Source organism: Maribacter algae (assembly GCF_047345745.1).
Lineage (GTDB): Bacteria > Bacteroidota > Bacteroidia > Flavobacteriales > Flavobacteriaceae > Maribacter.
Genome location: NZ_JBLFES010000004.1, coordinates 346,029 through 403,699 on the forward strand (window position 1 = coordinate 346,029; position 57,671 = coordinate 403,699).

The window sequence follows — 57,671 nt, forward strand, 5'->3', positions numbered from 1 at the left end:
CAAAGTATTGCTAACTGGCGACCTAGGTGGAACCGTATTTTTACCACGGTCAACGGAGATGGGGAACCAACATCCTATTTTAAATATTTTCTTATTTTATTAGGAGCCTATTTTGTAGGGAACTGGTTTTGGAAACGAAGAAAGAATAAAAGTTAATCATCTGTTCTTTGTGATTGATTCAAAAGAATGAGAGAACCTGTCATTTCGAGCGTAGTCGAGAAATCTAAACATGTGATCAATAGTGTAGTTTGATCGTATTTGGCGTTTCAGTAGAAGTTAGTAAACAAGTAATCCTTTCTAAAAAATTACGATTAATCACAAAATCGGATTATGTAATCGATAAAAAAAGAAAGAATTGTAAAATAGCTGAACGTACTCAGTAGTAAACAAATAATCGTATTTTATTTCCGTGAAAGCACTGTTGCATCCCACATATTTCCCGACCATTCATAGTTTTTCCATACAATTGAACCATGATGTCATATGGGAGATATACGATAATTACCAAAAACAGACCTATAGAAATAGAACTTACATTTGTACAGATAGGGGCAAACATATGCTCAGCATACCCATTGTGCATGTAGGCAATGCAACGGGCAGGCAAGTATATAGAAATATAAAATTGGACAACTCCTATAAATGGCAACGGCAACATTGGCGCACATTGGAAACGGCTTATAGAACTTCTCCTTTTTTTGAGTTCTATGAAGATGACATAAAACCGTTGTTCGAAGTCAGTTTTGACACTCTAATGAATTTTAACTTTGAAACAATAAAGACCATCTGCGATTGTTTACAAGTGCCCATATCCAATAGACAAACCGAATATTTTGAAACAACTCCAAAAAATGTTCGAGATCTTAGGTTTTTAGCAAATGCCAAAAGGCAACACTTTTCTCCAAATCCTGAATACATGCAGGTTTTTAATAGCAAACATGGTTTTGTCCCAAATTTGAGTATTCTGGATTTACTTTTTAATCTAGGACCTAATACGAGTTCTTATTTAAAAGCATTGGATATGACATCAGAAAATGCTTAGGTTCGTTCTTCATTACGGTATTCATTTTGTAGTTCCGTTTATCATCGCCTTTGCCTTTACTATTTTCAAAAAAAATAGTATGCGTGTATTGCTCATATTACTTGCTGGAATAATTTTGGATATTGACCATCTTTTGGCAACTCCTATTTTTGCTCCTGATAGGTGTAGCATCGGTTTTCATCCATTACACAGTTATTGGGCCATAGGTTTTTATTTTGTCTTGCTTTTTTCCAAAAAAACTAGAATTTGGGGATTCGCTTTTCTCCTACATATGATTGCAGATTTTGTAGATTGTCTATTTATCGGAACCAAGTTTTATTGATGCAATAATCGGTTTATGATCCGATAAACTCACATCGAAATTTTGATGTGTGAGTACTTCAAAACTTGGGTCGGTCAAAATAAAATCTATCCGCAAAGGAAACCTCCAGAAATAAATCGTTTTTCCGTAACCGCTTCCTTTTTCCTCAAAAGTATCTTTCATATCACCTCTAATGGTAAGATAAGGGTTGGAAAATTGGGTGTTGTTGAAGTCGCCGCAGACAATATATTTATAAGGTGAAGTAGCTGCGTGCTTTTTAAAAATTTCAGCCTGTTGTTGTTGCTTTGAAAAAGAACTGTTAAGCCGTTTAAAAAGTTTATCCGATTCCTCATGCGCTATACTTAAGGGTCTTACCCGTAAAGATTCCAAATGTAAATTATAGATGCGTAGGGTATCCTTTTCTATAATAACATCAGCATATATACCTTGATTAAAACTTTTTGGGAAATCTAAAACACCTGTATCAATTATAGGATATTTAGAAAAAATTGCCTGTCTAACTTTGGAAACATTGTTATTAGTACCCCCGTTAAAATACTCATGGGGATATATATCAAAATCCGATGAATTCCTTCTTCTCCCATCAAACTCCTGAATGCATACTATATCTTGATTTTGTTCAATAATAAAATCGATAATATGTTTTCCATCTTTATATTGCTTCCCATATTTTGACTTGCCAAAACCAGCGGTATTAAAACTCATAATACCAATTCCGTTTTCCTTTGAAACTACTATTTTATTGGATAAACGATAAAAACTTCCCAAACTGAAATATCCCACGATAAGCGCAAAAAGAGAAAAGCGTATCATTTTGAACTTTACAAAACACCAATAGGCAACAAATAGAATATTTAGAATGACAAGTAACGGAACACAAAGACTCAAAAAAGAAAAACTTGCTATAGAAGCATAGGGTACAATACATGCCAAAAGCAGTAATATCACCAGAATAAAATTGACTGTTAGCAACAGTTTGTTAAATAGCGAAAACTTTTTCATAGCTATTTTTCTTTTCCCGCCTGAAAAAGAAAATCTTTTTCCGCTTTTGATAAGCTTTCATAGCCCGATTTACTGATTTTATCGAGAATGGCATCTATCTTTTTTTGTTGGCTCTGTTTGTCATAATTTACTGTGGTCTTCGAAGCGGTCGATTTTTGTTTTCGATAAACGGTCTTTAACGGTGCTTTCTTTTCGGACTTTTTAAAAAGATTTGCAATACCATCCAAAAATCTTGAAAAACCAGCTCCGATATCCATACCGTTTAAAAGTTGTCTTGCGTACCAATATCCCAGTAAAGCGCCACCCAAATGCGCCAAATGACCACCTGCGTTACCGCTGTATGGCAACCGAATCAAATCCATCAACACCATAAAAGCACCAATATACCATAGTTTTACATTGAAAAATATGAGACGTACCTCTTGATTGGGCATATAGGTACAGATAAATATCAAAATGGCACTTGCACCAGCAGAAGCCCCTATTAAATAGGCATTGACACCAAAAAATGCGGGGAAAATATTATATCCTACAAGAAAGAAAAAACCTCCTAATATGACTCCCAATAAATAAACATTTAGAAAGCGTTTGGCATCAAAAAGGTTTAAGAAAATCCTGCCCACAAAATAAATGAGCAACATGTTCCAAAAAAGATGACCAAATCCTCCATGAAAAAAGGAGTATGTTATAATGGACCATGGCTGCATTAAAAAATCAAAAAAATCTTTTGGCAACTCAAACCATTGAACAATACTATTCTTTGAAAGATTCAGTAAAAAAGGAAAAAGTGCATTGACGATGAAGACCAATACATTTGCCGCAATTAACTTCTCTGCGATGTTTAACCTACTGAACTGGTATTTAAGATTTCCCTGCGCCATATTAGTTCCATCTATTTTTATTAAACTGGTTCTTTTTCCAGTACCACATCATCAGAAAACCAAACAATGCCCCACCAACGTGCGCAAAATGGGCAATACCCTGCCCGAAAAGACTATACCCCGTAACTCCGGAAAACAAATCCAATCCAATTAAAACGGGAATAAAATACTTCGCTTTTATCGGTACGGGTAAAAATATGAGGAACAGCTCACTATTTGGGTAAGACATGCCAAAAGCGACCAAAACCCCATAAATAGCTCCGGATGCTCCAACAGCCGGTGTACTATAGGCACTTAAAAAATTATCTATTGTAGATTTTCCGGCAATCTCATACCAGCTCGTATTATATTGCCCATTCGAAACTACTTCTAGAATACTTGACTCGGAAATGCCTGAATTCACCAAAGCACTTAAACCTTCATTGAAATAATAGTAGTTCACTCCTGTGTGAATCAATGCGGCTCCCAAACCAGCCGAAAAGTAAAAAAATAGAAATTTATTTTTGCCCCACATACGTTCTAGAGGTGTTCCAAAAGCATAAAGTGCATACATATTGAAAGCAATATGCATAAAACCGCCGTGCATAAACATGTGCGATACGATCTGCCACAATCCAAAATTTTCATTTTTTGGGAACCAAAGTGAAAACCATTGGTACATCTGTTCCCCATAAAGTTGAGTTGCAACAAAGAATAAAATATTGATAATAAGCAGGTGCTTGATTGCTTCAGTCAGTCTCGCCATTTAAATAAATTTTCTTTCAATATCGTTTTCGGTAATGGTGATATAGGTCGGTTTGTTAAACGGACTCAAGGTGGTCTCCTTGCAAGCGAATAAATCGTTGACCAAATTCATACGGGATTGTTCGTCCAAGACTTCACCTGTTTTTACGGATAGAGTTTTGGACAGTGTTTTTGCCAATATATCACTTTGCGAAAAACTATCACCGGGAATTTCCATCTGAAAGTCAGAAATGAGTTGCTCCATCACCATTTGTACTTCACTTTCCGAGACCATTACCGGAACCCCTTTTATCTCTACCCCATCTTCACCTATTCGTTCAAAAACAAAACCAACAGCACTTAGATTCTCTTTTATTTCTTTTAAAATCTTTATATCCCCAGTAGAAAAATTTAAGGATAAGGGAAAAAGCAGTTGTTGGCTTATCGCCTCTTTTATTGTTATGTTCTTTAAAAAGTTTTCGTACAGCACTCGCTCGTGCGCCCTACTTTGGTTGATTACGACCATTCCCGATTTAATGGTGGTCACAATGAATTTTTTTCGAAGTTGAAATGTGGTACTTGGAGTATCTTTAACATCAGCATCATTCTCAAAAATAGTGCTGTTGGCCATTTCCGATTCAAACTGAAAATTTGGATTTCCATGAATGGGATTCGCTTCTAACCCTTCGTATAAACGTTCCCAACCCTTAGCACTGGTTTTTGTGTAATTTGAAGGGGATGAATGTGTTTTAGGTTTCACGTCGACAAAAGGATTGAAGGATGCATCTACGGAAACCTCCGGTACCTTCACCGGTTTATTCTTGTAATTATAGGGTGTGTCCAAATTCTGGTCCTTTTCAAAGTCCAACACGGGAACTACGTTAAATTGACCTAAACTATGTTTTACGGTGGATTTCAAAATGGCATATAAGGTATGCTCATCATCAAATTTAACTTCTGTTTTGGTAGGATGTATATTGATGTCTATGGCAGCAGGATTCACTTCTAATCTCAAAAAGTATCCGGGATGTGTTCCTTGCTTTGTCAATCCTTCAAAAGCACCTAAAACGGAATGATGCAAATACGGACTCTTTATAAACCGGTTATTGGCAAAAAAAAACTGCTCTCCCCTGCTCCTTTTGGCAAACTCCGGTTTTAGAATGAAACCTGTAACTTTTACGACTTGTGTCTCTTCTTCAACGGGAACCAATTTCTCATCGGTCTTTCTTCCAAAAACATGTACAATACGCTTTCTAAAAGAATCGGAAGGTAGGTTAAAAACTTCTCCGCCATTATTATAAAAACTAAAAGCGATATTGGGATGTGCCAGTGCCACTCGATGAAATTCATCCGTAATATGTCTCAATTCTACTTGATCCGATTTTAGAAAATTACGCCTTGCAGGGATATTAAAAAAGAGATTTTTCACCAGCATGGATGTTCCCTTTGGAACAACGGCAACTTCTTGACTTGTGACGGTACTTCCCTCAATTTTAATATGTGTCCCGATTTCCTCGTCCTCCGTGCGGGTCATCATTTCCACGTGGGCAATAGCGGCAATAGAGGCCAAGGCTTCCCCCCTAAAACCCTTGGTGTTTAGGTTAAAAAGGTCTTCTGCCTTCTGAATTTTGGAAGTGGCATGGCGCTCAAAACTCAATCTGGCATCGGTTTCCGTCATTCCAACACCGTTGTCCACTACCTGAACAAGTGTTTTCCCCCCGTCCTTAATAATGAGTTTTATTTCAGTGGCGGAGGCATCTATAGCATTTTCCAAGAGCTCTTTTACTACCGAAGCCGGGCGTTGTACTACTTCTCCCGCAGCTATCTGGTTGGCCACGTGGTCTGGCAAAAGTCTTATAATATCCGCCATTAGTTACCAAAGAAAATTGAAAGGTCGAAATCCAATATGTAAAGCACTATGAAAAGTAATACCGCAATAATTATGACCATCCGCATTTTGAGATTACGGTCACCCTCTCGTTTAGCGTCTTCAAAGGCGTTGTTGAATTTGTTCTTTAAACCCCTTTGGTTGGTCAACGTACTCCTAAACTTATCCAATTTAGGTTCCATTTTATAGGGATTTCCCTTTCCTTTATCATCGTAGTATCTGGGGCTATATTCATATTGCCTGTTCTTTCGTAAACGCGTTATTTTACTCAACATCCCCATGGTTTCAAAGTTACTTAAAATCAAAAAAAGGAAATCAAAAGGAATGCCAAAATTTGTTAACAGTCCATACCAAATTATAATGCGACTGTCAAATCGAAGATTAAACGTAAAATAAGCCGGGATTAACTATTTGCTATTACGGCCATTTTAATGGCCGCTATTGCGGCTTCAATACCTTTATTGCCGTGCTTGCCACCACTTCGGTCAATAGCCTGCTGCATGGTATTGTCCGTAAGCACACAGAAAATAACGGGAACTTCAGTCAGAACGTTCAAGTCTTTAATGCCTTGGGCAGTGGCATCACAGACAAAATCAAAATGTTTTGTTTCCCCTTGAATGACACTTCCAATGGCGATTACTGCATCAACCTCACCAATTTCGATTAGTTTTTTGCACCCAAAGGTCAGTTCAAAACTACCTGGAACATTGAGCCTGTTTATGTTTGAGGCAAGTGCTCCGCAATCCAATAAAGCGGCTTCAGCACCTTTGTAAAGGCCTTCCGTTATTTTAGGGTTCCATTCAGAAACAACGATCCCAAACCGAAATTCCTTCGCGTTTGGGATCGTTGCTTTATCATAAACGGATAAATTTTTGGTTGACGTTGCCATTATGCACCACTTTTTGCCATACCTATAAAAGCATCTACGTTACGGCCTTCATCGGAGTCTGAAAACTCGTCCTTGATTCGTTGAAAATAGGAAAGTGCTTTGCTTTTATCGCCCATCTCCATAGCCGTGATACCCGCTTTTTGTAAAAATTTTGGAGTTGTGTAGTCGTTGCTACTGTGCGCAATCGCGGCATCATAGTATCCCAATGCATCGGAAGGCTGTCCCAATTGCATAAAAGCGTCGCCTATACCGCCTTTGGCCAAAGCACCCAACACATCGTCATCGGATGAAAAATCTTCTAAATAATCAATAGCCTCCTGATATTTGTTCATGTTCAAGTAAGCCATCCCAGCAGAATAATTGGCCATATTAGCCGCTTTGGTTCCATTGTATTCTTCGATAATATCCAAAAAACCATACTTCCCTTCTGCCCCTTCCAAAGCCAACATAAACAAAGAATCTTTTTGTGTAGCACTGTTCAGTGCTTGGTCAAAATACTGTTGCGGATAGTACAGTTCATTGGCCGCATTTGATTCGGTAGGTTTTTGAACGAATTGATTATAGGCCAAATATCCCAATACCCCAATGGCAATAACACCAATAATCCCTAAAATATAATTTTGGTTCTGGGAAACCCATGCCTCAGTTTTGGACGCACCTTCATCCAAGGAACTAAATACCTCTGCCGTTGTGCTTTCCTGCTCATCAAACTCTTGGATTTCCTCCTTTGTTTTGGGCTTAAATCCTCTTTTCTTATATGTAGCCATTACTTATTTAATTGGTCGCGCAAAAATAAAGTTTTTATTGAAATCCAATAGCCTATTTATTCGTTATTTTTGGATATTTTAAGCCATAACCAACGCTTTTCGACTAAATAATTCGGCGTTTTTCATGATTCTAGAGCAATTGTCCCTTATTAATTATAAAAATTTTGAATCGACGGATTTAACCTTCGATGCTAAAATAAATTGCTTTGTCGGTGCCAATGGCGTAGGAAAAACGAATATACTGGATGCCATCTACCACCTTTCCTTTGGCAAAAGCTACTTTAATCCGGTATCCTCACAAAATATAAAACACGATACCGATTTTTTTGTCATCGATGGAACGTTTCAAAAAGAGGGCCGTACCGAAAAAATAGTCTGTAGCCTTAAACGAAACACCAAAAAAATAATCAAAAGAAACGGAAAACCCTATGAACGCTTTGCGGAACACATAGGGCTGCTCCCATTGGTCATCATTTCCCCTGCGGATAGGGATCTCATCATGGAAGGTAGCGATATGCGCAGAAAATTTATGGACGGCGTTATTTCACAGTCGGATAAGAGTTACTTAAATGCTTTGATGAACTATGGTAAAGTGCTTTCGCAGCGCAATGCCCTTTTAAAATATTTTGCGGTCAACCATACTTTTGAAAAAGCCGCGTTAGAGGTATATAACGAGCAATTACAAACGTTTGGGAACGAAATATTTGAGAAAAGACAGCAATTCATCAAAGCCTTCATTCCCATATTTCAAGAACAATATAAAGCTATTACCGGGAATACGGAACACGTAGACCTCATCTATGACAGTAAGCTTTTGCATGAGGATTTCCATACCTTGTTGGAAAAAAGTATTGAAAAGGACAGAGCGGTCCAATATACTAGTGTGGGAATACATAAAGATGACCTTAGTTTTAAAATAAGTGAGTATCCCATTAAAAAATTTGGTAGTCAAGGACAGCAGAAATCGTTTTTGATCGCTTTAAAATTTGCGCAATTTCATTTTATGAAAGAACAGTCCAAAACCACTCCCATCTTAATTTTGGATGATATCTTTGATAAATTGGACGAGAACAGGGTAGCACATATCATTGCCTTGGTAGACAATGAAAATTTTGGACAAATATTCATTAGCGATACCCATGCGGAACGCACGGAGAATGTGGTCAAAAAAATACATCAGACCTATAAGATATTCAAACTATAGTATGAGATTCAATGGCTTTTTTTTAGTTATATTGATGATGTCTTGTTCCAGTGACGTTTCAAAAGAAGACCTTTCCTTATTGAACGGCTATTGGGAAATAGAAAGGGTTACATTCCCGGACGGGAACGAAAAAGAATATAAGGCGAATTTGAATATCGATTTTATAAAAATAGATTCGCTCACAGGATATCGAAAAAAAGTGAACCCAAAGTTCAACGGTAGTTTTGAAACTTCGGACGATGCAGAATTGTTCAATATCATCCAAGAGGAAGACATTTTTTTCATTCATTATAAAAATAATCTGAGCGAATGGAAAGAAGAGCTTTTAACATTATCCCAAAGGGAATTTTCAATCAAGAACGAAGCGAACGTGATTTATCATTACAAGCGATACGAACCCATTAATCTAAATCCCTGATGGCCAAGAGAGAGAATGAGAACCGTTCCATGAAAGAAGCCTTGTCCGCTTTTATCCAAGAAAACAAACTGGAAAAAGGGATGAATAAAATCGATGTTCAGGAAGCGTGGTCAAATCTTATGGGCAATGGCGTTGACAATTACACCACTGCGGTAGATTTAAAAGGTGATACATTGTTTGTTTCGCTTTCTTCTTCCGTGCTTAGAGAAGAACTGAGCTTGGGCAAATCCAAGATAGTAAGGATGCTGAACGAGGAACTGGGTAAGGAACTCGTCAAAAAAATAGTACTGCGATAAAAAGTGCATTAGATGAATAAGCTATTTCAAACGAAAAAACCGACCCTTGGGCCGGTTTTTAAATTAAAATTATAAGTTGTTCCCTTAATATATTTCCCTACCCGAAAAGTGAAAAGAACCTTCAATAGCGGCGTTTTCATCACTATCGGAACCGTGAACAGCGTTTTCGCCTATATCTTTTGCAAATAATTTACGGATTGTTCCTTCTGCAGCTTCGGCAGGGTTCGTGGCCCCAATCAATGCCCGAAAATCTTCTACTGCATTGTCCTTCTCCAAAATAGCGGAAACAATTGGCCCTCTGGTCATGAATTGTACCAGCTCCCCAAAAAAGGGTCGCTCTTTGTGAATCGCATAAAATTCCTCGGCATCCCTTCTGCTCAACTGTGTATATTTCATAGCTACGATTTTAAACCCTGAAGCCGTAATTTTTTCCAATATAGCTCCAATATGTCCGTTCTCAACGGCATCTGGCTTGATCATCGTAAAAGTTCTATTTGTAATCATATCTCAAAATTTTGCGCAAAAATACGTTTTTCCCTACAACAAACAACTATTCGTAGCTTTGTTGCAGTTCACCAAAGAGTTCCCCGTTATCGCCCATCATTTTCATATGGGCCATTTTCGATTTAAGATTCAACTTTAGAATGCCATAGCTTTCCGTAGCAACAACATCCCCTACTCTATACGGATTCTCTTCACCGGTAAAATTTCTGTACGCGTGGGTTAGGCCGCTACTGGTAAAATCTACTAATGGATACTCCATACCGGTAACATCAGTTCTGGAAAATTCGGAGATATGACGGTCTCCTGATAAAATCAATACGCCTTTTGCATTAGTATTGGAGATCAAGCCTTTCAAACGGTCTACCTCGTGCGGAAAATTGCCCCAACACTCAAATCCATGTTTATTGGACAAGAATTGTATGCTACTAATGAGAATATTAAAATCGGCCTTGGAATTTTGCAGTTCATTTTCCAACCACTGCCATTGTTTTTGGCCAAGAATAGTCCCTTCTCCATAGGCATTGGGCTTATTTCTCTTTTTTGTTCCAGTATCCGATGTCAGTGCCGTTCTAAAATACCGGGTGTCCAAAATTATGATTTTCACTTTACCATCAGGTAGTTCAAAATCATGCGCGGCATATACTCCTTCTTGCTCTCTACGTGGGCTCTCCTTGGGAACGTCCATAAAATCCAAAAATTCTTGCTGACTTTCTTTTTTTGCCTTAAACTCGACACCGCCATCATTTATGCCATAATCATGGTCGTCCCAAGTACCGATTACCGGAACCTTATTTTTTAAACGCCGATAACCTAAAATTTTATCTTGGTTCGCATATTTGGCCCTCAAGGTATCCATATTGTCCGTATCCGCATACACGATATCTCCGCCCCAAACCCAAATATTCGGGTTTTCATTGAGAATATCGTCCCATAAAAAATTATCCAAAGTAGCTTTATTACAGGAACCAAAAGCAATGACAAATTCATTGGTTTGTCCAACGCCGGGCAGTTCTTTTTTGGATGCACACCCTATCAAAACAACTAGACCCAAACACAGTAAAATTCTTTTCATATTCATTTTGTGAAAGGCAAAATTAGGTATTTACAATTTACCCCTATGTTATTAAATTGTATCTTTGCCGCCATGAATTTAGAGCATATCAATGCGCTTAAAGCGCTACTTTCCACTTCCAAGAAAATAGCCATTGTTCCACATAAAAACCCAGATGGTGATGCCATTGGCTCCACTTTAGCGCTTTGCCATTACCTGAATTCAAAAAATCATAAAGCGGTAATCGTTTCTCCAAACGATTTTCCGAAATTCCTAAAATGGATGCCAGGCAACGAGGCCATTCTAAATTTTGAAAAGGAAAATTCGCAATCAAAAAAGGCCTTGGAAGAAGCTGATATCGTTTTTACCTTGGACTTTAACCACTTGGGAAGGGTTGGGCAAATGACAAAAACACTCGAAGGCCTTGATACCACTTTCGTGATGGTAGACCATCACCAACAACCATCGGACTATGCAGAAATCATGTATTCGGATGTGAACATGAGTTCCACTTGTGAAATGGTTTACAATCTCATTTCCTATTTGGGCGATTTGGACAGTATCAATAAAGATATGGCCAACTGCATTTATACGGGCATCATGACGGACACAGGTTCCTTTAAATTTAAAGCAACCACTAGTAATACGCACAGGGTAATAGCAGATTTAATGGACCGTGGCGCGGAAGGCACCGAAATTCATCATAGGATTTATGATACCAATTCTCCCAGCCGACTACATTTGTTAGGGTGCGCGTTAAAGAATATGGTTATCCTAGAGGAATTCAATACGGCATATATTACGTTGAGCCAAGCAGAACTGGACAAGTATAATTATGAAAAAGGGGACACCGAAGGTTTTGTAAACTATGGCCTAACATTAGAAGGCATACGCTTTGCGGTAATATTCATTGAGAACAAGGAAGAAGGAATTCTGAAAATATCCTTCCGTTCCGTAGGGGATTTTTCGGTAAATGAATTTGCCAGAAATCATTTTGATGGTGGAGGACATACGAACGCCGCAGGGGGTAGAAGCGAAAAATCCATTTCGGAGACTACAACGTATTTTAAATCGTTATTACCAAAGTATAAAGAATCATTGACCGCATGAGAAACAGTTTGATCATTCTTTTGTTTTTGGGAATCTGGAGCTGTAAGGGCCCGGAACCAAGAAGACCCGTTCAAACAAAAAGTGGAAGTTTTTTCAAGGAATCTATAGAAAGAAGTAAAAAATTATTGGCCGTCGAAGAAAAAAGGATTCAGGAAATCATTAAAAACGATTCCCTAAGGCATTATACCCATAGTGCAAATGGTTCTTGGTACCATTATCATATCACAAATGATGTGGATACCTATGTACCCAAAGAAAATGATTTGGTAGTGATGAACTATGACCTCAGAACATTGGACAACGACACTATTTATTCGCTGAACGAAATAGGGACCAGAAGTTATAAGGTGGATAAGGAAAAACTCTTCCCAGGTTTGAGGGAAGCGGTCAAAATATTAAAGGAAGGAGAAAAAGCTACTTTTTTATTCCCTTCTTCCATTGGTTTTGGATATCACGGCGACGACAACAAAATTGGTAGCAATGTGCCGTTGAAATCGACCATTTCCATTTTAAAAATTGAAAAACAAGAAGAAAACGTAGAAAATTAAATTTTAAAATATCATGATCAACAAATTATCTGTTTTAGTATTAACAGTCTTACTATTTGCAAATTGTAAAACAAGTCAGCGAGCGGATTTAGGAGATGGAATTTTCGCGGACATCAAAACGAACAAAGGCGATATCATCGTAAAACTAACCCCTGGAAAAACACCGGTTACCGTGGCCAATTTTATTTCTTTGGCAGAAGGGGAAAATCCTTTTGTGAGCGAAAAACATAAAGGAAAAAAATATTATGACGGTCTAATATTCCATAGGGTTATGAAAGATTTTATGATTCAGGGAGGGTGTCCTTTAGGTACAGGAACGGGAAATCCCGGTTATAAGTTTATGGATGAGTTCAACGATTCCCTGGTCCATGACAAAAAGGGAATTCTTTCTATGGCCAATAGCGGTCCGGATACCAATGGTAGTCAGTTTTTCATTACCCACAAAGCAACTCCTTGGCTCAATAACAAACATTCTGTCTTTGGAGAAGTAGTAGAAGGTATTGCCGTAGTAGACTCTATTGCCAATATAAAAGTTGCCGCGGGCAATAGACCCGTTGATTCGGTAAGCATGAAAACCGTTGAAATTATAAGAAATGGGAAAGAAGCCAAAAAGTTTGATGCCGTAAAAATCATGACCGAATATTTTGATGGGGAAGAGGAACGTCTTGCCGCCATTGAAAAAGAAAAACAAGAAAAGTTGGCTGCGCTAAACAAGATAAAAAGCGATTTTGCCGCAACAATAGCAAAACAAAAAGAGACGGCCAAGACCACACCTTCCGGGCTTAAAATGACCCTGTTAAATAAAGGAAGTGAAGAGAAACCTAAGGTTGGACAAATAATAAATGTCGATTACGCTGGTTATTTGGAAGATGGTACAATGTTCGATACCAGTTATAGCGAAGTAGCTGAAAATTATGGAAGATTGGAAGAAATCACAAGAATGCATCGAGGGAGTCTAGTACCCTTAAATCTCACTTACAGTCCTGATATGCCAATGATTCCAGGTTTCAAAGAAGCAGTCCTTAGCCTAAACATAGGAGATAAGGCTAGGTTTTTTATTCCATCACACTTAGGTTATGGAGAGCAAGGTAGCGGACCTATTCCTCCAAACGCAAACTTGGTTTTTGATATAGAGATTACGGGAGTGGCAGAATAGCAAAATACGATAATGGCTTAAAATACGTTCTTAAATTTAAACCCTAAATCTGTAACACAATGAGAACTGCTATTTTTCAATTTTTGATTGTTTTATCTTGTTCCATTTCCATTTCTTGCCAATCTTCCGCAGCTGAAGAGATGGATAATGAAGATACCGTAACCAACGAAAAAGACAATCCTACTACAGATGATGAAAACGAGGAAGAGACCACTAGCGGGACAGTAGTATCCCTACACGGTCAATTGCATGTTGATGGAAATAGAATTTTGGATAAAAATGACGAGGAAGTCCAACTAAGGGGAATGTCCTTTTTCTGGAGCCAATGGATCGAAGGGAGTAAATATTACACTCCCGAAACGGTAGCTTGGCTTAAAAAAGATTGGCAATGTACCGTGGTGAGAGCTGCCATGGGCATAGAAGATGATGGTGGTTACATCACCGACCCAGAAGTGAACAAGCAAAGAGTTTTCACCGTAATCGATGCCGCTATAGAACAGGGTATTTATGTAATTGTAGACTGGCATAGCCATCATGCGGAAGATTATTTGGAGCAATCCAAGGCATTTTTTGCGGAAGTGGCCCAAAAATATGGGAATACCCCCAATATCATTTACGAAATCTATAATGAACCTTTAGATACTCCAGCGTGGAATACCGTGCTAAAACCTTATCATGAAGCCGTTATCAAAGAAATAAGAAAGTTTGATGCGGACAACATCATCATCTGCGGTACAAGAACATGGTCACAACGTGTAGATGAAGTTATCGGTAATGAAATAAACGATGAAAACGTAGCATATACATTACACTACTACGCTTCTTCCCATAAACAGGAATTGCGCAACATTGCCAAACAAGCTTTGGATAATGACATCGCTCTTTTTGTGACCGAATATGGAACTACTGAGTTTACCGGAAACGGGACTATTGATATCGCCGAGACCAATACTTGGTGGGATTTTCTGGACGAAAATAAAATTTCATGGTGCAATTGGTCCGTAGCGGACAAAGTAGAAAGTGCTTCTGCCCTAAAACCAAATTCGAGCACCACTGGAGATTGGACCATGGAAGACCTTACCCAAAGCGGTGCAATGGTTCGTGATGAAATCAAGGCACAAAATCAAAAGTTTGAGTAGCCTCTACTAAGGTGTTTCCTTAAGGATTCTAATTAAAAAATCCCAAAATTTTTGAACGGATGAAATACTGACACGTTCATCCGGCGAATGTGCGCCCCGTATGGTAGGGCCAAAACTTACCATATCCATATCCGGATAATTTTGTCCTAGAATTCCGCACTCCAAGCCGGCATGACAGGCAGCTACTATCGGTTCTTGCTTAAATAATTTTGTATAACAGTTTTTGGTTATGCTTACTATTTCGGAATTTGGATTGGGGTTCCATCCCGGATAGGCTCCATCAAAAGAAACCTGATAATTCGCTAGTTCAAAAACAGCTTTCAAAGCAAAGGCTAAATCCATCTTGGCTGTTTCCACTGAAGATCGGGTCAAACAACCTATTGCTATGGTTCCGTTATCGACCTTTACCCGAGCAATATTATTTGAGGTTTCCACCAAATTAGGTATTGAGGCACTCATTGCATAAACCCCGTTATGCGCACCATAAAGACTTCGTATTAAATTGTGACTCTCCTTTTCACCTATAACAAATCCGGGAGTTTCTGTACGTGCCATTGTAATTTCCAAAGTAGGTTCCGTAAGGGATAGTTCTGCTTTAATAATTTTCGCAATCTTTTGAAAATTTTCAGTCACCGTTCTATCATTACCTTTATCCACCACAACAACTGCAGTGCTTTCACGAGGTATTGCATTTCTAAGGCTCCCTCCGTCAATCATTGCGATCAAAGCTCCATTATCAATATTAAGCTGATGTATAACCCGGTTCATGATTTTGTTGGCATTCCCGAGACCTTTATGAATATCCATGCCACTATGCCCACCTTTTAGGCCTTTCACCTCAATTTTATACGCAATAGAATCGATAGGGCAAGGTTCTTTTTGATACCTACCCAATACATTTACATCAATTCCTCCCGCACAGCCTATGCCTATCTCATCATCTTCTTCGGTATCCAAGTTCAACAGGATATTCCCCTGCAAAATACCTCCTTTTAATCCGAACGCACCGGTCATCCCAGTTTCCTCATCAATCGTGAACAAAGCTTCCAAAGGAGGATGTACAATATCTTTACTTTCCAAAAGTGCCATAATTGCCGCAACGCCCATCCCATTATCGGCACCCAGCGTAGTTCCTTTGGCTTTGACCCAATCCCCATCAACATACATTTGTATGCCCTGGGTCTCAAAATCGAATGCGGTATCGTTATTTTTTTGGTGCACCATATCCAAGTGCGATTGTAAGGTTACCATTTTCTTCGCTTCCATGCCCACGCTTGCAGGTTTCCGAATAACAACGTTACCAATATCATCCGTAAAGGTTTCCAAACCAAGGGAATTCCCAAATTCCACCATAAAGGCAATCACCCTTTCTTCCTTTTTAGAAGGTCTGGGAACAGCGTTCAAATTGGCAAAATTTTTCCAAACCGGTTTTGGGTCAAGATCTTTTATAGCTTCGTTCATTCGTATCCAATTAAGTATTTCAAAAATACAGATAGAAAAAGGATTTCGCTATTTTTGAACCGATGAAGATTTCCCTTAAAACCGGTATAGCACTATCCCTCGTTCCACAAATAGTATTGGTCAAATTAATAGGTAATCAAACACAGTTCATAGAGCACTACTATAGTAATGGTCTTTACCCTTTTGTCTCAAAATTGTTCCGGACACTTTTTGGGTGGATACCTTTCTCTTTAGGCGATATTCTTTATTTCCTATTGATTCTTCTTGCTTTAGGCTACGTTTGTAAAAACCGGAGACCCATCTGGAAAAATAAGCTCAAATTTTGTCGGAATATATTGATGGTGTTATCCATTGCCTACTTTACATTTCATGTCATGTGGGGGTTTAATTATTACCGGGAACCCGTAGCGCAAAAATTAGGTCTAAAGGAAACGAACGATTATCAGGAACTGATAGATTTCACTAAACTACTCATTGCCAAAACCAATAGACTTCAGCTAGAAATTACTAAGGATTCCACTCAAAAGGTCATCATCCCCTACTCCCAAAATGAAATCTTTGAAAAAAGCCTTGAAGGGTATTATAAGATTTCAAGAAAACATGGTTTTCCGCAATACGAAAAGCCTAGTACCAAAACTTCTCTGTTCAGTACCGGACTGAGCTACATGGGCTATGCCGGCTATCTGAACCCATTTACGAACGAGGCGCAAGTAAATGGCCGATTGCCCAATTTTAGGTTTCCTGTTGTTGCGGCCCATGAGATGGGCCATCAATTAGGGTATTCCGCAGAAAACGAAACTAACTTTATAGGATATTTAGTGACTGCTGAAAATGAAGATCTTTATTTTCAATATGCAGCTTCGGCCTATGCCCTTGGTTATTGTTTAAGCGATATTAGAAGAGGCGACCAAGAAATTTTTGATACCCTTTTTGGGGAGTTGAACCAAGGCGTGCTATTGAACTTTCAAGAGATGCGAGATTTTTGGACTTCTTTTGAAAATCCCTTGGAGCCAGTTTTCAAAGCTATTTTCAGTTCATTCTTAAAAGCCAACAATCAGTCTAAGGGAATCCAAAGTTACAATGCAGTGGTCTCGTTGTTAGTTGCGTATCATAAGCAATATCCATTATAACCCTAAGAGTGTTGGAATTAAGGATGTATTTATATAGCACCCATTTGAACAACATTGTTAACAAGTGTTAAATAAATGAAAAACACCCCGTATTCCTTCTTACAAACCTTACTTTTAAAAGGACTAAATCAAACTGGAACAATATGAAAAAAAGTATTTTCGCTTGTTGTCTATTTTGGTGTTGTGCAACACTATTTGGACAAGATTATTTCCCGGAAAATGACGGGGTAAAATCTAAAAACAACAATTATACGGCATTTACAAACGCAAAAATCTATGTAACCCCTACACAAATTATAGAAAAAGGCACCTTACTCATTCAAAATGGAAAAGTTGTCTCTAGCGGAAGTACTATTAGCCTTCCCAAGAACACCATTATTGTTGATGTAGCGGGAAAAAGTATCTATCCTTCGTTTATTGACGCTTACTCAAAATTTGGTGTGGAACAACCCGAAAGAAAACCGGGCGGTGGGCGTTCCCCACAGTACGAACCGGAACGTGAGGGCTTTTACTGGAACGATCATATTATGCCCGAGAATTCGGCAATAGCTCATTTTAAATACGATGACAAATCCGCAAAAGAATTACGAAAAGCAGGATTTGGTGTAGTCAATTCCCATATTCACGATGGTATTGCACGTGGCACAGGAGTTTTAATCGCCCTTAATGCAGAAGGTACGGATGCCAATCGCATTTTGGAGGATAAATCGGGACAGTACTTCTCTTTGACCAAAAGTGTAACGAAAAAGCAATCCTACCCTACTTCCCTCATGGGGGCCTTGGCATTATTGCGACAAATGTATAGCGATGCAGAATGGTATGCAAAAGGCAATTCGGACACGAAAGACCGTTCTTTGGAAGCGCTGAACGAAAATAAAGGATTGGTACAGTTCTTTGAGGCAAAGGACAAAGGCCATGTGTTGAGGGCGGATAAAATTGGGGATGCCAATGGCATACAATATGTAATTCTGGGCGGAGGAAATGAATATGAACGTATCGCCGAAATCAAGTCCACCAACGCCAAAATGATTATTCCGATCAATTTTCCAAAAGCGTATGATGTCTCAGATCCCTATCAGGCGGGATATGTTTCCTTGGCCGATATGCGAAAATGGAATCAAGCACCCACTAATCCAAAAGTTCTGGCGGAAAATGGAGTTATGTTTTCCTTGACCCCATACAGTCTTAAATCGCCATCCAACTTTAAGGAGATGTTGATGAAAGCGATACAATACGGTTTATCCAAAACCAAAGCCTTGGAAGCCCTAACTACCGTTCCAGCACAAATTCTAGGAAAGGGAAACAGTCTAGGAAGTTTAAAACCTGGAGCCTACGCTAATTTTTTGATCACTTCCGGTGACATCTTTGATACATCAACGACCCTTTATGAAAACTGGGTGCAGGGCACAAAAAATATCATCAATAACAAGGATATAAAAGATATCCGTGGGGAATATAAACTTACCGTACAAGGAAAAACCTATGCTATTGCCATAAGTGGTGAGGCCTCAAAACCAAAAGCGGAAGTAAAACAGGACACCACAAAACTTACTTCAAAAATTGTTTATGAGGACAACTGGCTGAACCTATATTTCAATACAGATGAGGACGACAGAACATACCGAATGACCGCAACCGTTCCAAAAAATTCAGATAATATAGAAGGACGGCTAATTCTTCCAGATGGGACCGAAGATTCGTTTACCGCAGTAAAACAATCCGATTTTGAAAAAAATGATGCTAAAAAAACGGATGCGGAAGAAACACCTAAAATAATGCCCGTCACCTATCCGAATTTGGGATATGGGTACGTAACTAAACCAAAATCGGAAAACATATTATTCAAAAACGCAACGGTATGGACCAGTGAGGAAGCAGGCATTCTTGAAAATACCGATGTGCTGATCAAAAATGGAAAAATTACAAAAATAGGAAAGGATTTAGGCTCGGGAGGTGCAAAAGTAATAGACGCTACAGGCAAACATTTAACTGCCGGAATTATAGATGAACACAGTCACATAGCGGCTTTGGCAGTGAATGAAGCTGGCCATAACAGCACTGCCGAAGTTAAAATGGAAGATGTTGTGGATGCGGAGGATATTAAAATCTACCGCTCGTTGGCCGGAGGGGTTACGTCGCTACAATTACTGCACGGTTCGGCCAATCCTATTGGAGGTCGTTCGGCAATTCTCAAATTAAAATGGGGGGAAGAAGCGGACGGTCTCGTTTATGATAATTCGCCCAAGTTCATCAAATTCGCTTTAGGGGAAAATGTGAAGCAATCCAACTGGCAAAGTTTCTCAAGGTTTCCACAAACCCGTATGGGGGTTGAACAAGTCTTTGTAAACTATTTTCAGAGAGCAAAGGAGTATGATGATAAAAAGAAAAATGGACAACCTTATCGTTATGATGAGGAAATGGAAGTTTTGGCAGAAATCCTGAACGGTGAACGTTTTATCAGTTGTCATTCTTACGTACAAAGTGAAATTAACATGATGATGAAAGTAGCGGAAAAATTCGGGTTCACCTTAAATACGTTCACACATATTTTAGAGGGTTATAAGGTGGCCGATAAAATGGCGGCGCATGGCGCCGGCGCCGGTACGTTTAGCGACTGGTGGGCCTATAAATATGAAGTAAACGATGCTATTCCGTACAATGCCGCTATCATGCAGAAGCAAGGTGTTATCGTTGCCATAAACAGTGATGATCGGGAAATGATCAGAAGGCTAAATCAAGAGGCTGCCAAAACCATTAAATATGGTGGCATGACCGAGTTGGAAGCTTGGAAAATGGTGACCATTAATCCGGCGAAGCTTTTACACTTGGATGACCGGGTTGGAAGTATCAAAGAAGGTAAAGATGCCGATGTCGTGCTCTGGTCGGGTCACCCGATGTCCATTTACAGTAAAGCTGAAAAAACCTTGATTGAAGGTGCTACCTATTTTGATTTGGAACAGGACAAACAAAAACGTGAGGCCATTAAAAAAGAAAGAAATGAACTCATCAATATGATGCTACAAGAGAAATCCGGTGGTGGCAAGATGCAGGGGCCCAAACAAAGCGTCAAGAAGAACTTTACTTGTGAAACTTTATAAGATTATTCAATCTGAAAAAATAAATCGAATGAAAAATTACATATATCTACTTTTTTTAATTGGAAGTTTGCTATCCCTAAAAGCACAACAAACTCCAGCTCCAGCTCAAACCGAAGCTATAAGTATTGAGGGGGCTACGGCCCATTTGGGAAATGGGGAAGTCATAGAGAATTCCTTGATTATGTTCGAGGAAGGCAAACTTACTTTCGTGGGCAGCGCAATGAATAAAATTGCAAGAAAAGGAAATATTGTAGATGCCAAGGGCAAACACATCTATCCGGGATTTATTGCACCGGCAAAAACCTTGGGTCTCATAGAAATAAATGCGGTACGCGCCAGTAACGATCAAGACGAAATTGGGGATCTTATCCCTCATGTAAGAAGTATTATTGCCTACAATGCAGAATCCAAGGTTGTGGAGAGTATGCGTCCAAATGGTGTTTTATTGGCCCAAATAGCGCCCACGGGCGGACGTATTTCCGGGACCTCTTCCATTGTTCAGTTTGATGCTTGGAACTGGGAGGATGCAGCCATAAAAACAGATGACGGCATTCACTTAAACTGGCCAAATAGTTTCAGGCAAGGGAGGTGGTGGATGGGTGAAGACCCTGGATACAAGCCTAATAAAGACTATCAAAAACAAGTTGATGATGTCGTTTCTTTTATGACAAATGCCTTAGCGTACGGGAAAGGTACTCCTAAAGAAGTCAATCCTGCTTTTGCCTCCATGCAAGGCGTATTCAACGGATCTCAAAAGTTATATGTGTATGCCGATGGCGAAAAGGAAATCATTGATGCTGTCAACAGTGCAAAGACCAATGGTGCTAAAGAAATAGTATTGGTTGGGGGCTATCATGCCCATAAAATTACGGAGTTCTTAAAGAAAAATGAAATTCCCGTACTTGTGCAGTTTACGCACAATAATCCCGTTTTTGACGATGAAGATTATGATTTACCGTTTAAGCTGCCAAAATTATTGGTAGATGCCGGTCTGTTAGTCGGTATACAGAATACCAATGCCTCGAACTTCCAAACGAGAAATCTGCCTTTTTATGCGGGGCAGGTAGGGCAGCAAGGGTTGGATAAAGAAAAGGCATTGCAATTAATAACAGGAAATACCGCTAAAATCTTAGGTATTGACAATAGTTATGGAACCTTGGAAGTGGGGAAAAGTGCTACACTTTTTGTTTCGGAAGGCGATGCTCTGGATATGCGTGGAAACCAGTTGACCCATGCCTTTATAGATGGCAGAAACATTTCTTTGGAAACGCATCAAACCAAACTTTGGAAAAGATATTCCGGTAAGTACGAAGGAAAATAAACAACTATAGACTTAAAATCCATGGTTTTCTTTACTATTTGAGCGAGGAGAGTCATTCCGACAGAGCACTGCGACGAGGAATCCCATTGTATCAATTCATCATGAGATTTCTCACTGAGTTCGAAATGACAGATATTTTAAAAAAAGTTTATAGAAACTAAAAGTAACTGTAATGAAATTGCTGAGTTTCAACCTTTAACTAGATAATAAAGCTTCAAGTGCGATTTAAGACAAAAAGCCTGCTGTAAAACATCAGGCTTTTAAAATTACACGTATTGATCCTTAAAACGCTTCAGACATTTAGAATCTAATATAAATAAGGTGATTTCGTCCTAAGCTAATCAATATTAAATTGATTTTAAGCTATTTATGATTGGCCGTCAGGTCAAACCTTTCGACTTAGCTCAAGATAAACTAAAGTCGAGACCTCTTGGAGTATCTATTTTAAAGAATTTAATAGAAAAAATACACTAATCCTTATTCCAAACTAGAACCGATACACATAACAGTGTCTCCATCGTTGATTGGAGGTGTCGCAATTTTATATAGAATAATACCGGATGAGGGGGCCTTGTATTCCGTTAGTATCTTACCGAATTCATCGGTGGTATATCCCACTACATCCCCTTTTTTGACAGCATTTCCTGCTTTATAATCACTGTAAAAAATTCCCTCTTCTTTAGACCTGATATAGGTCTGACGGTTTAGCTTTATAAAGGTAGGTTTTGGAGCCGATGCGGTATGATACATGTCCATTTCTTTCAACATATTGTACACTCCTTTTTTGATTAGACTAACCGCCGCCGACTGTACATTGCCCAATTTTCCGCATTCGATGCTCAAGGCCGTTTTTCCATCTTGTACCGCTTGCTTAAATACGTACTTGGCCGGTTCGTCATCCGTTATGGCATACGGATAGGAAACTACGTATTCAAATCCACTTGTTTCTGAAAGCACCTTGGCGTTCTGTGTCTGCTCAGGCCTATTTTTATTATCGTAATAACATACAAAAGGCATAAGATCTTCATTGGCATCTCCACCATGAATATCCAAAAAGACATCACTTACCGGAATGATGTTCTTGGTAATTAGATGTGCCAACCGCTGCGTGATGGTTCCTGTCGAATCCCCTGGAAATGCACCGTTCAAATTGGTTTTATCCTGTGGGTTGATAAAGGGTGTTCTGGTGAAAAATGACCCTGTGTTCGCAATAGGAATAAAAATAATGGTTCCCGACAGCTCTTCAGGTTTTATTTCCTGCATCAATTCCTGAACGGCGACTATCGGGGGATATTCAAACCCGTGAACACCGGCCACTATGGTAAACACCGGGCCATCAGTTTTTCCTTTCACAACGGAGACAGGTAGATGGCCTTGGTTTCCCAACGTATCGGCAACATCAATACGGATATTTTTTATCAGAGGTCTGGTGTTGTTCGAAAAGACCTCTTGAAATGTTTTTTGCGCTTCGATGAAATGCGATACCAAGACCAATAAACTGATTAAAACTATTTTTTTCATATCTAAAAATAGGAAATGGCACACGATGTTGGCACAAAACAAGACAGAATAGTACTGCCCGATATTTATCAATTCTTTATTCATAAAATATGGAATGGTATTTCTTGAATTCCAAACAACCATATGTTTCTCTATTACTGTTAAAAAGTTAGTTCTTATGGGCGCAACAGTCCTTTTCGCACTGGCAGTATTTACGATTATAAAGATGTAGGATAATCAAAGCAATAGAGGGAATATAGATGAATACCTCGGCAAGCGGAATCAACTCCAGCTTTTCATTTAAGATTGTCATTGCCAGTAGTCCCCAAGAAATCCATAGCGCGACCTTTATGAAATATTTAGAAGTATTTCTAACGGACCAAAACACGGCCAAGAGGGATACAGCTATAAATACTATATCTATGAGCCCCCACCATTGGGGATGCGAGTGATGCCCTTGAACATGCCCAGTGTGTACGACGAATAGAAAAGGTGTGGCTACACAATGCGCAAGGCATAATCCACTGGCAAAACTACCCCATAGGTTAGGGTAGTCACTCAACTTGGTAATTGCTTTCATATCATCAGTTGTATTATGAAATTAGGATAAAATACTTACTGTTTTAGTATAACGGTTCGGTTCACCTTATTAAAAGGACCTGGGATTAACTTGCCCGCCGAATCAATGAGTTCCAGTTGAACGGTCACTTCGCCCATCGGCAAACCTTTCACGACATGTGGGACCCAATCCGAAATCATAAATTCCTCGCCGTTGATGGTGGCCCTTACTTTATTCCCATCTTCTGAAAGAGTAGTGTTGAGTACGAAAAAATCCAAAAGCAAGTTCTCTGTATCGGCTCCCGAATATTCTCCTTTGGGGCGGCTGTAGATAAGGGTCGGAGCATTCATATCCAATCCTACAGAATCAACAGGATTCCCACCGACTTCCAATTTTTTCACGACCACGGAGTTTTCGTTCTTTACCGATTCGTGGTACGAACGGCTCAAAAAGGCAACCAAATGGTGTACCCCATCGGGAATTTCTTTTGAAAACGTCGGTTCGTAGTGTGCGGAATACGGTTGGTTGTTCAAAATAAAATGGATGTGCTGCCCTTTGCCTGAATTGGCCAGTAGCTCGGCATTGGGGCCATCTGTCTGGGCGCCCAGTTCGTAGTTGCTTACCGTAAAGGCAAACTCGGCTTCCCCACCTATTGTAATCGTGCCATCGCTCGGGGATTGCAGTTCCAAAACGGCATCTTCGTAGGCCGGGGAGCCTTCCAATTTTACCAGTTCAATTCTTCTAGTTGTGGTTTCGTCCGCTTCTTCGAGGACCTCCTCGATAGTTTTCTCATCAATGGCATCCTTTTTCTGCTGCTTGCAGGAAGTCGTTACGGCAAATAAAAGTAGTATCGCAAAAATCTGTGGTGTTCTCGTTTTCATTTTAGTTGTTTTAAGAATTATGAATTATTTTAAGGGTTTACTCGATAATAGAGATTTAATGCTCCGACACTTACGTCGAAATCTAAATTGAATTTCTTTCCCATACTTTACGGGCCTGCCTTGTCGGCAGACAGGCTTGTCCCATGGTTGTTTGCTTTATATAGGTTTTCCAGATTCCATATGGATTGGGTGCCCGTATTGGAAATTGTGAGATTACCCAGCTTGGTCACTCGGATATCCGAGGTATTCAAACTGCACCGGATCTCGGTAATACGGCTGAATGCTATGGTATCGGAAGGTGCGATGGCAATGGAAACATCGCCACTAGCAATGGTCAAGGTTTTTCCCTCTTTTGATATGAGCTTGCATCCCAATTGGCGCATTTCTTGGGCAATACGTTCGTAATCTTTGAACGTACAGGTCATGTTGATGGAGTTGATGCCTTCGAATAATTGCCTTTTGCTGTAGGATTCCTTTAAAAAGGCTTCCCGCGAGTATTTCTTATGTTCCTTTTCGTGCAAGCTATCTAGAGAAGCGGGGTTGTAGAATGCGTACCAGGTGTGCAGGGCGGTTCCCGAACTTGGGGAATAGAAGGCCTTGAACCAAGTAGTCTTCTCTTTCCGAATTGGCATATCTACCGTGTCAGAAATACTCAAATAGGGTGTTCCCTTTTGTTTCAGTTTTGGCGTTACTCCTAAATGAAAATGTTCACCCTCATTATGAAGTGCAAAACCGATTCCGCTTTTGCCTACAGGTTCATTGTATGCATTGTCGGGTCCTAACAATTCAATGTAATGTTCATGCCCCCTGAGGTAGCACGAGGTCGCACTGTCATCAACAGCTCTGAAATCGGGCAGTCCCGCGTCTACGGAAGCATAGGTTTCCTTTAAAAAATCATGCCGCGTCAATTGGGCGTAAGAAATACTATCCAAAACCACATACAGATGGTCAAAAAGCACTTGGGATACGTCATGACCAAAAGCTTTATCGATTTTCTCCCGATCTATGACCGAGGCATCATAGCCTTTCCGGACCTTCTCTTGACACGAAGCCAGTAGCAGTACTAATATTAGATAGTTTAGTTTGTAGGCTTTCATTTTAAAACTGTTTTAAAAAGGTAATCTTACTGATGAATTGAGTGCTTTGTTGCAAAGGGTCGAAAATGTTGGTTTGGGTGTCATTGAACACGAGATAAATAAACGACAACGGCATATACTCCCAACTGAAGCGCACGTTCCATCGGCCCTGTTCATCAAAACTGTTATACTGGTAAAAGGTGGAAAGTTGCACCCTAGGATTGAGTGCCACGCGAAGACCTCCCGTATATAATCGGGTATCCAGGTCATCATTTGCTACGCCTACACCGTTGATATTATTGTACTCGTAATCAGCGGTCAACGAGATATGGGGCAAAGGGGCATACCGCAGGCCACCTGTAATCGTATTTCTAGTACCATCATAAAAGTTCCCGAAATCGTAACTGACGGACCCTGAAAATTTCTTGGACTGGTCGGTGTTGTATTTCAATAGGTAACGGGTATAATTATAATCGCCCTGTGCAATTTGAAGGCCCAAAGGAGCAAAGTCAAAATTGATGTTTTGCCAGGTTGGGGTAAACGAGGCCTCGACAAATGAGTTGTCTTTAAACCAAGTGAAAATGGGAAAGATATACAAACTCGCTTGTTGGAAATTACCTAAATCCTCAAAATCGTGATAGTAGTTGAAAAAGGCCCCAGGGTCCCAACGGCGTACAAAGGGCAGTTTTTTTGGTCTTAAAATGGCATACCCGCCAGGACTATGATACATGACATCTTTTTGAAATACAAAACCCATGTCGGGCGCATAATCTTGACTCACAAAAGTGTTCAGATAACCTATATAATATTTGTTCGTTCGGGCTCCTGCGAACAGCCTTCCTGAATAACCTGTATCCCCTGTCTCACTATCCAAGGAAGTGGACAATAGATAGGACAGGGTTATCTCGCTTTTAGGTCGAATTAAACCGTCGATGGAAATTGTAGTATTGTTTCGGCTAGCTATCCCCAAATCATTCGAGGAATCATCCAATCGATAGGTAACCATCGCCCCGATGTTGTTTTCCTCACCATAGTTCTGTGTATAGCGTGCCACTCCGAACGTACTGCCCGTACTGTTGTCGGTCTCTCGTTGGCGTACTGCTAAAACCGCAATCGTTCTATTTTCGTTACGGTCGGTATATCGTGCCCCGGTATCCAAGGGAGCTGGGGCCGCGTTGAAGGTATTCTCTAGCCCTATTGTTCGACTGAAGAAAGGACGTAGCTGAAAATTCCCCCCACCGGCCCAAATTCCTGAATTTTCCAAAAAGAACTGACGCCGTTCCGGGAAAAAGATATTAAAGCGCTCCAAGTTGTTGACGGCCCTATCTACATCAGCTTGGGCAAAATCCGTGTTGATGGTCAGATCGAGCACCGCATTCGGGTTGATAGCCCATTTCACATCGCCCCCGACTTTCGGTTCATTGAGTTTATCGGTCAAGACATCGCCCTCCTTGTTTTCGTCATATTGGTAAAGGGCGTACGGTTCCACGCGGATGTTGGCCGAAGGCGGAGGAACTTCCAGTCCGATCAGCTTGGCTGCATAGATCATTCGGTTCTCTGAAAAGGATTGGGGAATGGCCGGAAAGACCGTTTTTTCAAAATCCTTTCGGGCCAGTCGATAAAAGGTGATACCCCACTCAATGGACTTGCCATCGACTGGTTTGTCATAGCGAATGGATTTGAAAGGAATGGCAAACTCGGCATAATATCCCTTATCGGTACGTTCGGTCCGCACCCGCCACAACGCATTCCAGTCTTCATCGGTGTTGTTGTCGTTAAAACTTTGCAGGTCCAACTGGTTGCCGTGGGGCGTGGTCTGAAAGGAAACGGAATACTGCTTGGTGTTCTGTGCATCGATTTGGATACCGAAGACATCGTTCTCTCCGTTATCGAAATCGCGCCGCAAATCCTGTATACGCACTCCTTTCTTTCCAAGGGAATCCGCAGCGAACACACCGAAGTAGAGATTTCGGTCATCATATAGCACCTTGACCATAGTCGAGTTTTTTATCGGGCCGCCCTGTACCGGCTCTACCCGAAAGAAATTAGTAGTGGGCTTGGCCTTCCCCCAGTCAGCTTCGATCAACTTACCATCTATGGTTATGACACTATTGATTTTGGATGCCGAGATAGTAACAGGGACTTCGGGCGGGGGAAAATTTTGCATATCTTGTTGTGGGAATGCTACTGTTTCAATCAAAATGAAACACCATATCAATATTGATTTTATGTTTGAAATAAAAGTCATTTTATAGTATTTTCTTTGGTTCTCTGACCTAAATCTTTTTTAATTGTGAAGACATCCTATTAAAAAGGACTTTCGATTAAATAGACTTACTTCAAAATCGCTTTAGGCTAGATTTTTTATTTTTTTAATTAGTTATATGAAATGAATAGAAGCCATTTCATACCTAATTCTTTACACGTAATTGTGTATGACATTAAATATCAATTCAATGTAACCTTCGTCCAATGGCAAAACAACAGAGAAACATGATAAAAGTTATCGTTACTAAAGGCACGGTAATCCTGATGTATTGTTTATCGTTCCTATCACTATCGCTATATTTTGACGTGAACTTTGCCCAGTCTATAGTATCTCCCGATAACTCTGTGAATATCTTCGGATAAAAGAATAATCGCAGTTCCTCATGAAAATCACTGGTTGCATCCAGAAAGTTTAGTTGTTCATCAAGACTGGTTCCTGCGAGCTCGTTCAATGCCAGTTGCAAATGCATATTGGGCAGAAACGCAGACAACTTCTTACTAGCGGCTTCGCGTTCCCTCATTTTCTGCTGTAGCGCCTTGGTATCTTGGGCAGAATCATCATCGCCCATTTGTTGCATGGCATAGTACCATGTCCAATTAAAACCTTCGGTCGGATATCCGAATGCTTCGAATTGTGGATAATGTTCGTAGAACTTTTGCAGGGTTTCCCTTTTATCGGTATCCCATTTGGTGTGATACCCATCACGCTGGCTGATCATCGTACTCAAAGCTTCGGGAACCGGATACCTGTTCGTTACATACGCATTGATTCCTGCCGGTAACAGTATCAATAAAACCAACCAGCTAGCGAGTAGCAATAACGCATTAAAACTTGAGTTCCTCTTAAAATTGATTACGAAAAAGCATAAGGCGAACCAAAATGCGACGTAGCATACCGATAGGAGTACCACCATCATAAAATTTACATCAAAAGGAATCGACAATACGATTTTAGCACCTGCGAGCAGTATCCCAAGCACCATATAGATGAGTATGACCCGAACAGATAACTTTAACAATAGGTATTTCAGTTTTGAAGGCGTCTGTACCGATACCAATCGCCAAGTGCCTGTCTCGGTTTCTTCGGATAACAGATTGAAAGTGAAGACAATAATCAATAGTGGAAAAATATAAATCAAAACGAAAGACAGATCTAGGTTTCCTGATTGTAAATTCATGGGATTGACCAGATCGGTATCATAGCGTTGCCCTTCCAAATTCTTAATGGTGATGCGCTGTATGTTGGGGTTTACATCGCTTTGACCAATGGAAAGTCCCGAAAGATTGTCAGGGTTATTTACAAATGCGAATTTGAGATAGTACATCAGAAGTCCTAAATCGTCTTTGTGCAATGCCACATTTCGTTCGATATGACTTCTTTGGTAACTCTCGACTTGGTTTATCGCCGCTTTCTTTTGGGATAAAAACTGATGGCCGATACCAATGCTTATTGCACCCAATACGAGCGTGAGAACCAAACTAGCTATAACCGCCCTCGACCTTAAAAATTGTAAAAAGAGAAGTTTGTACATAGCTATAGCGCTTTTGCTTTTTTTGAAAGATACCCTAGACCTAGAAAGGAAAATAGCACCCAACCCAATAAGGAGAAAATACCTAGTGAGGCTTCTTTTACCGAACTTTGTAAAGGTTGCATACGGTGCTCAAAATCAGGGAATTCTTCCCAATGTTCGTGTTCGACTACATTGACTTTTCCTTCTGAATTCTTTACCCCAGCACCAATATATTCTATTTGAAGCTCGTTCATTTCCTGCGCCAATTGGTAGCGGTAGGTTTCGGCCTGATCTTGAAAATCGACATATCCTTTAAAATCCGTTCCGGTAAAAGCCATGGATATGTTCTTGACGGCGACAAAGGGGTTCAGAACGGCGGTATAACGGCTCACATTATTCTGCTTTTCGTAAATATTCAGTAGGCTGTCATGATGTTTCTTATAAAGGTGGGCGCTTGTTTTTTCGCCTTCCCGCATCACAAAACCCCCATAGTTAAAAGGAAGTTGGGTCACCGAATCGACCCCATGAACCGTCAAAACCGAGTCTTTTAATCGATTGAAGTAAGGGTCATCGGGATTATGGCTATCGCCTTTTTTTATAACATCACGCTCCACGGCCGACTGAAAACTCAATTTCGAAGGAGTAGGATATAGCGCATTGCCTACAGCTTGAGCAGTTTTAGGAACCAACACGACCATCAACAACCATATGCCCAATAGGGTAAGCAAGGCATTCTTGGCCGAACGCGACGTAGTTGATACCGCGATACTCAAAACTGATAAAACCATTAGAAACAGGACATATCCCAGAAACAACACTAAAAAACGTTGCCAAGAATCCCCTATATCCGTGGGAATATCCCCGAAAACCAAAAAGAGCATCGTAACGAGAACAATGGGTGCAAAAAACAGTAACGCTACCACAAATAACCCTAAGGCCTTACCCAACAGAATTTCTTTCCATTGCGCCCCTTGCGATAACAGAATTTTCAAAGTCCCGTTTTCCCTTTCGGATACGACAACCGAAAATCCCAAAAAGAAGAGAATCAACGGCAGTACCAATTGTAAAAGCATGGCCATGCTCAATTCCCCAAAACGCAAGGTTCCCGTTGAAAACCCTGCATCTGAAAAATTGACACTATTCTGTCTGTGCGCTTCCAGAAAAACAGCATTGCCCGTAAAGCTTTCTATACCATAATCGAACATGCTCAGCGGCTGTTTCATACGAAAGGCGAACGAACCGAAATGCGCCATACGATGAGGATGCTTATCGGGGTTCGCTTCCCAACTTTGACGTGCCTTCCGCTGATGTTCCAATCGAATTGCATTTTGCTGCGCATAATTAGTAATACCACTGACCGCGGCATAGGCAGTAAGCAGCATGAAAATGGCTAGCAACGCATAAATTACTTTGGTATTGAAAACATTTTTAAGAAAATGCTTCATAAAGAGAACGATGTTTCCTTTTTTCACGATCTTAAAATTTATAAGTGGCATTTAACAAAACATTCCTAGGTGCACCAGGACCTAACCTCGAAGGGTTAAGACCACCCAACCAATACGTTTCATCAAATAAATTGTTCAACTTAAGTGTCAATTGAATGCCCGTATTATTTGGCTTGTAGTAAACGGCAGCATCAAATACGGTGTAGTCTGGCAATAGTACCCTATCGGTAGCGTATGTAGGGTTGTACCAGGTGAATCTCTCGTCTACATATTGAGCACCTAAACCGAATCCAATACCTTTTAAGGTCTTATTCATAAAATCATAGCGCGCCCAAAAATTTGCGGTGTGCTTTGGAGCTCCTCCAATCGGTTCCCCGATAAATTCTTCAATAGCATCTTCTACGATTTCAGCATCTGCAAAACCATAAGATGCCGTAAGTTGAAAGTTTGGTGACACATAACCGGAAATGTCCATTTCAAAACCAGTACTTCTTTGCTCACCTCTTGTGGTTAAGGTTTCCAAATCAAAGGTGTCTCCTAATAAGATATTTTTTTGAGTGATATTAAAAATTGCCAGATTGGCAAATACTTTTCCGTTTAAGAACTCGCCCTTAGCACCCACTTCTGTTAGGCTACTTTCTAGAGGGTCGAATCTGCTCGGTGAAGCGGCCCAAAAGAACCCTTCCGCAGATGGTGATAACGAAACCGTATTGGTATGTGGTTGAAACCCTTCTAGATAAGTGGCATACGCACTAATACTATTTGTAACTTCATAGGTTAAGCCTATTCTAGGCACAAAAGCATTGGTTTTAAACTCTCCTTCATCCCCTTTATAGTCAAAAATATCCGTGAACCACTCATACCGTAAGTTTATTAAAGCTGAAAATTTTCCAACCTTGAATTGGTTCTGAAGATAGATACCACTCGAAGACGTTAAGTTTGCCGGAATCGATAATTCCGAAAGATTGTAATCACTGACATCTCTGGCACCATTAAAAGGATTTGCTAAATTGAAAAAAGCGGCGGCGGGTTTTGGTATCGTAACGCCGTCTACAACGATTTGTTGAAAGTCATCCGGATTCTCTGGATCAAAATTAGACTGACCCCCATCAACAGTTAGATATCTTCTAGCACGTAAAAATCCTGCCCCAATTTTTCGCTCCCAACGCGTACCGTCAAAGCCAACTAGTATTTTATTGGTAACCTTACCTTTTTTGATGTCATAGGTGAAATAGGTGCTAAAATTATCCGTTTCCCAAAATTGTTGTCTTTCATCATAGCGCAACCTTGCCAATGTCGGAATCACGTTACCTTCAATATCGACCACGCTACCACCAACTCTATGTTCAGCTAAATCTTCATCCCAAGTTTGTTTCATAAACTGGGCATTGAAACCAAAGTTTTCGGTGAACTTTTTACTAAAATTCGCCATGAAAATAAACTCTTTGTTTTTGTAATGGTCGCTTGACGCACCGACGTTTCTTGTAATTGGGGTACTGTTCAAATCAAATTCGCCATTAATGGCTCCAAAAATCGGCTGACCTCGATCTAAATTACCCTCGGCATCACTGTAGATCATTTCCACGTTTAACGATGTGTTCTCGTTTGGGATATAACTTAAAGACGGCGAAATCAAAATAGCGTTGTTGTTTACGACATCTCTAAACGAATCGGCCTCTTGAAAAGCAGCATTAAAACGATAAAGCAAGGTTTTTGATTCGTTTAAAGGTCCTGTAAAATCGGCAGTGGCTCGTAAAGTGCCAAAACTACCTGTTGTTAAAGAAACTTCACTCCTCTTTTCAGTTAATGGTTTTTTAGTTACCATGTTTACGGTACCTCCTGGATCCGCACTTGAAAACGTTACCGATGATGGCCCTTTTATGACCTCAACCCGCTCTAGGTGTGCCGTAATGGGCTGTAAAAAATAGTACTGACGGGTACGCATTCCGTTGAGTACTTGCCCATCATCGGCCTGAGTAATACCTCGAATATTATAGTGGTTATATAAACCAGTGACCGTAACGTTGCTTACCGTTTTTACCGCATCAGGCAATTGAAAGGCCAGTCGGTCAGCTATCAATTCTTTGGTTACAGAAGTTATTGCCTGTGGGAGTTCTTTATTTTTAATAGCCACTTTTGTTGCAGAAAAGGAATAATCACTATTATAATCGGTTCTAGCCCGCCCAATAACTTCAACACTTTGTAATTTTTCGACGGATTCTATCAATACGATTGTATCCAAATCAAATGCGTCTGTGGAAGTAATATCAATAGATCGCTGTTGAGAAACATAGCCTAAAAAGCGTACCTCGAACTGATATATACCTTGGGGTACGTTTAATTGAAATGTACCGTTGTCATCCGTGAGGACACCAAATGTATTATCTGAATTAGTCAAGGAAATCGTTGCCCCGAAAATCGCATTGTTCTTTTCATCGACGACCGAACCTGTCACAGCTACTTGGGCGTTAACGCTGCCTATAAAGCCAAAAAAAAGTACTATGTATAGTGTATTAATAATTTTCATTTGTGTTTTATTTTTATAGTAACCTGCAAACTCCAATCGAATAAAACCACCATGGCCCATGCAAGCCGACGGCATTCGATCGCTCTTCGTTTACGGCTTTAAATTGTTTTTAAGTATAGATCCTGTAGTTCGTTGGCGCTGATAGCCTTGGTATCCTCTGAATAAACCAAGGCGCCCTCTTTCATAATACCTATTTTGGTACCGACGTTTACCGCATTAAAAAGGTCATGGGTGGCCATGAAAATGGACTTTCCCATTTGGCTTAATTCTTTACAGATTGCTGTAAATTCTACCGTAGCCTTCGGGTCGAGACCGGAGATAGGTTCATCCATAAATATGAAGTCCGCATTTTTTGATAGGGCAATGGCGATACCGACCTTTTGACGCATTCCCTTGGAGTAGGAAGCCAATTTTTTGGTGTGTGCAGCTTCCTCTAGTCCCGCTTTTAACAAATAAGCGGCCAGCTCATCCTTTGGATACCGAAACCCTGCGATTCGACTAAAAAAATCAAGGTTTTCGAGTCCGGAAAGATTGCCATACAATTGTACCACTTCGGGTATGTAGGCAATCATTTTTGAGGTGGCATTGCTATTCGGTTTTACTTCAATACCATTGATTAAAGCCTTGCCGCTCGTTGCAGGTAATAGGCCAAGAAATAAATTAATAGTGGTAGTCTTACCGGCGCCGTTTTGGCCCAATAAACAAAATATTTCACCTTGAGCAACGGAAAGATTTAAATCGCTCAATGCTTCGTGCCCACCATATCTTTTTGTAAGATTGATTGCTTCTAACATCTGAATCTATGTAAATAGGATTAAAAAAATGGTATACGACCTTGAAACGAATCGCATACAATAGAACACTTTGGTTACCAGAGGAAACCAAAGATTCATACTATTTGAAAAAGATATTAGACGGTAGGAGGCCCCCTAAGGTATTGCTGTTCTTGAGATAGGACAACAGGAGATTCTATTATGTTCTGATGAAAATAGCAGGAAAAAGTATCCAATTGATAAACAGCCAGATTCTGAACATATAGTTGCTGATCAAAATAAAAGCTACAGATTTGGCAATCTGAATTATCAACAGCGGTTATATGGTCGTAATCGCTGTCAACAATTTCTGTGACATCCTGAATGTGCGACTGGGAGTGAAAAACCAAAATAACAGGTAAAGACAATATATATATTGCCAGTATCCCCGTTATTATTTGGATTTTATTTTTCACGGTTACTAAAGTAAGTTATTTTTCATTTCACACACATTCGTTGGTGTTATTCTTTTAGAAATTTAACCTCTGCCCTATAAAATCTACGAAATCTGAAATATTTCTTGGGTTCATTTAATACTTATCTAAAAAGGGTGCAATTTCAAGTGTTCGATATCTTATTAAGATTTTTCAATCGCAAACTCCTTCGAAGCGATTATTCTTTAGCTTTTACAAACTTCACCAACTCCCCTACTTCATAACTTTTATCCCTCGGTTCCAAACATATAAAACCATCGGCTTTTACTAAACTGGTTAAATCTCCCGAACCGTTTTCCGTAACCGGAGTAGCCCATAAAACGTTTTCCTGCCATTGTGTTTTCACCTGAATGAATCGTGTTAAAGGAGGTTTAATTTGAATTTTTTTGGACAACTTCACGGATTGCTCATGAGTGGAAACCCCTAATGACGTATGCAGCCATGGTAAAAAATACAAATGATAATTGGCAAATGTAGACACCGGGTTTCCGGGAAAAGAGAATATTATCGTTTTTGATTCTTTATGAACTCCAAACCAAAATGGTTTCCCAGGTCGCTGTGCCACACGATGAAATATTTTTTCTACGCCCAATTCTTCCATCACCCCAGGAATAAAATCGAATTTTCCTTTGGAAACACCACCGCTTAACAACAGCACATCATTTTCGCTGAGGGCTTTTTTCAAACCTAGCTCGATGCTTTTTCTGTCATCCATAAGATGTAAGGAATGTGCCACGATGTTTTGCTGCGCTAATGCAGCCTGTAGCGTAGTACTGTTGGATTTTCGTATTTGATGTGGTTCGGGAATCTTGTCTATGTCCACCAATTCATTTCCCGTAGCAATCGCACAGACTTTAGGCAAAGTCTTGACCTGAACAACTGGCTTTCCCACCGAAGCAAGAACTCCTATTTCGGCAGGGGTGATCTTTATACCGACCTCCAAAATTTGGGTTCCCTGCGTTACATCACTTCCTTGATAATGAATATTTTGGTTTTTCTCAATTTTTTCATTTATAACTGCCCATCCATCGGAAATAGATACATGTTCGTACATGATGACCGTATCCGTATTTTCAGGTACTACCGCCCCTGTCATCACTTCAAAACACGCTGAGGCATCCATCAATTTTTGCTGTTGCATTCCTGCGCTGGCAATACCCTCAATCCTGAACTTTGTAGTTCCATTTTTCCAAGTTTCATATTGGATAGCTATACCATCTTTTGTAGCCCTATTAAATGGTGGAAAGTCACGGTCCGCCATAATCGGTTCTGCTAAAATTCGTCCTAGACCATTTAATAATGGTACATACTCGGTTCCTAAATCTAGAGGGTTTTCAAGCACTTTTTTATATGCTTCTTTGAATGTAATCATAGCGATAAATATATAAGGTATTCATGAAGAAACCTTCCTTTTATTTCTTTTTAAAGCTTTTATAAAACCCTGAGGCCGTTTATCAGCAAAACACGTATACCTACTATAAAAACGAGAATGGCCGTTATAAGTTTTATTCCTTTGGGCGATAACTTTTTGAGGCTTAAACGAATGCCCATCTGACCACCCAAAAGTACAGCGACGACTAGTGATAGGGTTTCAACCCAAGGTAATTGTAAAGAATTACTGATAATTAATCCTGCTAGACCTGAGATTGAGTTCATAAGGATAAAAGAACTGGCCAATGCCGCAATTTTTATCGCATTGGACCATCGCAAATGATTCAATACCGGAGCAAGAAAAATTCCCCCACCAATGCCCACAAGTCCAGATAAAAAACCAATACCGGCACCCAATACATAACTAAGCCAATTGGAATATTTTCTAGATTTTGTATTTGACTCTTTCCAATGCACCGCCTGAGAAGCCAAAAAAATAGAAGAAAGAATCAATGAGATTCCTAAAATAGCAAAAAATATATGCTCCTTTAATCGGAACGAAGCACCAATAAAAGCCAACGGAATGCTTGTGAGCACAAATGGCAAGAAGTCCTTCAATTTAGCGTGTCCGTTTTTAAAATACAAATAAGTGCTACCAGAAACCACAACCAGATTACAAACCAAAGCAATAGATCGAATTGCGAAAAAACCGGAAAGAAAAAGCGTTAAGATTGCCAAATAACTGGACCCACCACCGAAACCGACCGAGGAATACAATGTAGCAATAATGAAAAAACCAAGACAAAGGACTACTAGATTCTCAACTGAAATCAGCATAACTGGATAGTTGGTTCATCCCTCCCGAAACATTGATAATTTCGGTATTTGGAAGTAATTCTTTTAATAAAACAGCTGCTTTTAAACTTCGGATTCCTGACTGGCAAATCACATAAACGGGTTTTCTCGTATCGATTTCCTTTTTACGTTGCTTCAAATCCAATAGGGGAATATGTTTTGCCTTTGCAAGGTGATTTTGAACAAACTCTTCTTTCGTCCGAACGTCAATCAATTCAATATCAAAATCGGTTATAAGCTTTTCTATTTCAATTGCTTCTATTGATTTCACAGGAATGTTACAATCCAATTCGTAACTATCTTGTAGTTCTGAAAGCTCAAGATTTTCAGGAATCGTATTAAACTGCATTCGCTGCGTTCGTTGTGAAAGTCCATCGTATAAAAACAATACTCCCGAGAGCACTTCTCCTATCTCCGTAATTACTTTAACCGTTTCCAAAGCTTGTAGATTTCCGATAATCCCGGGAAGTACTCCCAAAATACCATGTTCGTTACAATTAGGTATGGCATCCACTTTTGGCATTTTCGGAAAGAGACAACGATATGTAGGTCCGTTATCATAGTTAAAAACACTTACTTGACCTTCAAAACCATGCAAGGCTCCATAAACCAAAGGTTTCTTTAAAATAACGCAGGCATCATTGACCAAATAGCGCGTGGGGAAATTATCAGAAGCATCCACCACTACATCATAATTTGCAATAATTTCCAGCGCATTATCAATCGTTAAAAAACTTTTGTAGACATTGATGATGGTTTCAGAATTCTGGGCCTGTAAATTATCTTTGATGGCCTCAACCTTGGGTAATCCTATCTGGTTTTCTTTATAAATTACCTGACGGTGCAGATTGGATTCCGAAACCAAATCGGCATCCGCAATACCCAATGTACCAACGCCCATGGCATTCAAGTAGGTCAATACCGGAACACCCAGTCCCCCGGCACCAACGACCAGAATTTTGGCTGCTTTGAGCTTGGCTTGACCTTCTTCCCCAAACCCTTTGAGAATTCTTTGTCTGTCATAGCGTGCGGTTTTCATGAAGTCAGTTTTTGTAACGCTTCTTGATATTCTGTCTTTGAATTTGCGTTGAGTAAAATTTCCGCTCGCTCGGGAAAGACCAATTTCACATCATTATGTATCAAAAACTTACGCGGACATGTACCGTTTCCATTATTTAAATAAGTAATGGATGTTGCCAACGCTTTCGGTTCCCAAATAGCACATAGGGGTTCTGGCAGGGGATTGTTTTTATCGGCAAAGGCCGTCGCCATTTTCGCGGTATCCCTTTCTAAGATCAATTCTTCCAAAGCTTTTTTATCTATCAGTGGCAGGTCGCAGGCCAATACCAACCAAGCGGCATCCGGATGTTTTCTATGTGCGGAGAGCAATCCGTTATAGGGACCTATAAACTCATCTTGGTCTACTATAGTGTTTAGTACCTCTGGGATAGTTTCCAATTGGTCCGGACGAATACTTAAAAAAGTTTTTTCGCAAACAGCATTCAACAGTTCATACAGATGCTCTCTTTGTGGTGCATTATGGTATTTGATGAGCCCCTTATCCTTCCCCATTCGGGTACTTTTGCCTCCCGACAATACCAGACCATAAAGTTTATTATCGTTGGAAATCATTTTTACCCCCATTTTTTTGTTCCAATTGAACGTTTGAAATCACAATATCCTGTGACAACGCTTTGCACATATCGTAAATCGTCAACGCAGCTATAGAAACCCCTGTCAAAGCTTCCATCTCAACACCTGTTTTTCCATTGCATTTTACTGTGCAGCTAATTTGAAATTCATTCTTCCCGGGAAGAATGTCAACATTGATTTTAGTGAGGTTGATTTGATGACATAACGGAATTAGTTCCGATGTTTTTTTTACTCCTTGGATACCCGCAATTACTGCGGTCTGAACAATACTTCCCTTTTTACCCAGAAAATCTTGTCGTTTCAAAGTATTGAAAACACTTTCAGGAAATTTCACCAAGCCAGAAGCTATCGCAACTCTATTCGATATTTTCTTAGTAGAAACATCTACCATTACCGCATTACCCTCTTCGTTTATATGTGATAGCTGTTTGGTCATTAGCCTCCTATTGATGTCATGGAATTTGAGAACACTCCTTTATATTTTTCCTGTGCTTCAAATCCAGTTTTTGCTCTACTGCCAATGGCTTTGAGCACTTGTTCCTTGATTTTTTCTTCTGAATCGGCCCCACGCATTATGTCCCTTAAATTGGTGCTTGCCTTAGCATACAAACAAGTGATTACATCACCGGTAGCAGATATACGCAAACGATTACAGCTTCCACAAAACGTCCGGCTAAAAGAGGGTATAACACCAAAAGTGCCTTTGAATCCGGGTATTTTATAATTGATGGATGTAGAGGTTTCGGGAGATTCCAATCGATAATAGTCTGGATGCACTTCTTTAATATGAGCTAAGATGATCCTATAGTCCCAAGCAATGGTCTTAAAAGATTTTGAACCGCCGTTAAAAGGCATTTCTTCCAAATAACGAACGCAGACATTATAATGCTTCGCCAATTCCAAAATAGGAAGGATATCCTGTGTGTTTTGACCTTCCAATGCAATGAAATTAATACGGACATTGAATCCTTCGGTAACTAAACGAATAAGATTATTGTGGACCGTATCATATTGGTCCCTTCGTGTGATACGTTCAAAAGTAGCTTTATCAATAGCGTCTAGGCTAACATTTATATTTTTGATGCCCAACGCTTTCAGTTCATCAATATAGGGTCCTATCAACGTAGCATTTGTCGTAATCGAAATATCTTTCAAGCCCTCTAAACTCTTTAAATGCCGCAATAAGACCATCAAATCTTTGCGTACAAAGGGTTCCCCGCCCGTAATCCTGATTTTATCTATTCCTTGAGAAATCATGATTTCTGACAGCTTGCAGAGTTCCTCAATGGTAAATAGCTTATCATTTTTGGCAAAATTGATTCCTTCCGAGGGCATACAGTAGTTACAACGCAGGTTGCACCTATCCGTGACCGCCAGTCTTAAATAGTTTATAACTCTATTATGATTGTCTATTAACATTGGCCTCACTTAACCTCTCCAAAGGAGTGGAATTTGATATTTACCTTTTTATTCTTTGCAATTCGTATTTCTGATTTCTTGTTTCTAAGGATGCGCCGAAACCCAAACCGTTTTATCCTTAAATATTTCCTTTTTCCAAATGGGAACGGTCTCTTTCAAGGTATCGATCAAAAACCGACAAGCGACAAAACAAGCCTCCCTGTGGGCCGAAGACGCGCCTACAACTACTACAGGCTCCTCTACTTCTTTTTTCCCAACGGCATGGCGCAACATCACTTTATTCAAATTCCATTTTTGAATAGCCTGATCCGCTATTTTATCCATTTCCTTTAAGGCCATTTGTTTGTAAGTTTCAAACTCCAAAGCCGTAACCTCTTGCTGATCCGTAAATTCGCGGACGGCACCTATGAAAACACAAATACCTCCACTTTGGGCATCCGAAAGTTCGGAGTACGCAAGGGAAGTATCTATCACTTCTACAATTTCAATAATCTTCTTCATTATCCTCCACTTACGGGGGGAATGATAGCAATTTCATCATTCCGGTCCAAAGGTACGTCATCGGTAGCATATTCACTATTCACAGCGACGGCCAAAGAAGTCAATTTTGAAAATTCCGGATAGGAATTCACTAAATGCGTTTTTAATTCCGCTACCGAAGATGGTACTTCCGAACTTGTTGAAAATGCTATTTGCGAACTACCAACTATGTCCTTTGCTATTCCAAAAAATAGTACTTCCATAGACTATCCTACCAATTCTTTATTATTGAGATTGTTTATAAAAGGCTGTTTGTACAATCTATTGCCCGTAGCCTTTTTAATGGCTATCGAAACCGCCGCGCCTGCGGGCGGCAATGTAGGCTCACCTAGCCCTGTGGGGCTTAAGGTATTTTTTACAAAATGTGTCTCAACTTCGGGAGCTTCACGCATACGTATAAGCCTGTAACTGTCATAATTGTTACTTTCCGGCATGCCGTTCTTGAACTTAAAATCGCTATACATACTATGCCCCACACCATCAACAACGCCTCCTTCAATTTGGTTCAGTGCCCCAGTTGGGTTCACTACAATGCCACAATCTACGGCCACGGTTACTTTTTTTACCACGGGTTGATTATTCTCCATGACCACATCGGCTACCTCGGCGACATGGGTATTGTGACAATAATAGGCACAGAAACCTTGGTAAACACCATCTGTTGGCGTTCTATAGCCTGATTTTTCTACCACCAGATTAATGACATCCTCCATACGTTCCGCAGAATATTGAATTCTTTCATCAGTAGTACCCTTTACTTTTTGCAACAGATCCAGACGCATTTGCACCGGGTCTTTTTCCAAAGCTTCCGCAACCTCATCTAGAAAGCTCTGTTCCGCAAATGAAAGGAAATTGGTATAAGGTGCGCGCCATGCTCCCGTAGTAATATTACTTTGATAATTGGCAACATCAACTTGATAATTTTCCAATGCGCCTGCAGGGAAGAAATTGGGGATCAACCCATACATGTTTCCATTGATGGCAGCTTCTTTTAATTGGTATCCCGATAGCTCACCGTCTTTAAGGCTTGCTTTGATTCTATATTTAATGGATGGGCGATACACTCCCGTAGTCATATCATCTTCACGCGAAGAAACCATTTTGACCGGTTTTCCTATCGTCTCGGAAATCTCGGCAGCTTCGAGAACAAAATCACTATATAATCTACGTCCAAAACCACCACCCATACGGGTCATCTCACAATGCACATCGGCAAGATCCCGTTCCAATAATTCCGCCACCGCTTCAGCTGCGGACTCCGGGGTCTGAATAGGGCCTACCAAATGAACTTTATCCGCAGTTACATCTGCATAAAAATTCATGGGCTCCATACAATTATGTGGTAAAAAAGGAGATTCGTAGGTACGTTCTATAATCTTATCGGCATTCTTAAAAGCTTTTTCAACGTCGCCGTCCTTGCGCAACGTATTAAATTCAGTACCGTCCAAAAGCCCGGTCAACAGTTCATCATGCGTAGCTGTACTTTCCAAGGAAGAACTATTGGACCAATCAGCTTTTATGGCTTTTTTGCCCTGCATTGCATCCCATGTGGATTTGGCAATGACCACTACTTTATCGGTATCGGCAAGTTTAACCGTCCAATTCTGTTTTTCTTTTCCAAGCAGTTTCCTTCCTCGCTCCCCTATTCTGATGACATCTATGACGCCAGGCATTGCTCTAGCTTCACTGTCATCAAAGGATTCCAACATTTGACCAAAAGCCGGTGGTCGCAAGACCGAGGCATAGACCATGCCTTCAGCTTTGTAATCCATTCCATACAACGGTTTCCCGGTTATGATTTTATCGATATCTACATTGGTCGCATTCTTCCCAATTATAGTGAAATCCTTTGGGTCTTTTAGTTTGATGTTTTCTGGCTCCGCTTCTTTCTCATCTCCTTCGCCCTCTACTACATCGGCATAACTTTTAGCTCTTTCGTTCTCTAGAACGGCAGCCTCGTTCGCCACATCCCCATAAGTAAGGGTTTCGCCTTTCTCATTGGTTATTACTCCTTGTTTTGCAGTACATGTGGAAGCATCTACTCCCCAACGCGCCGCTGCGGCGTTTATCAAAATTTGCCGGGCCGTAGCTCCGGTCTGTCTAAGCGCATCCCAGCCAAAGCGAATAGATTGGCTACCACCCGCCACCTGTCTGGTATAATTTTTTGTATCCAAAACACCTTGTACTACATGCACGTCTTCCCAAGGAACATCCAGTTCCTCTGCAATTATCATGGGCATGGAGGTTTTTACACCTTGTCCTATTTCCGGGTTCGGAGAAAAGATGGTTACTTTTCCGTTGTCAGCTATTTTAATGAATGCATTAAAATCATTGTAGTCCAATGAAGCAAGGTCAACCGGCATCTCTACCTTGGGCTTACAAGCATTAAAAAGATTGAAGCCAATAAGCATTCCACCCCCTGCTAACGAGGAAGTTCGTAAGAATGCCCTTCTACTAAAGTTTGAAGAAATTGATTTTGACATTTTTTACTTTTTAAGGGATTAGCCCATTTTTTCCGAGGCGATGCCTACGGCTTTATGGATTCTATTATAGGCCGCACAACGACAAATGTTTCCGTGCATGGCATTCTTTATTTCTTGAGCGCTAGGGTTTGGGTTCTTATCCAAAAAAGCGGACGCAGTCATGATTTGACCCGCTTGACAGTAACCGCACTGTGGTACATCTACTTCTTTCCAAGCTTGTTGAACGGGATGGGTCCCGTTTTCCGATAAACCCTCAATGGTGGTGATTTCTTTTCCATCCATTTGAGAAACTTTCATTTGGCAACTTCTTGTAGCATTACCATCAACGTGTACCGTACAGGCACCGCATTGACCTATTCCACATCCAAATTTAGTTCCTACCATATCCAAATGGTCCCTCAATGCCCAAAGCAAAGGCATTTCAGCGGATGCTTCCACTGAATGGGATTCTCCGTTAATCTTTAAATTGTACGTTGGCATATTTTAGTTGTTGTATTAATTTAAAAGCATCCTATTAGGATGTATCTACAGCACTTTTCCCAAAGAAAAACTTTTGTTGTTACATCAAGAGCTTCTAATTTAATCATTATTACCATATGAAATAAGGAAAACAAATTGCTTTTAACCTTTTCTTATGTTAAAATCCAATACCCTATTTATTTTCGGTTTCCTTGTTTACATAAACAGCATCAGCCGGCTTTGTGTAAAAAGTGTTGGGCTTTGACATTTTGCTCAAGGCAACCTCATTGAATTGCATCGTGTTTCTAAGCTCTTTGATAGTTCTGCCTTCATAGGTGTACCAAGAAATGGATTTTGGCAGTTGTACCTCACCTACTTTCGTCCAATCATTGTAGCGTATCCATTTTACATTATCGGATTTTTCTCCACTACGATAGGTTACCGTATATCCCAACCACGCCATTTGATGCGTTTCGGGCTCATAGTGCAAATAATATTCGTCTTTAGGAGATGTTCCCACTCCTGCATCGTAGCTTATTTTTATTCCTGGGTAGGATTTCCCCTCAAACTCCAAGTTTTGTGTTTCTCCATAATTGATTCCGTCATCTGCCAAAACAAAGGGCATGGCATAGAAGTAAAACATTAAATTATGATAAAAAATAGCATCGCCTTTATAGGTGTCTTTTTTATCCCATAACCATATTCCGTTTTCATCGGCACCCATTTGAACGTCCCCTGCCAATATTTTTTCTTTTCTGGAATAAAGGTCTGTAGTATGTGTTTCAGCTCCATCTGGTTTGGGCATTTGAAAGGATAAGGTTTTGTACTGTTTCCAATTGGCTACACTCCCATGGGCATCAAAAACTTTTTTTAAGGAAGCTGGATAATTGTCAACTTTTTCAGCGGCCATAATAGGTTTTGGAGCTGATTCCTTCTTTTCAACTTTCGGGGCCTCTTTACAGGATATTAGAATAGCAAGGGCAAAAAATGGAATTATTTTTTTCATTATTAATTGATTTATTTATTGCTTGGTCTATGACAGACCATATTGTTAACATATTAATTTATTTTTGCAGTGATGTCCATCACCAAATATATTAGCAGTATACAAAATCCTTTGATTAAAAAGGCACTTCTATTAAAAGAAAAATCCCGAGAACGAAAAAAATCAGGACTTTTTATTGTGGAAGGCAATCGGGAAATTAGGTTGGCGTACAGTGCCGGTTATCAATTTGAAACCTTATTTTATTGCGAAGCTCTTTTAGAAGAAAAAGAGATTGAAAGCTTAAGTGCAAAATTTAAGTCTAATGTACCCATATCCGTTTCCAAGGAAGTATATCAAAAATTAGCATACAGAGATACCACGGAAGGTATTTTGGCCATATGCAAAACAAAATCCCATACGCTTGATAACTTGGCCTTAAACAACAAGAACCCTCTAATTCTGGTTGCCGAAGCTCCTGAAAAACCAGGAAATATTGGTGCGTTACTTCGCACGGCAGATGCAGCCAATCTAGATGCCGTTATCATTGCCAACCCAAAAACAGATCTATACAATCCCAACATCATACGCTCAAGTATAGGTTGCCTATTCTCAAGAACTGTCGCCACCGGAACAACTAGGGAGATTATCGAATATCTACAAGAAAAAAGAATAAATACCTATTGTGCAGCGTTAACTGCTTCGGTAAGTTATACGGCCATAGATTTTACAGGTGCCACGGCCATTGTGGTCGGCACTGAGGATAAGGGCCTTACGGACGAATGGCTACATAATGCTACCCAAAATATAATTATTCCTATGGAAGGCGAGATAGATTCCATGAATGTATCGGTCTCTGCGGCAATACTTATCTTTGAAGCCAAAAGACAAAGGCAAAAATGAGCTTAAAACATCATTTTTAAGGCCTTAACTTGAAATGAACTTATGGATAATACGCTTATTTTTTATTGCATTCTGGCCATTTTGATAGGTGAGTTCATTTTAGCGACGGTTCTCAATTTTTTAAATGCAAAACGTTTTACGGACCCAATACCGAAAGGTTTGGAGGATGTGTATAACGAAACGGAATATCAAAAATCCCAAGATTATAAAAGGACCAATTATAGATTTGGAGTCGTAACTTCCACGTTCTCGCTGTTATTGATACTAGGTTTCCTAATCTTTGGTGGTTTTGGTGCAGTAGACCACTTTGTACAAGATATAACACAGAATAGCATTTTACAGGCTTTGCTATTTTTTGGCATCATTATGATTGGAAGCGATTTTCTCAGCACGCCTTTCTCTTACTACCAAACTTTTGTGATAGAGGAAAAATTCGGGTTTAACAAAACAACCAAAAAGACTTTTCTTTTGGATAAAATTAAAGGTTGGGCCATGATCATTATTATTGGTGGTGGCATTTTATCTCTTGTAATTTGGTTCTTCCAATGGGCGGGAACAGCTTTTTGGTGGTACACTTGGATTTTAGTGGCCGCTTTCACGCTATTTATGAATTTATTTTACAGTAAACTTATTGTGCCCTTGTTCAATAAACAAGAGCCTTTGGAAGGCGGTAGTCTTAAGTCTAAAATTGAATCCTATGCAAAAAAAGTAGGGTTTGACCTTAAAAATATTTTTGTCATCAACGGTTCCAAACGTTCCACAAAAGCGAATGCATACTTCTCGGGATTCGGGAAGGAAAAGCGGGTCACTTTATACGACACGCTTATAAATGATTTGGAAGAAGATGAAATTGTAGCAGTGCTTGCCCATGAAATAGGCCATTACAAAAGAAACCACGTTATTTTCAATCTCATTACCTCTATTGTCTTGACCGGAATTATGCTTTTTTTATTGTCGCTGTTCATCAATAACCCTTCGGTTTCTATGGCAATAGGCGTAGACAGGCCAAGTTTTCATGCCGCTTTGATAGGCTTTGGAATATTGTACAGTCCTATTTCCGAAACAACCGGACTGATCATGAACCACTTGTCAAGGAAGTTTGAATATGAGGCAGACGATTTTGCCAAGAATACCTTTGCGGCATCACCACTTGTTACATCCCTTAAAAAACTATCCAAAAATAGTTTGAGCAATCTTACCCCCCATCCTGCATACGTTTTCATGCATTACTCGCACCCACCATTAATCGATAGAATCAGGAATTTAAAGGCATGATTTTTGTTGTTTAGCAGTTTAGATTGTGGTAAATTTAATTTACAATGACACAAACTGCTATAGAGGAAGAAAATAAGCTTATTGCCAAGCAATACAAGGAATTGCTTCGCATTAGCTATCAAAACTTATCCGATGATGATAAGAAACTCATACGCTCTGCTTTTGAGGTAGCTGTTGATGCGCATAAAAATCAACGTAGAAAATCCGGGGAAGCTTATATTTTCCATCCGATCGCCGTGGCCAAAATAGTAGCTTCGGAAATAGGTCTGGATGCGGTTTCCATTGCGTCGGCCCTTTTACACGATGTGGTTGAGGATACCGAATACACCTTGGACGATATAGACCGAATGTTCGGTGAAACCGTGGCCCGCATCGTTGACGGACTTACAAAAATATCGCACTTAAAAAAGGACATGAATATCTCCCAACAAGCGGAGAATTTCAGAAAAATGTTGCTTACCCTAAATGATGACGTGCGTGTTATCATCATCAAAATTGCAGATCGTTATCACAACATGCTCACCATGGATGCCATGCCGGAGCACAAGCAGGTGAAAATATCTTCCGAAACACTGTACATCTATGCTCCATTAGCGCATAGAATTGGGCTGTACAATATTAAGACCGAGCTCGAGGATTTAAGCTTAAAATATACAGAGCCCGATGTTTATAACGATATTAAAAGTAAAATAGAGGAAAGCAAGGAAGAACAACAGGCCTATATTGATACCTTCTCCAACGTAATCGACAATTCCCTTAAAAAAGAAGGTTTAGAATATACCATAAAGGGCAGGATGAAATCTATCTTTTCCATGCGGAGGAAGATGAAAGCCCAAAATGTGGGGTTTGATGAAATTTATGACAAGTTTGCCATTCGTATTATCTACAAATCCGACCCGAACGACATACAGAACGAGAAGTTTCTGGCATGGAAAATCTATTCTATCGTTACGGATCACTTCACCCCAAATCCCGTAAGGCTCCGGGATTGGATATCCTCTCCCAAATCTACGGGTTATGAAGCGTTGCACATCACCGTGATGGGGCCCAAGGGAAAATGGGTAGAAGTACAGATACGCAGTGAACGCATGCACGAAATTGCCGAAAAAGGATATGCCGCCCACTTTAAATACAAACACGGAGATCAAAAAGAACAGGGTATAGAAGTTTGGCTGAACAAGCTACAAGAAGCGCTTGAAAATGCCAATTCCAATGCCGTAGATTTTGTTGAGGAGTTTAAGCTCAACCTCTATTCCAAGGAAATTTTTGTTTTTACCCCCAAGGGGGAATTAAAATCGCTCCCAAAAGGGGCTACGCCATTGGATTTTTCATTCAATATTCATACGGAAGTAGGTATGCGTACCCGTGGCGCTAAAGTGAATGGAAAATTAGTTCCGTTGAACACTACATTGAACAGTGGCGATCAAGTTGAAATCATTACCTCCGATCAGGCAAAACCAAACCAAAACTGGCTTGATTATGCTACTACTGCTCGTGCAAGGGCCAAAATAAAGTCGGTTTTACGCGAGGAGAAAAAAACCATTGGAGAGGATGGGAAAGAAATACTGAGAAGAAAGCTCAAGTCCCAAAAAATAACCCTAAGTGAAGATGTGGTGAACCAAATGGTCACTTTCTTCAAATTAAAAACAAGTTTAGACCTTTTTTATAGGGTGGGCGTAGGATCGATAGACAATCAAATGATCAAGGATTTTGCCTCCAATTACAGCAACGCCTTTATCAGCTTCTTTAAGAACAGGATTAGAAGAAATCCGAATCCGGAGGAAATCAATAAAGAAGAGATCACCTCCAAATATGATATGCTAGTGTTTGGCAAGGAAGAGGAAAAATTGGATTACACTCTTTCCAAATGCTGTAATCCTATACCGGGAGATACCGTTTTTGGTTTTGTAAGTGTTTCGGAAGGAATAAAAGTGCATAAGAAAAATTGCCCTAACGCCATATCGCTTCAATCCAACTATGCATATCGCATTATCAGTGCAAAATGGGTAGATTCTTCACAAGAGGAATTCAAGGTAGATATACAGTTAACAGGAATAGACAATCTTGGCCTGGTGAGCCAAATCACGAAAGTAATATCAGAGAACATGCACGTAAATATGCGTAATCTAAACTTTAGTACGGATGGCGGAACGTTCAAGGGAAAGATTACCGTCGTGGTCAAAAACAAAGCGATTCTCAAAAAATTAATTGAAAATTTAAAACAGATAGGTGGTATAGACAACGTCACTAGATTGTAGAATCAGAATTAAAATTTAACCGTACATTTGTACATTAATGTAGTGACGATGGCTTCGGACAAGAACCAAGAAATTGTAAAAAACGTATTTACCACTTTTTTAGAGGAAAACGGGCATAGAAAAACCCCGGAACGTTATGCTATACTTCAAGAAATTTATGAAAGTGATGATCATTTTGATATTGAGTCGCTCTACATCAAAATGAAAAATAAAAATTACCGCGTAAGCAGGGCCACACTCTACAATACCATAGAACTTTTATTGGACTGTAAATTGGTACGCAAGCATCAATTCGGGAAAAATCAGGCGCAATATGAAAAGTCCTATTTTGACCGCCAGCATGACCATGTAATCCTTACCGATACGGGCGAGGTGATGGAATTTTGCGACCCGCGTATACAATCCATCAAAAAGACGATCGAGGAAGTGTTCGATATCAAAATCAATACACATTCACTTTATTTCTATGGAACAAAAAACAAAACCAAAAATTAAAAACAACTATTCAATTATATTTTAAATGGCAGTAGATTTATTGTTGGGCCTGCAATGGGGTGACGAAGGAAAAGGGAAAATTGTTGATGTACTTACCCAAAATTATGATATCATCGCAAGATTTCAAGGAGGACCAAATGCAGGGCATACTCTTGAATTTGATGGTATAAAACACGTACTGCACACCATCCCTTCCGGAATTTTTCACGAAAATGCCATTAACGTTGTTGGTAACGGTGTCGTTATAGACCCCGTTATTTTCAAAAAAGAGCTTGATGCGCTTAAAAAATTCGATTTGGATATAAAATCCAAATTACTGATTTCTAGAAAGGCGCATCTTATTTTACCCACCCATAGATTGTTGGATGCAGCTTCCGAAACTGCTAAAGGAAAGGCTAAAATCGGTTCTACGCTAAAGGGCATCGGTCCTACATATATGGATAAGACCGGAAGAAACGGAATGCGTGTTGGGGATTTGGAATTGAACGACTGGAAAGAAAAATACCGCACGTTGGCAGATAAGCACGAAGCCATGATCGGATTTTACAATGTAGATATCCAATATGATTTGGCGGAATTGGAAGCGGACTTTTTTAAAGCTATCAAGGAATTAAAACAATTGCAGTTTATTGATAGTGAAGAGTATTTATACCAGGCCCAAAAAAGCGGAAAGAAAATATTGGCAGAAGGCGCGCAAGGCTCCTTATTGGATATTGATTTTGGCACCTATCCGTTTGTAACTTCCTCCAATACTACGGCTGCCGGGGCATGTACCGGATTAGGCGTGGCACCCAACCAAATTGGGGAAGTGAAGGGTATTTTTAAAGCATACGCTACAAGAGTGGGTAGCGGCCCCTTCCCGACCGAACTTTTTGATGCCGATGGAGAAACGATGGGGCGTGTGGGCAATGAATTTGGGGCTACGACCGGAAGACCAAGACGTTGCGGTTGGTTGGACTTGGTTGCCTTGAAATATGCGGTGAGAATTAATGGCGTTACCGAATTAATGATGATGAAGGGCGATGTGCTCAGCGGGTTCAAAAAACTAAAAGTATGTACGGCCTACAATTATAAAGGAGAAAAAATTGAACATCTTCCCTATAATATTGAAGCTGAAAATGTGACTCCTATTTATACCGAAATGGCGGGATGGTCAGAAGACCTCACTAAAATGAGCGATGCGAAACAACTTCCGGAAAATTTAAATGCGTATATCGATTTTCTTGAAAAAAAATTGGAAGTACCCATCAAAATAGTATCCGTTGGTCCGGATAGAACCCAGACGATATATAGATAGATTATCATATCATAAAACATATCACATAGCGATAAACGAAGTTTAGTTTATCGCTACTTTTTTATACCTTATCATATCGAAAAAAATGGATACACAGGTATCCAAGGCCCTAATAATCCATCATGGCTCCGGAACATCGAAGTCAAAAAGTGATACATACGATATGAAGAAAAGAGAATTTTTAAAGAAATCCGCAATACTGGCCTCGTCTACCGCTATTATGCCTTCACTTATAATATCCTGTAAAGAAGAAAAACGAGCAATTCACAAAACAACATCAACAAGATTGCGAACGGCCCATATTGGTGTAGGTAACATGGGTGGAGAAGATTTAAGGGATATTTCCTCCCATGCCAAGGTAGATGTAATCGCTCTATGTGATGTTGATTCCAATTACTTGGCAGCTGCAAAAAAAATGCATCCAAACGCCAAGACCTTTACGGATTATAGAATCATGTTAAAAGAAATAGATAATGAAATTGATGCAGTTATCGTATCGACTCCGGATCATACCCATGCGCCGGCATCTTTGATGGCGATGGAAATGGACAAATCCGTTTATTGTCAAAAACCGCTCACCCATTACGTTTCCGAAGCAAGGGCGATGAAAAAAATAGCAGAAGAAAAAGGAATCGTCACCCAAATGGGCATTCAAGTGCATTCATTTTACGATTGTAAATTGGCCACATTGCTGATTCAATCCGGAATCATTGGAAAAGTACATACGGTACATGCATGGTCACCCAAAAATTGGGGCTATGACGGTCCCGTACCTGAGGGTGAGGATAAAGTTCCCGAAACTTTGGATTGGAACCTTTGGTTGGGCACTTCGGCAGAAAGGCCATATAAAAAGGAAATGTACCATCCCGGAAATTGGAGAAAATTAATGGATTACGGTTGTGGTACGTTAGGAGATATGGGGGTTCATATTTTTGATACTCCTTATAACGCATTACAATTGGATGTACCAAAAACTGTTAAAAATGAATGTAGGCCACCCAATGGTTTTGGTTATCCTGAAAAAAATAACGTCACTTATGAATTTCCGGGGACGGAGTATACTACGGATACCTTAAAATGGATTTGGTATGACGGACCAAGCGCACCTAAAGACCATCAGGACCTGAGATTACCGGGAGCATCAGAAATGATGGATAAATCTGGAAATGAGGAGAAAGAAAAAACCGTGGCTGAAAAAATGTCCTTGGAGACACAAGAGACTTCTGCCGGTACTTTACCAGAACAAGGTGCTATGTTTGTTGGAGAAAAAGGACGTTTGTTACTGCCTCACTTTATGGAATTGCCAAAAAAAATCGTAAATGGGGAATATATTGATATTTCGGAAGAGATAGCTGCCGTTGAAAAAGCAAATAAAATGGGAAAACCTATACGTGATTATGCTTCCGAAGGACCAAAACACTATCATCAATTTGTAGATGCTTGTTTGGGGATGGATGAATGTACCGCGCCTTTTTCCTATGCTTCCAATTTAACGGAAACCATTCTCTTGGGCGTCATTGCGGGCAGATTTCCGAACCAGACCCTACATTGGGACAGTGAAAACGCTAAATTTTCAGAAGAAGAGGCCAACCAATACCTAAAAGGAGATTATCGGAAATTTTAAGCAAAAGGAATCCATAAGAGGAACAAATGTTTAAAACACTGGTTTAAGTTAAGAGCTGCTAAAACTATCCTAATTTAATTCTAGCTCTTTCAAAAAATCCTATTTTTGGTCAAAATTTTCGTTTTTGAAAGAAATTCTTCCTTTAGTACTGTTCTTTTGTTTTTCCGTTGTTTCCTCTGCACAAATAACTACGAAAGAACAGGCAAACGATACAACGAACAGTAAACAGATCAATATTGTTTACGGTGCCAATTTCACAAAGGACGAAACAAAATATCCCGGAGCCTCAATCTTTTCAAAGGACAAAAGACAAGTTCAATTTGAACACCAAGGGGCTGACCTGTGGTGCGATGTTGCCATTTATTTTCAAAAAGAGAATCGTTTGGAGGCCATTGGCAATGTTCTTCTAAAACAAGGGGATTCCATTCAATTGATCAGCGACAAAATAGACTATGAAGGCGACATAAAACTTGCGAAAGCTTGGGGAGACGTGCTTTTGGAAAGTAGGACATCGGAAACGGGAAACATGGAATTGACAACGGATACCCTGAGATTAAACCGGGTAACCCAAGAAGCTTATTATCAAGACAATGGTACCGTAGTAGATTCCGCCAATACGTTGACCAGTAAAATAGGACGCTATTTCATGGAGCTTAAAAAATTTCAATTTTTAGATAGCGTTCATATAGACAACCCACAATATATACTGGATTCCGAGCAATTGGATTACTATACCACCTCCAAAAATGCATATATGTACGGCCCCTCTACCATTGTGGGAGAGGAATATAAAATTTATTGCGAACGTGGATTTTATGATACCAAGATAGAAAGTGGTTACGGCATAAAAAACACCCGTATAGATTATAACAATAGAATTGTTAAAGGTGACAGTGTTTATTTTGATAAAGCTCGGGAATTTGCTTCTGCTACAAATAATATTACGGTTACGGATACCATAAACAATGGGCTCATACGTGCGCATTATGCAGAAGTGTTCAAAGCCAAAGACTCGGTTTTTGCGACAAAAAGGGCTGTTTCCATTTCGGTGCAGGAAAAAGATTCGCTCTATGTACATGGAGATACTTTAATGATTACGGGCAAACCGGAAGACCGAATCCTAAGGGCATTTAGAAATGCCAAATTCTATAAAAAGGACTTGAGCGGAAAATGCGATTCCATTCATTCCGAACAAAAGACCGGCATCACACAACTCATAACAAATCCTATACTTTGGAACGGTGACAATCAAATGACGGGAGACAGCATCCATCTAAAATCAAATATGGAAACGGAGCAACTAGATTCCCTTATCGTATTGAATAATGCCTTTGTCGTTTCTTTGGACAGTATCAGTATGACAGGATATAATCAGGCAAAAGGAAAGGATTTATTTGGCAAGTTCATTGAAAACGAACTAAAAACGATAGACCTTATTAAAAATACCGAAGTCATTTATTATATGTACAATGATGATGATGAGCTTATTGGAATTGATAAGACCATTTGTAGTGCCATCACCATCACCATGGCCAATAACGATGTGGAAGACCTTACTTTTTTCACCAATCCCGATGGTGATATTTTTCCAGAAAAGGACCTACCGGAAAACAGTAGGATTCTTAAAGGGTTTAATTGGAGGGGCGATGAGCGCATTATGACCAAAGATGATATTTTTGACGAAGATGACAACAATATAGAGTTGGTAGTTATCAAAGGAATCAATAATCCTATTGACACCGATGCCGGGGAAGTAGAACGGAACGAAAACAAAAGTGACCCTGTAAACAGTCTTCCACCCACCCGGCCCAAAGCCTTAAAACCAAAACAGGCTACAACGCCCAAGAAAGTACAATAGTTTAAAGAAAAGATTTGTTAGCTTTAAAAGCTATCGTCTTGAAATCATCCATGAAATCCGATTTTCTTAAATATCAAGCGCAAACCACGCCACATCCCCTTGGAATGGAAGTTTCCAAGGCCAAAGGCAGTTATATCTATGATACAGAAGGAAATAAACATTTGGATTTTGTGGCCGGAGTCTCGGCCTGTAGTTTAGGACATTGTCATCCAAAGGTCGTCAAAGCCGTTCAGCAACAGGCCGAAAGGTATATGCACGTAATGGTATATGGAGAATATGTACAGTCGCCCGCAGTAAACTATGCAGGACTTCTTGCCAAAAGCCTTCCACACAATTTAGAGACCACATATTTGGTCAATTCGGGTACGGAAGCTATCGAAGGTGCCATAAAAATGGCGCGGCGCCATACAGGACGTTCGGAAATTATTGCGGCCCACAATGCTTATCACGGCAATACCATGGGAAGTTTAAGCTTAATGGGCTATGAAGAAAGAAAAAGTACTTTTAGACCGTTGATTCCCGATGTTTCTTTTATTCATTTTAATGCGGAAATTGAACTAGAGCGAATAACCAAAAAAACCGCTTGTGTGGTTTTGGAGACCATTCAGGGCGGTGCAGGTTTTATTCTCCCCAGAAACGGCTATTTAAAAAAGGTCAGGAAAAAATGTGATGAAACGGGAGCTTTGCTCATTTTGGATGAAATTCAACCGGGTTTTGGTCGGACCGGAAAACTGTTCGCTTTTGAACATTTTGATTGTGTTCCCGATATTTTAGTGATGGGAAAAGGTATGGCATCCGGGCTTCCTGTTGGCGCCTTTACCAGCAGTCATAAAATAATGAAATCTTTACAGGAACGACCAAAATTAGGCCATATTACGACCTTTGGAGGCAACCCCGTTGTTGCAGCGGCAAGCCTGGCTACCTTGACCGAATTGTTGAATACTTCCTTGATTCAGGATACGTTGAAAAAGGAAAAGTTGTTCCGTAAATTACTGGTACATTCCAAAATAAAGGAAATAAGAGGCAAAGGATTAATGCTTGCCTTGATCCTTGAAAATGAAGAAGTTACCAATAAAGTGGTATTGCTCGCCAAACAGAAAAACCTTATTCTCTTTTGGTTGCTTTTTGAACCAAAAGCTGTGCGTATATCCCCTCCCCTGACCATTTGCGAAGCGGAAATTAAGGAAGGTTGCGCCATTATTCTTCAAATTTTGAACGCATTATGACAATAAGTTGTTAACTAATTTGTTAATAATATAAGGTGGACAGTAAGCTAAAAAAACCTTCAAAAGCTTACTTTTAAGTCCATAGCATAATCAAAACGTTTCTATGGCGTTAGACTCTAACGAAAGACCAAACCAGCCGATTACCAAGTTCGAATCCATGTTGAAGACGGACGATGTCTACTTCTTTGATGCGGAAGATTTTGAGGACATTATTCATCATTATCTGAACAATGGCAAAATTGCTCTGGCGAAGAAAGGGATTAAAATCGGGCTACAACAACATCCTGCATCAATTGAGCTAAAGCTGTTAAATGTAGAAGTTTTGGTCTTTGAAAATAACTTGGCCAAGGCTGAGTTGCTCTTGGACGAACTTCAATTATTGGATGCCAATAATGAGGAAATCTACATTCAACGGGCCAACATTCTCTCCAAAAAGGATAATCACGAAGGTGCGGTAAACCTATTATATAAGGCATTAGAACTTTCCACGAATAGTTTTGACATTCATTCATTGTTAGGCATGGAATATCTTTTTATGGATGATTTTAAATTGGCCAAGGAGAGTTTTATGAAATGCCTAGAGGTTGATGACCAGGATTACTCATCACTCTACAACGTTATTTACTGCTTTGAGTTTTTAGAGGATTATGAGGGTGCCATTCATTATCTAAATGATTATTTAGAGCGAAATCCTTACTGCGAGGTAGCATGGCATCAGTTGGGAAAATTATACTACACCGAAAAAATGTACCCCGAAGCTCTTACCGCTTTTGATTTTGCCATTATATCAGATGATTCTTTTATTGGGGCCTACTTTGAAAAAGGTAAAGTGTTGGAAAAATTGGGACGTTTCAATGAGGCTATTGAAAATTATGAAACGACCATAAGTATAGAGGATCCTACGTCCCATGCTTTTTTGAGGATAGGGCGTTGTTATGAAAAGTTGAACGATGATGATATGGCCCAATATTATTATAAGCAGACGGTACGGGAAGATCCTCTTTTGGACAAAGGTTGGTTGGCCATTACCAATTTTTATTTTAAGGTGGAAAACTATCAAGAGGCACTTGAAAATATTAATAGAGCATTGAACATAGACGGTGAAAATCCGTTGTATTGGAAAAAATGTGCCCAGATAAACCATGCATTAAGAGAATATCATCAAGCGGATTTTGCCTTTAAGCAGGCCGTGGATTTGGGAAACTACGAACTCGATACTTGGGTATCATGGGCAGAAGTGGTACACAAAGTTGGTGATACCGAATCCGGACTCGAAATTTTAGGGCAAGGCAAGGAGTTTTATCCGGAAAATTTGGAAATCCAATATAAAATCTTAGGATTGCTGTTATTTTTGGAGGACTTCATCAGTGCAAGAATAGCCCTTTTGGATATTTTACAACTGGACAAAAACTTGAGCGAAATACATCTTTTGGAAAGTCAATTCGCTAACTTTACCCATTCGGAATGGGTACAATCCGTTTTGGAGAGTACCAAAAAAGCTTCCTAATTGCTTCACTTCATTATTTTATGGGTCACAGGAAATTAATTGATTATTTCTTCATCACTTTAAAGGGTATTGCCATGGGCGCAGCTGATGTAGTCCCTGGTGTTTCAGGAGGTACAATTGCTTTTATATCAGGGATTTATGAAGAATTGATTACATCCATAAATAATATCGATTTTGGATTGATCAAAATCTTAAGGAAAGAAGGCATCAAAGGAGCTTGGACTGCAGTAAATGGTAATTTTTTACTCGCGTTGTTTATTGGCATATTTATAAGTCTTTTTTCGTTAGCGACATTGGTCAGTTGGTTATTGGAAAACCAACCGGTACTGTTGTGGTCGTTTTTCTTTGGTTTGGTAACCGCAAGCGTATTTTTTGTTGGAAAAGAAATTAAAAAATGGAACTTTGGTACCATTACCATCTTATTGATTGGTGCCGCCATCGCATTTTTTATTACAACATTACCTCCAAATGAAAATATAGATGGGTTACCGTTTCTTTTCTTA

The 57,671-nt window shown here is 39.8% G+C and carries 53 protein-coding genes (2 of these 53 cut by a window edge); 23 read left to right on the forward strand and 30 right to left on the reverse strand.

Annotated features, from left to right (window positions below):
* The 3 genes from lepB to ACKWBX_RS16070 form a co-directional block, all read left to right on the forward strand.
* Nucleotides 1-156, forward strand: partial view of a signal peptidase I gene (gene lepB, locus ACKWBX_RS16060; protein ID WP_413969743.1) — the final stretch only. Its footprint begins 1,545 nt before the window's first position; 156 of the gene's 1,701 nt are visible here — the last part of the coding sequence; its start codon lies off the left edge, out of view; its stop codon occupies nucleotides 154-156.
* 253 nt (nucleotides 157-409) lie between these two features.
* Entirely contained in the window at nucleotides 410-1,042 is a 633-nt protein-coding gene (locus ACKWBX_RS16065; RefSeq protein ID WP_413969744.1) for a WbqC family protein, read from the forward strand.
* Nucleotides 1,035-1,364: a DUF6122 family protein gene (locus ACKWBX_RS16070; RefSeq protein ID WP_413969745.1), complete on the forward strand. Its 330-nt coding sequence runs from the start codon at nucleotides 1,035-1,037 to the stop codon at nucleotides 1,362-1,364. The genes ACKWBX_RS16065 and ACKWBX_RS16070 overlap by 8 nt, the downstream gene beginning before the upstream one ends.
* On the opposite strand, the gene ACKWBX_RS16075 is transcribed toward ACKWBX_RS16070, so the two are convergent.
* From ACKWBX_RS16075 to ACKWBX_RS16105, 7 genes are all read right to left on the reverse strand, one after another.
* Nucleotides 1,338-2,366 (reverse strand): endonuclease/exonuclease/phosphatase family protein, encoded by a 1,029-nt coding sequence (locus ACKWBX_RS16075; RefSeq protein WP_413969746.1) that lies wholly within the window; start codon nucleotides 2,364-2,366, stop codon nucleotides 1,338-1,340. The genes ACKWBX_RS16070 and ACKWBX_RS16075 overlap by 27 nt on opposite strands.
* A gap of 2 nt (nucleotides 2,367-2,368) precedes the next feature.
* Entirely contained in the window at nucleotides 2,369-3,247 is an 879-nt protein-coding gene (locus tag ACKWBX_RS16080; protein ID WP_413969747.1) for a rhomboid family intramembrane serine protease, read from the reverse strand.
* A gap of 1 nt (nucleotide 3,248) precedes the next feature.
* On the reverse strand, nucleotides 3,249-3,992 hold the full coding sequence (locus ACKWBX_RS16085; RefSeq protein ID WP_413969748.1) for a rhomboid family intramembrane serine protease: 744 nt from the start codon (nucleotides 3,990-3,992) through the stop codon (nucleotides 3,249-3,251).
* Complete coding sequence (mutL, locus tag ACKWBX_RS16090) at nucleotides 3,993-5,840, reverse strand: DNA mismatch repair endonuclease MutL (RefSeq protein WP_413969749.1); 1,848 nt, start codon at nucleotides 5,838-5,840, stop codon at nucleotides 3,993-3,995.
* On the reverse strand, nucleotides 5,840-6,133 hold the full coding sequence (locus tag ACKWBX_RS16095; RefSeq protein WP_413969750.1) for a riboflavin synthase subunit beta: 294 nt from the start codon (nucleotides 6,131-6,133) through the stop codon (nucleotides 5,840-5,842). Before ACKWBX_RS16095 ends, mutL begins: the two co-directional genes overlap by 1 nt.
* A 128-nt stretch (nucleotides 6,134-6,261) precedes the next feature.
* The gene (gene ribH / locus ACKWBX_RS16100) at nucleotides 6,262-6,747 is read right to left on the reverse strand and encodes a 6,7-dimethyl-8-ribityllumazine synthase (RefSeq protein WP_413969751.1); all 486 of its coding nucleotides are present in this window, start codon (nucleotides 6,745-6,747) and stop codon (nucleotides 6,262-6,264) included.
* Nucleotides 6,747-7,514 carry a tetratricopeptide repeat protein gene (locus ACKWBX_RS16105; RefSeq protein WP_413969752.1) on the reverse strand — a complete coding sequence of 256 codons (768 nt, stop codon included), beginning with the start codon at nucleotides 7,512-7,514 and terminating at the stop codon, nucleotides 6,747-6,749. Before ACKWBX_RS16105 ends, ribH begins: the two co-directional genes overlap by 1 nt.
* 124 nt (nucleotides 7,515-7,638) lie before the next feature.
* On the opposite strand from ACKWBX_RS16105, the gene recF reads away from it, so the two are divergent.
* Genes recF through ACKWBX_RS16120 form a run of 3 tightly spaced genes read left to right on the forward strand, consistent with a single transcriptional unit; the run spans nucleotide 7,639 to nucleotide 9,432 of the window.
* Complete coding sequence (gene recF / locus ACKWBX_RS16110; protein ID WP_413969753.1) at nucleotides 7,639-8,718, forward strand: DNA replication/repair protein RecF; 1,080 nt, start codon at nucleotides 7,639-7,641, stop codon at nucleotides 8,716-8,718.
* A 1-nt stretch (nucleotide 8,719) separates the two neighbouring features.
* Nucleotides 8,720-9,136: a hypothetical protein gene (locus tag ACKWBX_RS16115; RefSeq protein WP_413969754.1), complete on the forward strand. Its 417-nt coding sequence runs from the start codon at nucleotides 8,720-8,722 to the stop codon at nucleotides 9,134-9,136.
* A complete protein-coding gene (locus tag ACKWBX_RS16120) occupies nucleotides 9,136-9,432 on the forward strand; it encodes a DciA family protein (RefSeq protein ID WP_413969755.1) in 297 nt (98 codons plus the stop codon). The genes ACKWBX_RS16115 and ACKWBX_RS16120 overlap by 1 nt, the downstream gene beginning before the upstream one ends.
* 84 nt (nucleotides 9,433-9,516) lie before the next feature.
* Here the strand turns inward: ACKWBX_RS16120 and ACKWBX_RS16125 are convergent, their stop codons facing one another.
* Both ACKWBX_RS16125 and ACKWBX_RS16130 read right to left on the reverse strand, forming a co-directional pair.
* The gene (locus tag ACKWBX_RS16125; RefSeq protein WP_413969756.1) at nucleotides 9,517-9,936 is read right to left on the reverse strand and encodes a nucleoside-diphosphate kinase; all 420 of its coding nucleotides are present in this window, start codon (nucleotides 9,934-9,936) and stop codon (nucleotides 9,517-9,519) included.
* 46 nt (nucleotides 9,937-9,982) lie between these two features.
* The gene (locus tag ACKWBX_RS16130; RefSeq protein ID WP_413969757.1) at nucleotides 9,983-11,008 is read right to left on the reverse strand and encodes an alkaline phosphatase D family protein; all 1,026 of its coding nucleotides are present in this window, start codon (nucleotides 11,006-11,008) and stop codon (nucleotides 9,983-9,985) included.
* A gap of 72 nt (nucleotides 11,009-11,080) precedes the next feature.
* Here ACKWBX_RS16130 and ACKWBX_RS16135 point away from each other — a divergent pair, with 72 nt between their 5' ends.
* From ACKWBX_RS16135 to ACKWBX_RS16150, 4 genes are read left to right on the forward strand one after another with little or no spacing between them, the layout of a single operon-like run.
* The gene (locus tag ACKWBX_RS16135) at nucleotides 11,081-12,097 is read left to right on the forward strand and encodes a DHH family phosphoesterase (RefSeq protein WP_413969824.1); all 1,017 of its coding nucleotides are present in this window, start codon (nucleotides 11,081-11,083) and stop codon (nucleotides 12,095-12,097) included.
* Nucleotides 12,094-12,645 carry a gliding motility-associated peptidyl-prolyl isomerase GldI gene (gene gldI, locus ACKWBX_RS16140; RefSeq protein WP_413969758.1) on the forward strand — a complete coding sequence of 184 codons (552 nt, stop codon included), beginning with the start codon at nucleotides 12,094-12,096 and terminating at the stop codon, nucleotides 12,643-12,645. The genes ACKWBX_RS16135 and gldI overlap by 4 nt, the downstream gene beginning before the upstream one ends.
* Nucleotides 12,646-12,658: 13 nt before the next feature.
* Nucleotides 12,659-13,801: a peptidylprolyl isomerase gene (locus ACKWBX_RS16145; RefSeq protein ID WP_413969759.1), complete on the forward strand. Its 1,143-nt coding sequence runs from the start codon at nucleotides 12,659-12,661 to the stop codon at nucleotides 13,799-13,801.
* 59 nt (nucleotides 13,802-13,860) lie between these two features.
* Nucleotides 13,861-14,940: a glycoside hydrolase family 5 protein gene (locus ACKWBX_RS16150; protein WP_413969760.1), complete on the forward strand. Its 1,080-nt coding sequence runs from the start codon at nucleotides 13,861-13,863 to the stop codon at nucleotides 14,938-14,940.
* Nucleotides 14,941-14,946: 6 nt separating this feature from the next.
* Here the strand turns inward: ACKWBX_RS16150 and ACKWBX_RS16155 are convergent, their stop codons facing one another.
* On the reverse strand, nucleotides 14,947-16,401 hold the full coding sequence (locus ACKWBX_RS16155; protein ID WP_413969761.1) for an aminoacyl-histidine dipeptidase: 1,455 nt from the start codon (nucleotides 16,399-16,401) through the stop codon (nucleotides 14,947-14,949).
* A gap of 62 nt (nucleotides 16,402-16,463) precedes the next feature.
* Between ACKWBX_RS16155 and ACKWBX_RS16160 the strand changes: the two genes are divergently transcribed.
* The 3 genes from ACKWBX_RS16160 (at nucleotide 16,464) to ACKWBX_RS16170 (ending at nucleotide 21,950) form a co-directional block, all read left to right on the forward strand.
* Entirely contained in the window at nucleotides 16,464-17,531 is a 1,068-nt protein-coding gene (locus ACKWBX_RS16160; protein ID WP_413969762.1) for a DUF3810 domain-containing protein, read from the forward strand.
* 143 nt (nucleotides 17,532-17,674) lie between these two features.
* On the forward strand, nucleotides 17,675-20,629 hold the full coding sequence (locus ACKWBX_RS16165; protein ID WP_413969763.1) for an amidohydrolase family protein: 2,955 nt from the start codon (nucleotides 17,675-17,677) through the stop codon (nucleotides 20,627-20,629).
* A 28-nt stretch (nucleotides 20,630-20,657) separates the two neighbouring features.
* On the forward strand, nucleotides 20,658-21,950 hold the full coding sequence (locus ACKWBX_RS16170; RefSeq protein ID WP_413969764.1) for an amidohydrolase family protein: 1,293 nt from the start codon (nucleotides 20,658-20,660) through the stop codon (nucleotides 21,948-21,950).
* 477 nt (nucleotides 21,951-22,427) lie between these two features.
* On the opposite strand, the gene ACKWBX_RS16175 is transcribed toward ACKWBX_RS16170, so the two are convergent.
* The 20 genes from ACKWBX_RS16175 to ACKWBX_RS16270 form a co-directional block, all read right to left on the reverse strand.
* Nucleotides 22,428-23,471, reverse strand: coding sequence for a succinylglutamate desuccinylase/aspartoacylase family protein (locus ACKWBX_RS16175; protein WP_413969765.1), 1,044 nt, complete (start codon nucleotides 23,469-23,471; stop codon nucleotides 22,428-22,430).
* Nucleotides 23,472-23,619: 148 nt separating this feature from the next.
* On the reverse strand, nucleotides 23,620-24,030 hold the full coding sequence (locus ACKWBX_RS16180) for a MerC domain-containing protein (protein ID WP_413969766.1): 411 nt from the start codon (nucleotides 24,028-24,030) through the stop codon (nucleotides 23,620-23,622).
* 35 nt (nucleotides 24,031-24,065) lie between these two features.
* On the reverse strand, nucleotides 24,066-24,890 hold the full coding sequence (locus ACKWBX_RS16185; RefSeq protein ID WP_413969767.1) for a hypothetical protein: 825 nt from the start codon (nucleotides 24,888-24,890) through the stop codon (nucleotides 24,066-24,068).
* A gap of 107 nt (nucleotides 24,891-24,997) precedes the next feature.
* Nucleotides 24,998-25,987 carry a DUF5829 family protein gene (locus tag ACKWBX_RS16190; RefSeq protein WP_413969768.1) on the reverse strand — a complete coding sequence of 330 codons (990 nt, stop codon included), beginning with the start codon at nucleotides 25,985-25,987 and terminating at the stop codon, nucleotides 24,998-25,000.
* Nucleotide 25,988: 1 nt separating this feature from the next.
* Entirely contained in the window at nucleotides 25,989-28,133 is a 2,145-nt protein-coding gene (locus ACKWBX_RS16195) for a DUF5916 domain-containing protein (RefSeq protein WP_413969769.1), read from the reverse strand.
* 286 nt (nucleotides 28,134-28,419) lie between these two features.
* Nucleotides 28,420-29,766, reverse strand: coding sequence for a DUF3526 domain-containing protein (locus tag ACKWBX_RS16200; RefSeq protein WP_413969770.1), 1,347 nt, complete (start codon nucleotides 29,764-29,766; stop codon nucleotides 28,420-28,422).
* 2 nt (nucleotides 29,767-29,768) lie between these two features.
* Nucleotides 29,769-31,217, reverse strand: coding sequence for an ABC transporter permease (locus ACKWBX_RS16205; RefSeq protein WP_413969771.1), 1,449 nt, complete (start codon nucleotides 31,215-31,217; stop codon nucleotides 29,769-29,771).
* 4 nt (nucleotides 31,218-31,221) lie between these two features.
* Nucleotides 31,222-33,717 carry a TonB-dependent receptor domain-containing protein gene (locus ACKWBX_RS16210; RefSeq protein WP_413969772.1) on the reverse strand — a complete coding sequence of 832 codons (2,496 nt, stop codon included), beginning with the start codon at nucleotides 33,715-33,717 and terminating at the stop codon, nucleotides 31,222-31,224.
* A gap of 98 nt (nucleotides 33,718-33,815) precedes the next feature.
* Entirely contained in the window at nucleotides 33,816-34,511 is a 696-nt protein-coding gene (locus ACKWBX_RS16215; protein ID WP_413969773.1) for an ABC transporter ATP-binding protein, read from the reverse strand.
* A 630-nt stretch (nucleotides 34,512-35,141) separates the two neighbouring features.
* Nucleotides 35,142-36,335 carry a molybdopterin molybdotransferase MoeA gene (locus tag ACKWBX_RS16220; protein WP_413969774.1) on the reverse strand — a complete coding sequence of 398 codons (1,194 nt, stop codon included), beginning with the start codon at nucleotides 36,333-36,335 and terminating at the stop codon, nucleotides 35,142-35,144.
* Nucleotides 36,336-36,394: 59 nt separating this feature from the next.
* Nucleotides 36,395-37,171, reverse strand: a complete 777-nt coding sequence (locus tag ACKWBX_RS16225) for a sulfite exporter TauE/SafE family protein (RefSeq protein WP_413969775.1) — start codon at nucleotides 37,169-37,171, stop codon at nucleotides 36,395-36,397.
* Nucleotides 37,155-38,228, reverse strand: a complete 1,074-nt coding sequence (locus ACKWBX_RS16230; protein ID WP_413969776.1) for a ThiF family adenylyltransferase — start codon at nucleotides 38,226-38,228, stop codon at nucleotides 37,155-37,157. The genes ACKWBX_RS16225 and ACKWBX_RS16230 overlap by 17 nt, the downstream gene beginning before the upstream one ends.
* Nucleotides 38,225-38,821 carry an NTP transferase domain-containing protein gene (locus tag ACKWBX_RS16235; RefSeq protein WP_413969777.1) on the reverse strand — a complete coding sequence of 199 codons (597 nt, stop codon included), beginning with the start codon at nucleotides 38,819-38,821 and terminating at the stop codon, nucleotides 38,225-38,227. The genes ACKWBX_RS16230 and ACKWBX_RS16235 overlap by 4 nt, the downstream gene beginning before the upstream one ends.
* Entirely contained in the window at nucleotides 38,805-39,278 is a 474-nt protein-coding gene (gene moaC / locus ACKWBX_RS16240; protein ID WP_413969778.1) for a cyclic pyranopterin monophosphate synthase MoaC, read from the reverse strand. Before moaC ends, ACKWBX_RS16235 begins: the two co-directional genes overlap by 17 nt.
* Nucleotides 39,278-40,261, reverse strand: a complete 984-nt coding sequence (gene moaA, locus ACKWBX_RS16245) for a GTP 3',8-cyclase MoaA (protein WP_413969779.1) — start codon at nucleotides 40,259-40,261, stop codon at nucleotides 39,278-39,280. Before moaA ends, moaC begins: the two co-directional genes overlap by 1 nt.
* An 84-nt stretch (nucleotides 40,262-40,345) precedes the next feature.
* Nucleotides 40,346-40,762: a molybdenum cofactor biosynthesis protein MoaE gene (locus ACKWBX_RS16250; protein ID WP_413969780.1), complete on the reverse strand. Its 417-nt coding sequence runs from the start codon at nucleotides 40,760-40,762 to the stop codon at nucleotides 40,346-40,348.
* On the reverse strand, nucleotides 40,762-41,004 hold the full coding sequence (locus ACKWBX_RS16255; protein WP_413969781.1) for a MoaD/ThiS family protein: 243 nt from the start codon (nucleotides 41,002-41,004) through the stop codon (nucleotides 40,762-40,764). Before ACKWBX_RS16255 ends, ACKWBX_RS16250 begins: the two co-directional genes overlap by 1 nt.
* 3 nt (nucleotides 41,005-41,007) lie before the next feature.
* On the reverse strand, nucleotides 41,008-43,284 hold the full coding sequence (locus ACKWBX_RS16260; RefSeq protein ID WP_413969782.1) for a xanthine dehydrogenase family protein molybdopterin-binding subunit: 2,277 nt from the start codon (nucleotides 43,282-43,284) through the stop codon (nucleotides 41,008-41,010).
* An 18-nt stretch (nucleotides 43,285-43,302) separates the two neighbouring features.
* Entirely contained in the window at nucleotides 43,303-43,764 is a 462-nt protein-coding gene (locus ACKWBX_RS16265; RefSeq protein ID WP_413969783.1) for a (2Fe-2S)-binding protein, read from the reverse strand.
* 172 nt (nucleotides 43,765-43,936) lie between these two features.
* A complete protein-coding gene (locus ACKWBX_RS16270) occupies nucleotides 43,937-44,749 on the reverse strand; it encodes a DUF6503 family protein (protein ID WP_413969784.1) in 813 nt (270 codons plus the stop codon).
* 72 nt (nucleotides 44,750-44,821) lie between these two features.
* Here ACKWBX_RS16270 and ACKWBX_RS16275 point away from each other — a divergent pair, with 72 nt between their 5' ends.
* The 10 genes from ACKWBX_RS16275 to ACKWBX_RS16320 all read left to right on the forward strand — a co-directional run.
* Nucleotides 44,822-45,628 carry a TrmH family RNA methyltransferase gene (locus tag ACKWBX_RS16275; RefSeq protein WP_413969785.1) on the forward strand — a complete coding sequence of 269 codons (807 nt, stop codon included), beginning with the start codon at nucleotides 44,822-44,824 and terminating at the stop codon, nucleotides 45,626-45,628.
* Between the two features lie 42 nt (nucleotides 45,629-45,670).
* The gene (locus tag ACKWBX_RS16280; protein WP_413969786.1) at nucleotides 45,671-46,903 is read left to right on the forward strand and encodes a M48 family metallopeptidase; all 1,233 of its coding nucleotides are present in this window, start codon (nucleotides 45,671-45,673) and stop codon (nucleotides 46,901-46,903) included.
* A gap of 44 nt (nucleotides 46,904-46,947) precedes the next feature.
* The gene (locus ACKWBX_RS16285; RefSeq protein ID WP_413969787.1) at nucleotides 46,948-49,161 is read left to right on the forward strand and encodes a RelA/SpoT family protein; all 2,214 of its coding nucleotides are present in this window, start codon (nucleotides 46,948-46,950) and stop codon (nucleotides 49,159-49,161) included.
* Nucleotides 49,162-49,209: 48 nt separating this feature from the next.
* Entirely contained in the window at nucleotides 49,210-49,656 is a 447-nt protein-coding gene (locus tag ACKWBX_RS16290; RefSeq protein ID WP_413969825.1) for a Fur family transcriptional regulator, read from the forward strand.
* A gap of 25 nt (nucleotides 49,657-49,681) precedes the next feature.
* On the forward strand, nucleotides 49,682-50,953 hold the full coding sequence (locus ACKWBX_RS16295) for an adenylosuccinate synthase (protein WP_413969788.1): 1,272 nt from the start codon (nucleotides 49,682-49,684) through the stop codon (nucleotides 50,951-50,953).
* A 163-nt stretch (nucleotides 50,954-51,116) separates the two neighbouring features.
* On the forward strand, nucleotides 51,117-52,577 hold the full coding sequence (locus tag ACKWBX_RS16300; RefSeq protein ID WP_413969826.1) for a Gfo/Idh/MocA family protein: 1,461 nt from the start codon (nucleotides 51,117-51,119) through the stop codon (nucleotides 52,575-52,577).
* Between the two features lie 124 nt (nucleotides 52,578-52,701).
* Entirely contained in the window at nucleotides 52,702-54,435 is a 1,734-nt protein-coding gene (locus ACKWBX_RS16305; protein WP_413969789.1) for an OstA-like protein, read from the forward strand.
* Nucleotides 54,436-54,485: 50 nt separating this feature from the next.
* The gene (locus ACKWBX_RS16310; protein WP_413969827.1) at nucleotides 54,486-55,661 is read left to right on the forward strand and encodes an aspartate aminotransferase family protein; all 1,176 of its coding nucleotides are present in this window, start codon (nucleotides 54,486-54,488) and stop codon (nucleotides 55,659-55,661) included.
* 103 nt (nucleotides 55,662-55,764) lie between these two features.
* Nucleotides 55,765-57,168, forward strand: coding sequence for a tetratricopeptide repeat protein (locus ACKWBX_RS16315; RefSeq protein WP_413969790.1), 1,404 nt, complete (start codon nucleotides 55,765-55,767; stop codon nucleotides 57,166-57,168).
* A 20-nt stretch (nucleotides 57,169-57,188) separates the two neighbouring features.
* Nucleotides 57,189-57,671: the 5' portion of a polyprenyl-phosphate transporter gene (locus ACKWBX_RS16320; RefSeq protein ID WP_413969828.1), read on the forward strand. 432 nt of this gene lie beyond the right edge of the window; 483 of the gene's 915 nt are visible here — the first part of the coding sequence; it begins with the start codon at nucleotides 57,189-57,191; its stop codon lies beyond the right edge, outside the window.

Coding starts and splice junctions, on each gene's coding strand:
- ACKWBX_RS16115 (WP_413969754.1), top strand. CDS start 8,720: ATGAGATTCAATGGCTTTTTTTTAGTTATATTGATGATGTCTTGTTCC.
- ACKWBX_RS16080 (WP_413969747.1), bottom strand. CDS start 3,247: ATGGCGCAGGGAAATCTTAAATACCAGTTCAGTAGGTTAAACATCGCA.
- ACKWBX_RS16315 (WP_413969790.1), top strand. CDS start 55,765: ATGGCGTTAGACTCTAACGAAAGACCAAACCAGCCGATTACCAAGTTC.
- ACKWBX_RS16220 (WP_413969774.1), bottom strand. CDS start 36,335: ATGATTACATTCAAAGAAGCATATAAAAAAGTGCTTGAAAACCCTCTA.
- moaA (WP_413969779.1), bottom strand. CDS start 40,261: ATGTTAATAGACAATCATAATAGAGTTATAAACTATTTAAGACTGGCG.
- ACKWBX_RS16200 (WP_413969770.1), bottom strand. CDS start 29,766: ATGTACAAACTTCTCTTTTTACAATTTTTAAGGTCGAGGGCGGTTATA.
- ACKWBX_RS16265 (WP_413969783.1), bottom strand. CDS start 43,764: ATGCCAACGTACAATTTAAAGATTAACGGAGAATCCCATTCAGTGGAA.
- ACKWBX_RS16130 (WP_413969757.1), bottom strand. CDS start 11,008: ATGAAAAGAATTTTACTGTGTTTGGGTCTAGTTGTTTTGATAGGGTGT.
- recF (WP_413969753.1), top strand. CDS start 7,639: ATGATTCTAGAGCAATTGTCCCTTATTAATTATAAAAATTTTGAATCG.
- ACKWBX_RS16230 (WP_413969776.1), bottom strand. CDS start 38,228: ATGAAAACCGCACGCTATGACAGACAAAGAATTCTCAAAGGGTTTGGG.
- ACKWBX_RS16190 (WP_413969768.1), bottom strand. CDS start 25,987: ATGAAAGCCTACAAACTAAACTATCTAATATTAGTACTGCTACTGGCT.
- ACKWBX_RS16210 (WP_413969772.1), bottom strand. CDS start 33,717: ATGAAAATTATTAATACACTATACATAGTACTTTTTTTTGGCTTTATA.
- ACKWBX_RS16185 (WP_413969767.1), bottom strand. CDS start 24,890: ATGAAAACGAGAACACCACAGATTTTTGCGATACTACTTTTATTTGCC.
- ACKWBX_RS16310 (WP_413969827.1), top strand. CDS start 54,486: ATGAAATCCGATTTTCTTAAATATCAAGCGCAAACCACGCCACATCCC.
- ACKWBX_RS16160 (WP_413969762.1), top strand. CDS start 16,464: ATGAAGATTTCCCTTAAAACCGGTATAGCACTATCCCTCGTTCCACAA.
- ACKWBX_RS16255 (WP_413969781.1), bottom strand. CDS start 41,004: ATGGAAGTACTATTTTTTGGAATAGCAAAGGACATAGTTGGTAGTTCG.
- ACKWBX_RS16075 (WP_413969746.1), bottom strand. CDS start 2,366: ATGAAAAAGTTTTCGCTATTTAACAAACTGTTGCTAACAGTCAATTTT.
- ACKWBX_RS16175 (WP_413969765.1), bottom strand. CDS start 23,471: ATGAAAAAAATAGTTTTAATCAGTTTATTGGTCTTGGTATCGCATTTC.
- ACKWBX_RS16135 (WP_413969824.1), top strand. CDS start 11,081: ATGAATTTAGAGCATATCAATGCGCTTAAAGCGCTACTTTCCACTTCC.
- ACKWBX_RS16155 (WP_413969761.1), bottom strand. CDS start 16,401: ATGAACGAAGCTATAAAAGATCTTGACCCAAAACCGGTTTGGAAAAAT.
- mutL (WP_413969749.1), bottom strand. CDS start 5,840: ATGGCGGATATTATAAGACTTTTGCCAGACCACGTGGCCAACCAGATA.
- ACKWBX_RS16165 (WP_413969763.1), top strand. CDS start 17,675: ATGAAAAAAAGTATTTTCGCTTGTTGTCTATTTTGGTGTTGTGCAACA.
- ACKWBX_RS16195 (WP_413969769.1), bottom strand. CDS start 28,133: ATGCAAAATTTTCCCCCGCCCGAAGTCCCTGTTACTATCTCGGCATCC.
- ACKWBX_RS16225 (WP_413969775.1), bottom strand. CDS start 37,171: ATGCTGATTTCAGTTGAGAATCTAGTAGTCCTTTGTCTTGGTTTTTTC.
- ACKWBX_RS16275 (WP_413969785.1), top strand. CDS start 44,822: ATGTCCATCACCAAATATATTAGCAGTATACAAAATCCTTTGATTAAA.
- ACKWBX_RS16235 (WP_413969777.1), bottom strand. CDS start 38,821: ATGATTTCCAACGATAATAAACTTTATGGTCTGGTATTGTCGGGAGGC.
- ACKWBX_RS16120 (WP_413969755.1), top strand. CDS start 9,136: ATGGCCAAGAGAGAGAATGAGAACCGTTCCATGAAAGAAGCCTTGTCC.
- ACKWBX_RS16285 (WP_413969787.1), top strand. CDS start 46,948: ATGACACAAACTGCTATAGAGGAAGAAAATAAGCTTATTGCCAAGCAA.
- ACKWBX_RS16095 (WP_413969750.1), bottom strand. CDS start 6,133: ATGTTGAGTAAAATAACGCGTTTACGAAAGAACAGGCAATATGAATAT.
- ACKWBX_RS16105 (WP_413969752.1), bottom strand. CDS start 7,514: ATGGCTACATATAAGAAAAGAGGATTTAAGCCCAAAACAAAGGAGGAA.
- ACKWBX_RS16180 (WP_413969766.1), bottom strand. CDS start 24,030: ATGAAAGCAATTACCAAGTTGAGTGACTACCCTAACCTATGGGGTAGT.
- ACKWBX_RS16170 (WP_413969764.1), top strand. CDS start 20,658: ATGAAAAATTACATATATCTACTTTTTTTAATTGGAAGTTTGCTATCC.
- ACKWBX_RS16260 (WP_413969782.1), bottom strand. CDS start 43,284: ATGTCAAAATCAATTTCTTCAAACTTTAGTAGAAGGGCATTCTTACGA.
- ACKWBX_RS16250 (WP_413969780.1), bottom strand. CDS start 40,762: ATGAAGAAGATTATTGAAATTGTAGAAGTGATAGATACTTCCCTTGCG.
- ACKWBX_RS16215 (WP_413969773.1), bottom strand. CDS start 34,511: ATGTTAGAAGCAATCAATCTTACAAAAAGATATGGTGGGCACGAAGCA.
- ACKWBX_RS16125 (WP_413969756.1), bottom strand. CDS start 9,936: ATGATTACAAATAGAACTTTTACGATGATCAAGCCAGATGCCGTTGAG.
- ACKWBX_RS16290 (WP_413969825.1), top strand. CDS start 49,210: ATGGCTTCGGACAAGAACCAAGAAATTGTAAAAAACGTATTTACCACT.
- ACKWBX_RS16145 (WP_413969759.1), top strand. CDS start 12,659: ATGATCAACAAATTATCTGTTTTAGTATTAACAGTCTTACTATTTGCA.
- moaC (WP_413969778.1), bottom strand. CDS start 39,278: ATGACCAAACAGCTATCACATATAAACGAAGAGGGTAATGCGGTAATG.
- ACKWBX_RS16070 (WP_413969745.1), top strand. CDS start 1,035: ATGCTTAGGTTCGTTCTTCATTACGGTATTCATTTTGTAGTTCCGTTT.
- gldI (WP_413969758.1), top strand. CDS start 12,094: ATGAGAAACAGTTTGATCATTCTTTTGTTTTTGGGAATCTGGAGCTGT.
- ribH (WP_413969751.1), bottom strand. CDS start 6,747: ATGGCAACGTCAACCAAAAATTTATCCGTTTATGATAAAGCAACGATC.
- ACKWBX_RS16280 (WP_413969786.1), top strand. CDS start 45,671: ATGGATAATACGCTTATTTTTTATTGCATTCTGGCCATTTTGATAGGT.
- ACKWBX_RS16085 (WP_413969748.1), bottom strand. CDS start 3,992: ATGGCGAGACTGACTGAAGCAATCAAGCACCTGCTTATTATCAATATT.
- ACKWBX_RS16150 (WP_413969760.1), top strand. CDS start 13,861: ATGAGAACTGCTATTTTTCAATTTTTGATTGTTTTATCTTGTTCCATT.
- ACKWBX_RS16295 (WP_413969788.1), top strand. CDS start 49,682: ATGGCAGTAGATTTATTGTTGGGCCTGCAATGGGGTGACGAAGGAAAA.
- ACKWBX_RS16300 (WP_413969826.1), top strand. CDS start 51,117: ATGAAGAAAAGAGAATTTTTAAAGAAATCCGCAATACTGGCCTCGTCT.
- ACKWBX_RS16270 (WP_413969784.1), bottom strand. CDS start 44,749: ATGAAAAAAATAATTCCATTTTTTGCCCTTGCTATTCTAATATCCTGT.